The 55205-nt window shown below is 63.9% G+C and carries 55 protein-coding genes and 1 tRNA gene (1 of these 56 running past the window's edge); 31 read left to right on the forward strand and 25 right to left on the reverse strand.

The window, feature by feature from the left end; translation table 11 throughout:
* The 6 genes from PCJ49_RS02625 to rplM all read right to left on the reverse strand — a co-directional run.
* On the reverse strand, nucleotides 1–97 hold the 5' portion of the coding sequence (locus tag PCJ49_RS02625) for a DotU family type IV/VI secretion system protein (protein WP_269909580.1). Its footprint begins 770 nt before the window's first position; the window shows 97 of its 867 coding nt (coding positions 1–97); it begins with the start codon at nucleotides 95–97; its stop codon lies off the left edge, out of view.
* A complete protein-coding gene (gene tssK / locus PCJ49_RS02630) occupies nucleotides 94–1434 on the reverse strand; it encodes a type VI secretion system baseplate subunit TssK (RefSeq protein ID WP_269909581.1) in 1341 nt (446 codons plus the stop codon). Before tssK ends, PCJ49_RS02625 begins: the two co-directional genes overlap by 4 nt.
* A gap of 4 nt (nucleotides 1435–1438) precedes the next feature.
* Entirely contained in the window at nucleotides 1439–1762 is a 324-nt protein-coding gene (locus PCJ49_RS02635) for a hypothetical protein (protein ID WP_269909582.1), read from the reverse strand.
* Nucleotides 1763–2066: 304 nt separating this feature from the next.
* Nucleotides 2067–2573 carry a helix-turn-helix domain-containing protein gene (locus PCJ49_RS02640; RefSeq protein WP_269909583.1) on the reverse strand — a complete coding sequence of 169 codons (507 nt, stop codon included), beginning with the start codon at nucleotides 2571–2573 and terminating at the stop codon, nucleotides 2067–2069.
* Between the two features lie 197 nt (nucleotides 2574–2770).
* Nucleotides 2771–3256, reverse strand: a complete 486-nt coding sequence (gene rpsI, locus PCJ49_RS02645; protein ID WP_089287005.1) for a 30S ribosomal protein S9 — start codon at nucleotides 3254–3256, stop codon at nucleotides 2771–2773.
* Between the two features lie 4 nt (nucleotides 3257–3260).
* Nucleotides 3261–3725: a 50S ribosomal protein L13 gene (rplM, locus tag PCJ49_RS02650; protein ID WP_089287004.1), complete on the reverse strand. Its 465-nt coding sequence runs from the start codon at nucleotides 3723–3725 to the stop codon at nucleotides 3261–3263.
* 321 nt (nucleotides 3726–4046) lie between these two features.
* On the opposite strand from rplM, the gene PCJ49_RS02655 reads away from it, so the two are divergent.
* On the forward strand, nucleotides 4047–4265 hold the full coding sequence (locus PCJ49_RS02655) for a glycine zipper family protein (RefSeq protein WP_269909584.1): 219 nt from the start codon (nucleotides 4047–4049) through the stop codon (nucleotides 4263–4265).
* Nucleotides 4266–4299: 34 nt separating this feature from the next.
* Here PCJ49_RS02655 and PCJ49_RS02660 read toward each other — a convergent pair whose 3' ends face one another.
* Together PCJ49_RS02660 and PCJ49_RS02665 are read right to left on the reverse strand one after the other, a co-directional pair.
* Entirely contained in the window at nucleotides 4300–4704 is a 405-nt protein-coding gene (locus PCJ49_RS02660) for a hypothetical protein (RefSeq protein WP_269909585.1), read from the reverse strand.
* A gap of 174 nt (nucleotides 4705–4878) precedes the next feature.
* A tRNA-Pro gene (locus PCJ49_RS02665) sits at nucleotides 4879–4955 on the reverse strand.
* Between the two features lie 253 nt (nucleotides 4956–5208).
* Here PCJ49_RS02665 and cutA point away from each other — a divergent pair.
* Together cutA and PCJ49_RS02675 are read left to right on the forward strand one after the other, a co-directional pair.
* Entirely contained in the window at nucleotides 5209–5526 is a 318-nt protein-coding gene (cutA, locus tag PCJ49_RS02670; RefSeq protein WP_269909586.1) for a divalent-cation tolerance protein CutA, read from the forward strand.
* Nucleotides 5527–5816: 290 nt separating this feature from the next.
* Nucleotides 5817–6377: a manganese efflux pump MntP family protein gene (locus tag PCJ49_RS02675; protein WP_269909587.1), complete on the forward strand. Its 561-nt coding sequence runs from the start codon at nucleotides 5817–5819 to the stop codon at nucleotides 6375–6377.
* 42 nt (nucleotides 6378–6419) lie between these two features.
* Here PCJ49_RS02675 and PCJ49_RS02680 read toward each other — a convergent pair whose 3' ends face one another.
* Nucleotides 6420–7718 (reverse strand): O-acetylhomoserine aminocarboxypropyltransferase, encoded by a 1299-nt coding sequence (locus PCJ49_RS02680; RefSeq protein ID WP_269909588.1) that lies wholly within the window; start codon nucleotides 7716–7718, stop codon nucleotides 6420–6422.
* Nucleotides 7719–7899: 181 nt separating this feature from the next.
* Here PCJ49_RS02680 and PCJ49_RS02685 point away from each other — a divergent pair, with 181 nt between their 5' ends.
* The 6 genes from PCJ49_RS02685 to PCJ49_RS02710 all read left to right on the forward strand — a co-directional run bounded on the left by PCJ49_RS02685 (nucleotide 7900) and on the right by PCJ49_RS02710 (nucleotide 12709).
* Entirely contained in the window at nucleotides 7900–8325 is a 426-nt protein-coding gene (locus tag PCJ49_RS02685) for a PaaI family thioesterase (RefSeq protein ID WP_269909589.1), read from the forward strand.
* Nucleotides 8326–8411: 86 nt separating this feature from the next.
* Entirely contained in the window at nucleotides 8412–9404 is a 993-nt protein-coding gene (locus PCJ49_RS02690) for an aldo/keto reductase (RefSeq protein ID WP_269909590.1), read from the forward strand.
* Between the two features lie 65 nt (nucleotides 9405–9469).
* Complete coding sequence (locus PCJ49_RS02695; RefSeq protein ID WP_269909591.1) at nucleotides 9470–10234, forward strand: SDR family oxidoreductase; 765 nt, start codon at nucleotides 9470–9472, stop codon at nucleotides 10232–10234.
* Nucleotides 10231–10797, forward strand: coding sequence for a GNAT family protein (locus PCJ49_RS02700; RefSeq protein WP_269909592.1), 567 nt, complete (start codon nucleotides 10231–10233; stop codon nucleotides 10795–10797). Before PCJ49_RS02695 ends, PCJ49_RS02700 begins: the two co-directional genes overlap by 4 nt.
* 64 nt (nucleotides 10798–10861) lie before the next feature.
* Nucleotides 10862–11107: a hypothetical protein gene (locus tag PCJ49_RS02705; RefSeq protein WP_269909593.1), complete on the forward strand. Its 246-nt coding sequence runs from the start codon at nucleotides 10862–10864 to the stop codon at nucleotides 11105–11107.
* 351 nt (nucleotides 11108–11458) lie between these two features.
* On the forward strand, nucleotides 11459–12709 hold the full coding sequence (locus tag PCJ49_RS02710; RefSeq protein ID WP_269909594.1) for an MFS transporter: 1251 nt from the start codon (nucleotides 11459–11461) through the stop codon (nucleotides 12707–12709).
* Here PCJ49_RS02710 and PCJ49_RS02715 read toward each other — a convergent pair.
* From PCJ49_RS02715 to PCJ49_RS02730, 4 genes are read right to left on the reverse strand one after another with little or no spacing between them, the layout of a single operon-like run.
* Nucleotides 12706–13599 (reverse strand): DUF3445 domain-containing protein, encoded by an 894-nt coding sequence (locus PCJ49_RS02715; protein ID WP_269909595.1) that lies wholly within the window; start codon nucleotides 13597–13599, stop codon nucleotides 12706–12708. The two genes, PCJ49_RS02710 and PCJ49_RS02715, sit on opposite strands and share 4 nt — an antisense overlap.
* Complete coding sequence (locus PCJ49_RS02720) at nucleotides 13596–14678, reverse strand: ketoacyl-ACP synthase III (protein WP_269909596.1); 1083 nt, start codon at nucleotides 14676–14678, stop codon at nucleotides 13596–13598. Before PCJ49_RS02720 ends, PCJ49_RS02715 begins: the two co-directional genes overlap by 4 nt.
* The gene (locus PCJ49_RS02725) at nucleotides 14675–15865 is read right to left on the reverse strand and encodes an FkbM family methyltransferase (protein WP_269909597.1); all 1191 of its coding nucleotides are present in this window, start codon (nucleotides 15863–15865) and stop codon (nucleotides 14675–14677) included. Before PCJ49_RS02725 ends, PCJ49_RS02720 begins: the two co-directional genes overlap by 4 nt.
* Complete coding sequence (locus tag PCJ49_RS02730; RefSeq protein ID WP_269909598.1) at nucleotides 15862–16839, reverse strand: hypothetical protein; 978 nt, start codon at nucleotides 16837–16839, stop codon at nucleotides 15862–15864. The genes PCJ49_RS02725 and PCJ49_RS02730 overlap by 4 nt, the downstream gene beginning before the upstream one ends.
* Nucleotides 16840–16854: 15 nt before the next feature.
* On the opposite strand from PCJ49_RS02730, the gene pseG reads away from it, so the two are divergent.
* Complete coding sequence (gene pseG, locus PCJ49_RS02735; protein ID WP_269909599.1) at nucleotides 16855–17943, forward strand: UDP-2,4-diacetamido-2,4,6-trideoxy-beta-L-altropyranose hydrolase; 1089 nt, start codon at nucleotides 16855–16857, stop codon at nucleotides 17941–17943.
* Here the strand turns inward: pseG and PCJ49_RS02740 are convergent.
* Both PCJ49_RS02740 and PCJ49_RS02745 read right to left on the reverse strand, forming a co-directional pair.
* Entirely contained in the window at nucleotides 17904–18437 is a 534-nt protein-coding gene (locus PCJ49_RS02740) for a GNAT family N-acetyltransferase (protein WP_269909600.1), read from the reverse strand. The two genes, pseG and PCJ49_RS02740, sit on opposite strands and share 40 nt — an antisense overlap.
* 33 nt (nucleotides 18438–18470) lie before the next feature.
* Nucleotides 18471–19907 (reverse strand): tetratricopeptide repeat protein, encoded by a 1437-nt coding sequence (locus tag PCJ49_RS02745; RefSeq protein ID WP_269909601.1) that lies wholly within the window; start codon nucleotides 19905–19907, stop codon nucleotides 18471–18473.
* A 127-nt stretch (nucleotides 19908–20034) separates the two neighbouring features.
* Between PCJ49_RS02745 and PCJ49_RS02750 the strand changes: the two genes are divergently transcribed.
* The 3 genes from PCJ49_RS02750 (at nucleotide 20035) to PCJ49_RS02760 (ending at nucleotide 22602) form a co-directional block, all read left to right on the forward strand.
* A complete protein-coding gene (locus tag PCJ49_RS02750; protein ID WP_269909602.1) occupies nucleotides 20035–21186 on the forward strand; it encodes an aromatic ring-hydroxylating dioxygenase subunit alpha in 1152 nt (383 codons plus the stop codon).
* On the forward strand, nucleotides 21183–21557 hold the full coding sequence (locus PCJ49_RS02755; RefSeq protein WP_269909603.1) for a hypothetical protein: 375 nt from the start codon (nucleotides 21183–21185) through the stop codon (nucleotides 21555–21557). Before PCJ49_RS02750 ends, PCJ49_RS02755 begins: the two co-directional genes overlap by 4 nt.
* Nucleotides 21558–21777: 220 nt before the next feature.
* Entirely contained in the window at nucleotides 21778–22602 is an 825-nt protein-coding gene (locus PCJ49_RS02760) for a transporter substrate-binding domain-containing protein (RefSeq protein ID WP_269909604.1), read from the forward strand.
* Here the strand turns inward: PCJ49_RS02760 and PCJ49_RS02765 are convergent.
* On the reverse strand, nucleotides 22574–22870 hold the full coding sequence (locus PCJ49_RS02765) for a hypothetical protein (protein WP_269909605.1): 297 nt from the start codon (nucleotides 22868–22870) through the stop codon (nucleotides 22574–22576). The genes PCJ49_RS02760 and PCJ49_RS02765 overlap by 29 nt on opposite strands.
* 154 nt (nucleotides 22871–23024) lie before the next feature.
* Here PCJ49_RS02765 and PCJ49_RS02770 point away from each other — a divergent pair, with 154 nt between their 5' ends.
* The 4 genes from PCJ49_RS02770 to PCJ49_RS02785 are packed head-to-tail and all read left to right on the forward strand — an operon-like array spanning nucleotide 23025 to nucleotide 27706.
* Nucleotides 23025–25274 carry an ATP-binding protein gene (locus PCJ49_RS02770; RefSeq protein WP_269909606.1) on the forward strand — a complete coding sequence of 750 codons (2250 nt, stop codon included), beginning with the start codon at nucleotides 23025–23027 and terminating at the stop codon, nucleotides 25272–25274.
* Nucleotide 25275: 1 nt separating this feature from the next.
* Nucleotides 25276–25728, forward strand: coding sequence for a response regulator (locus PCJ49_RS02775; protein WP_153205633.1), 453 nt, complete (start codon nucleotides 25276–25278; stop codon nucleotides 25726–25728).
* Entirely contained in the window at nucleotides 25725–27155 is a 1431-nt protein-coding gene (locus PCJ49_RS02780; protein WP_269909607.1) for an HWE histidine kinase domain-containing protein, read from the forward strand. Before PCJ49_RS02775 ends, PCJ49_RS02780 begins: the two co-directional genes overlap by 4 nt.
* Entirely contained in the window at nucleotides 27152–27706 is a 555-nt protein-coding gene (locus PCJ49_RS02785; protein WP_269909608.1) for a biliverdin-producing heme oxygenase, read from the forward strand. The genes PCJ49_RS02780 and PCJ49_RS02785 overlap by 4 nt, the downstream gene beginning before the upstream one ends.
* Nucleotides 27707–27779: 73 nt before the next feature.
* Here PCJ49_RS02785 and PCJ49_RS02790 read toward each other — a convergent pair whose 3' ends face one another.
* The 4 genes from PCJ49_RS02790 to purT form a co-directional block, all read right to left on the reverse strand.
* A complete protein-coding gene (locus PCJ49_RS02790; RefSeq protein ID WP_089286975.1) occupies nucleotides 27780–30869 on the reverse strand; it encodes an efflux RND transporter permease subunit in 3090 nt (1029 codons plus the stop codon).
* 46 nt (nucleotides 30870–30915) lie between these two features.
* Nucleotides 30916–32169: an efflux RND transporter periplasmic adaptor subunit gene (locus tag PCJ49_RS02795; protein WP_269909609.1), complete on the reverse strand. Its 1254-nt coding sequence runs from the start codon at nucleotides 32167–32169 to the stop codon at nucleotides 30916–30918.
* Between the two features lie 343 nt (nucleotides 32170–32512).
* Complete coding sequence (locus tag PCJ49_RS02800) at nucleotides 32513–33727, reverse strand: MFS transporter (protein ID WP_269909610.1); 1215 nt, start codon at nucleotides 33725–33727, stop codon at nucleotides 32513–32515.
* 14 nt (nucleotides 33728–33741) lie between these two features.
* A complete protein-coding gene (gene purT / locus PCJ49_RS02805; RefSeq protein ID WP_269909611.1) occupies nucleotides 33742–34950 on the reverse strand; it encodes a formate-dependent phosphoribosylglycinamide formyltransferase in 1209 nt (402 codons plus the stop codon).
* Between the two features lie 204 nt (nucleotides 34951–35154).
* Here purT and PCJ49_RS02810 point away from each other — a divergent pair, with 204 nt between their 5' ends.
* Nucleotides 35155–36297, forward strand: a complete 1143-nt coding sequence (locus PCJ49_RS02810; RefSeq protein WP_269909612.1) for a hypothetical protein — start codon at nucleotides 35155–35157, stop codon at nucleotides 36295–36297.
* A gap of 51 nt (nucleotides 36298–36348) precedes the next feature.
* Nucleotides 36349–36990, forward strand: coding sequence for a TIGR02466 family protein (locus tag PCJ49_RS02815; protein WP_269909613.1), 642 nt, complete (start codon nucleotides 36349–36351; stop codon nucleotides 36988–36990).
* A gap of 91 nt (nucleotides 36991–37081) precedes the next feature.
* Here the strand turns inward: PCJ49_RS02815 and PCJ49_RS02820 are convergent, their stop codons facing one another.
* From PCJ49_RS02820 to PCJ49_RS02830, 3 genes are all read right to left on the reverse strand, one after another.
* Complete coding sequence (locus PCJ49_RS02820; protein WP_269909614.1) at nucleotides 37082–37546, reverse strand: VOC family protein; 465 nt, start codon at nucleotides 37544–37546, stop codon at nucleotides 37082–37084.
* Nucleotides 37536–38570 (reverse strand): YCF48-related protein, encoded by a 1035-nt coding sequence (locus PCJ49_RS02825; protein WP_269909615.1) that lies wholly within the window; start codon nucleotides 38568–38570, stop codon nucleotides 37536–37538. Before PCJ49_RS02825 ends, PCJ49_RS02820 begins: the two co-directional genes overlap by 11 nt.
* A gap of 74 nt (nucleotides 38571–38644) precedes the next feature.
* On the reverse strand, nucleotides 38645–40150 hold the full coding sequence (locus PCJ49_RS02830; RefSeq protein WP_269909616.1) for an aldehyde dehydrogenase family protein: 1506 nt from the start codon (nucleotides 40148–40150) through the stop codon (nucleotides 38645–38647).
* A 141-nt stretch (nucleotides 40151–40291) separates the two neighbouring features.
* On the opposite strand from PCJ49_RS02830, the gene PCJ49_RS02835 reads away from it, so the two are divergent.
* The 9 genes from PCJ49_RS02835 (at nucleotide 40292) to PCJ49_RS02875 (ending at nucleotide 49178) form a co-directional block, all read left to right on the forward strand.
* Nucleotides 40292–41092: a hypothetical protein gene (locus PCJ49_RS02835; protein ID WP_269909617.1), complete on the forward strand. Its 801-nt coding sequence runs from the start codon at nucleotides 40292–40294 to the stop codon at nucleotides 41090–41092.
* Nucleotides 41092–41895 carry an SDR family oxidoreductase gene (locus tag PCJ49_RS02840; RefSeq protein ID WP_089288882.1) on the forward strand — a complete coding sequence of 268 codons (804 nt, stop codon included), beginning with the start codon at nucleotides 41092–41094 and terminating at the stop codon, nucleotides 41893–41895. The genes PCJ49_RS02835 and PCJ49_RS02840 overlap by 1 nt, the downstream gene beginning before the upstream one ends.
* A gap of 226 nt (nucleotides 41896–42121) precedes the next feature.
* Nucleotides 42122–42730 (forward strand): amino acid synthesis family protein, encoded by a 609-nt coding sequence (locus PCJ49_RS02845; protein WP_089288883.1) that lies wholly within the window; start codon nucleotides 42122–42124, stop codon nucleotides 42728–42730.
* 3 nt (nucleotides 42731–42733) lie between these two features.
* Nucleotides 42734–43663 carry an alpha/beta hydrolase gene (locus tag PCJ49_RS02850; protein ID WP_269909618.1) on the forward strand — a complete coding sequence of 310 codons (930 nt, stop codon included), beginning with the start codon at nucleotides 42734–42736 and terminating at the stop codon, nucleotides 43661–43663.
* Entirely contained in the window at nucleotides 43653–45023 is a 1371-nt protein-coding gene (locus PCJ49_RS02855) for an aminotransferase (RefSeq protein ID WP_269909619.1), read from the forward strand. Before PCJ49_RS02850 ends, PCJ49_RS02855 begins: the two co-directional genes overlap by 11 nt.
* Nucleotides 45020–46579 (forward strand): acetolactate synthase large subunit, encoded by a 1560-nt coding sequence (locus tag PCJ49_RS02860; RefSeq protein WP_269909620.1) that lies wholly within the window; start codon nucleotides 45020–45022, stop codon nucleotides 46577–46579. The genes PCJ49_RS02855 and PCJ49_RS02860 overlap by 4 nt, the downstream gene beginning before the upstream one ends.
* 39 nt (nucleotides 46580–46618) lie before the next feature.
* Entirely contained in the window at nucleotides 46619–47791 is a 1173-nt protein-coding gene (locus tag PCJ49_RS02865) for a hypothetical protein (protein WP_269909621.1), read from the forward strand.
* Entirely contained in the window at nucleotides 47788–48564 is a 777-nt protein-coding gene (locus PCJ49_RS02870; RefSeq protein WP_269909622.1) for an SDR family oxidoreductase, read from the forward strand. The genes PCJ49_RS02865 and PCJ49_RS02870 overlap by 4 nt, the downstream gene beginning before the upstream one ends.
* Nucleotides 48565–48620: 56 nt before the next feature.
* Entirely contained in the window at nucleotides 48621–49178 is a 558-nt protein-coding gene (locus tag PCJ49_RS02875; protein WP_269909623.1) for a cytochrome b, read from the forward strand.
* 47 nt (nucleotides 49179–49225) lie between these two features.
* Here the strand turns inward: PCJ49_RS02875 and PCJ49_RS02880 are convergent, their stop codons facing one another.
* Nucleotides 49226–50155, reverse strand: coding sequence for a LysR family transcriptional regulator (locus PCJ49_RS02880; protein WP_089288890.1), 930 nt, complete (start codon nucleotides 50153–50155; stop codon nucleotides 49226–49228).
* 255 nt (nucleotides 50156–50410) lie between these two features.
* Here PCJ49_RS02880 and PCJ49_RS02885 point away from each other — a divergent pair, with 255 nt between their 5' ends.
* The 3 genes from PCJ49_RS02885 (at nucleotide 50411) to PCJ49_RS02895 (ending at nucleotide 54540) form a co-directional block, all read left to right on the forward strand.
* The gene (locus tag PCJ49_RS02885; protein WP_269909624.1) at nucleotides 50411–52714 is read left to right on the forward strand and encodes a TonB-dependent receptor; all 2304 of its coding nucleotides are present in this window, start codon (nucleotides 50411–50413) and stop codon (nucleotides 52712–52714) included.
* Nucleotides 52715–52791: 77 nt separating this feature from the next.
* Nucleotides 52792–53991 (forward strand): acyl-CoA dehydrogenase family protein, encoded by a 1200-nt coding sequence (locus PCJ49_RS02890; protein ID WP_200819968.1) that lies wholly within the window; start codon nucleotides 52792–52794, stop codon nucleotides 53989–53991.
* Nucleotides 53992–54012: 21 nt separating this feature from the next.
* Nucleotides 54013–54540, forward strand: coding sequence for a flavin reductase family protein (locus tag PCJ49_RS02895; RefSeq protein ID WP_269909625.1), 528 nt, complete (start codon nucleotides 54013–54015; stop codon nucleotides 54538–54540).
* A 226-nt stretch (nucleotides 54541–54766) separates the two neighbouring features.
* Here the strand turns inward: PCJ49_RS02895 and PCJ49_RS02900 are convergent, their stop codons facing one another.
* Complete coding sequence (locus tag PCJ49_RS02900; protein ID WP_269909626.1) at nucleotides 54767–55195, reverse strand: hypothetical protein; 429 nt, start codon at nucleotides 55193–55195, stop codon at nucleotides 54767–54769.
* Between the last annotated feature and the right edge of the window lie 10 nt (nucleotides 55196–55205).

Here is a 55205-nt window from a genome sequence, read left to right on the forward strand (position 1 = left end):
CAGCATGAAAAACGCGGAACTGGTCCAACAGGGTGGGGCCACCCGCCGGGGGCGGCCGCCTCTCCTCGGTCCGGTTCAGCATCATGCGGTTCATCATGTGCCCGGCCCGTTGGGGATGAACAGCAGAATATCGGCCGGGCGCCGCAGCCCGGCGCGATCCAGCGGATTGACGATGAAGAGGGGTTCGCCAGCGGCAACAAAATCATCGCAGGCGACGGCATAGAGCATAACATCGCGGCTGGCGGCGAAGGCGCTCGCCTCCTCCGCCGACAAGGCCCGGCGGCTGGCCCCGCGCAGGCGATAGACGCCCAGCTCGTCCAGCCGTTTTTCCGTGGCGATCAAGGCCGCCTCCATCCAGTCGGCGGCGTCGTCTGCCTTCTGGCCCGGCTTCAGCCGCAGACCGACAATCAGTTCGCCGGTCAGCCAGCTTTCCTCAATCCGGTGGCGGAAACCATGCTGCACCGGCTCGAACGTCATGGCGGCAAAGGCCTGGGCGACATGATCCAGCACCAGATCGACCGCTGCCAGCAGCCGGCCGATGCAGCCGCGCGGGTCCAGATGGTCATAGGGTTCGGTCAGCGGCGGCACCAGACTGGAGCGCAGGATGGAGACATGGCCCATGACATTCAGCAGGGCCTTGTACAGTTCCAACGGGTGCAGGGCCGGCAGCCCCAGCAACCCCTCCAGCAGGGGCAGGCCCGCCACCAGACAAAGCACGGTCTGGCGGGCCTCTGCCCGATCCAGCTCCCCACCCTGGGCTTCCGCCACATAGCTGGCCTTTTCCCGCAGCTTGGCAACCAGCGCCCGCCCCTCCCGGAACAGGGCGCTGGTCGGCGACAGCACGGCGCTGGGTGCCTCATAATCGGTCAGCTGGAAGGTCTGATTCTTGAACTCGATCTCCAGCAGGGGCAGTGACACCATGCCGGGGGGCAGGTCATCCTCCAGCCGCAGGCGCAGGGCCGGGCGCAGCCGGGGAATTGGTTCGGCGTGGCTGCCGGTATTCTCATCCACCGCGCTCTCCCCAGGGCGGGAGCGCCAGCGGGCCAGATCATCATCGGGCCGGGCCGAACCGGGCTGGTATTTCGGCAGCACCAGATGCACCCGCTGCGGGCTGGACAGCCGGTCCTTCAAGGGCGGCAGGTCCATTTCCAGCCGATCATCAGCGCCATCATGCCGGATCAGCAGCCCATCGGGCAGCACTGCCTCCACCGCCAGCAGGCGCAGACGCCCGGCCGACAAAGCCCCGCGATCCAGCTCCATCCGCACCACCCCATGGGCGAAAGGGGCGATTCGGGACAGATGGAACTGGAGCAAGGCATCCTGGCGCAGCCAGGATTGCTGGAAATGGTGGGGCTGCAGCAGCATCCCCTCATGCCACTGCACCGGATCGGGAACAGGCGGGGCCGCGATGATCTTGCCGTTCTCGCCAGCCATCTTGCTATTGTCCCGACTCTATGGTGAAGGCATTGCGCCCCAGGCGTACATTGACGCTTTTCAAACGGTCCACCCGGGCGCGATGGGTGCCGGGTGTGGGGTAATGGGCGAAGACCAGGGCCGCCACCCCCTCATCCGCCGAGGCCAGCGGGTAGGCCAGCGACCGGCGCGGCACCAGCTCAAAAGAGCGGACCCGCAACCCGGTGGGATAGGCCAGCAGCAACTGGCCCTTATCCTTGAACCATTGGGCGGCGGAAAGGCTGGCAACGCCTTGCAGCGCGTCCGCGTCCATGACAAAAACCAGATCAACCGCGACCGGTGAATCCATATTGGCTTCCGGTGCGGCGCTGACTTCAATCCGGCGCGTCTCTATATGTGGTAGATCAGAGCCACAGCCCGACAATAAACATGGAATCGCCAAAAAAATCGGGCGCAAATATCCATATTTTTTGTCAGTAAACAGGTTCACACGCCCCCCCGCCACGACATTATCATTTATGCGTTAACCGCTTTTCCACCATATAGACTACTACGTCTATATCCCTTTGCGCTACAAATTATGACTATGACCAAAAGTATGGGTTCACTGCGCAAAGGGAAAAAAGCCAATAAGACAAAGATGTTACAAATAATCAGGCGCGGCCGTCCGGCTTACGGACACCTTTGATGGCGTCGGCAATCCGCTTCCCCAACGATTTTGCCTCCGCCTTCACAACATCAATCAATCGACGTTCAAGCCCGGCAATCGCGGCGGCCTGTGCGCGTTGTTCAGCGGCAATACTGTCCAACCGCTCCAGCAGTTCCACCGTTACGGACGGGGGTGGGGCGGAAGGGGCGGCAAGCGGCGCAATATCGGAATGGGGCTGGTTGGCAGCGGCCAGCCTGACTGTCACGCTGGTATGGGTCATGCTGACCGGAACAGGGGGGGACGCCCCCTCTGCCTCCAGCCAATCCAGCACCTGCTGATAGCTGATGCCCAGGGCATCGGAAATCCGGCGATAGCTCCAACCCTGTTTGCGCAGGCGGAAGGCCAGCATCTGCTTGCCGGACAGGCTCATCCGTTGCGTATCGGGCACCGGGCCCGTGGCTTCGGGCAGACCGGCGACAATCGTGATGTTGCCGTTCCGATGCTCCGCCATGGCAAGCGTCTCCCCTGATCGAGGCAGAGACAATAGCAGACAATCACAGGTCGTTAGAACCGCATTTGCCAAATTCTGTGCGAAAGAGGCAGGGCGCACGGACGGCGCTTTCCGGATAAAGATAAAGAAAAAGGGCGCCCCCAGTCTGGGGAGCGCCCTTTCTCCGTACAAACCCGGCGAACCGGGACCAAACGCGATTAGCGCTTGGAGAACTGGAAGCTACGACGGGCCTTGGCCTTACCGTACTTCTTACGCTCAACAACACGAGAATCGCGGGTCAGCAGACCAGCGGCCTTCAGCGGCGGACGCAGGCCCGGCTCGAAATAGGTCAGGGCCTTGGAGATGCCATGACGCAGCGCACCGGCCTGACCCGACAGACCACCACCGGACACGGTGGCGACGATGTCGAACTGCTCGACGCGGCTGGTGATCTGGAACGGCTGGTTGATCATCATGCGCAGCACGGGGCGGGCGAAATAAACCGCCAGCTCACGGCCATTCACGGTGATCTTGCCGGTACCGGGCTTCACCCACACACGGGCAACGGCGTTCTTGCGCTTGCCGGTGGCATAGGCGCGACCGAACGCGTCCAGCTTCGGCTCGGCCGGAGCGGCCGGGGCAGCGACGACGGAGGCGGCGGAAGCGCCGGCCTTCAGATCAGCGAGGCTGTTGATGGTGGCCATAATATTAGGCGCTCCGCTTGTTCTTGGCGTTCAGGCCGGCGATGTCCAGGACGACCGGCGACTGGGCCTCGTGCGGGTGAGCCGCACCGGCATAGACGCGCAGGTTGGTCATCTGGCGGCGACCCAGCGGGCCGCGCGGGATCATGCGCTCAACGGCCTTCAGGATGACGCGCTCGGGGAAGCGGCCGTCCAGAATCTGACCAGCGGAACGGCCCTTGATGCCGCCCGGGAAGCCAGTGTGCCAGTAGAACATGGCATCGTTACGCTTGTTGCCGGTCAGGACGACCTTCTCGGCATTGATCACGATGACATTGTCACCGCAATCCAGGAACGGGGTATAGGTGGGCTTGGTCTTGCCGCGCAGGATCATGGCGATCTGGCTGGCGAGACGACCCAGGACTACGCCTTCCGCATCGATCAGAATCCACTTCTTCTCGATCTCGGACGGCTTCAGGTTAAAGGTCTTCATCGGAGCACTCGGGCTTATACGGATGAAGGCGCCACCCACCGGGGTGGCACCGAAGCGGAGGGTTGTTTACGGGCAATGGCCCCCAGACGCAAGCAAAAAATGCTGTTCTGACAAGGTGCTGCGAAAAGGTATTATAATACCTTATTCACAAACCCTTTGATTCAATGGATATTTTTCTCCGTCTTTCCGGGCCGCCGGTTTGCTGCACCCATGTTGCCAATGCATGAATGCCCCGTGACATCGCCTGCACCTGCGGGAACCCGATGGCCCTGGCGCCGTTATGCAGGCGGGGCGCGGTATTGAACAGAACAGGAGATCACCATGCGTAACCAGATGGCGCTTGGCGCCGCGGCGGTCATCACCGCTTCGCTGCTGCTTTCCGCCTGCGGCAATAATATGGAACAGCGGGCCGCCAGCGGGGCGCTGATTGGCGCTGGTGCGGGCGCCGTGCTGGGCGGCAGCGTCGGCAGCGCTGTCGCCGGCGGCGTGGTCGGCGCCGGCGCCGGCGCCGTGGTGAATGAAATGAAGAAGAAGCCCTGATCGCGGGCGGCCGCCGCGTCTGGTGATCCGCCGATCAGCGACCGCTGGGAATATGGAACTCCCAATTCCCGGTAGTAAAGTCGAGCACCAGACGCATATGCCGCAGCAGGTCGAGCCCGAGGGAGACCTCATAGGGGGAGGCCAGTGCGGGATCGCTGAGCAGCGGAATCCGCACCTGCATTCCATTGTGGAAGGTCAAGATCCCGACCGGCTCGCCCTGAAACGCCCCGTGGCCGACAATACGGCGCAGCAGAGCAGGAGCCAGCCGCGTGACGGGCGAGGCGGTATCGAAAACCACCAAGACTTCAACATCCGGTGAATTACCTGCCCGTAAACGAAGCTTCAACAGGGGCCCTAGCTTGCTGAGGGCGCTCGGATCTTCTTGAACCTGATGACGAACCCAGCCTGCCATTGGCAGCAGGCAATCCCTGTTATCCATCTGCGCCCATCCCCTTAAATTAACCGGGCGGCATGGTGTGCAAGCAGCGTCCAGGGGTCAAGCCCAAGTTGCAGTCATCCCCTGAGCAAAGGTAAAAACACGAAAGGCGCCTTCCGGTTGGAAGGCGCCTTTTCGCATATCGTCACGTTTTCTAGTTTCCGTGACCCGAGAGAATGGTCGGAGCGACAGGATTCGAACCTGCGACCCCTAGACCCCCAGTCTAGTGCGCTACCAGGCTGCGCCACGCTCCGACCTCTCGATCGAACACCGTCGGTTGAACCAGCCGGCGTTCGGGCGCGGACTATATCCATCGAGTTTCCAGGATGCAACGTTTCTATCACTGAAAATCGTAATTTTTTTTAAGTCATTGATATTAAATCACTTTATTTCATTTTTTGCGCCTCCCAGCCCCCTTTGCCCCGATTTTTCTAGGCTGCGACGGCGAAATTTTCCGCATCCAGGGTAAAAATGGTGGCCCGCGCCATCCCCTGACGGAGCCAGCCCATGACCGATGCATTTCTGCTTTATGTCACCACCCCGGACCAGGAGACGGCGCGCCGGATCGGCCGTGCGCTGGTGGAGGAAGGTCTGGTGGCCTGCGTCAATATCCTCCGGGGTATGGAGAGCCTTTATCGCTGGCAAGGAACTGTGGAGCAGGCGGAGGAATGCGTGCTGCTGATCAAGGCTTCTGCCGGGCGCGTCACCCAGGTCAGTGACCGCGTCCGCACCCTGCACCCCTATGACCTGCCCTGTATCCTGGAACTGCCCATCAGCGGCGGCAACCCCCCTTATATAGAGTGGCTGGTGCGGGCCGGTTGCTGACCATCAGCCGGTCGCCAAGCTCGCAGGCGCGGGATCAGGGCTTGACCTTGACGGCAAGCTGCCCCTATACCGGGCTCGCAATTGGGGAGTAGTCCGCCGCCCTGGCCCCCGCCGGGCGGTGTCCGCGTCAACAGACTCAGGTTCGGCACAATCTTCAGCCCGGACCTGTGGCGCGGACGATGGTTCCTTGGCCGGAACCGTTCGACGAGACCGATGGCGCATCCGCCCCTGACGTGGCCTGGGGGTGGCATTGCGCCTCGGCTTCACCCCAGGCCCCCGGATATTTTATTGTGATCGCTTCCACCACGGTTGCGCTGGCCTTTAGCCTCGCCATGGATGCCTTTGCCGCTGCCCTTGGCAAAGGTGCCGCCCTGCGTCGCCCCAGTTGGGGGGCCGCCCTGACCGTGGGCGCCGTCTTCGGCGGCTTTCAGATGGTGATGCCGCTGATCGGCTTTGCCCTGGGGCTGGCCTTCGCCGACATCATCGATGCCGTTGACCATTGGATCGCCTTCGGCCTGCTGCTGCTGATCGGCGGCCGGATGGTCTGGGAGGCGCTGAAAGCCGACGAGGGCCAGGAGACCGGCATGAAGCTGACCTTCTCCGCCCTGTTCGTCGCCGGATTCGCCACCTCGGTCGATGCGCTGGCCGTGGGCGTGCCGCTGGCCTTGTTCGACAGCCCGGTCTTTGTCAGCGCCCTGGTGATTGGTGCCGTCACCTTCGGTCTGTCAACGGCCGGCGTGTTCCTGGGCCGTGCCGTCGGCCCGCTGTTTGGCCGCTGGGCGGTGGGAATCGGTGGCATCGGGCTGGTCGCCCTGGGCGCCAAGATCCTGATCGAACATACAATGGGGTAAGGGGATGGGCGGGGCGCCGGACACGCCCCGTCCTATTTTATTTTACCCCACCTGAGCCAAAGCCTGTTCCAGGTCGGCGATAATGTCCTTCACGCTTTCCAGACCGATGGACAGGCGGATGACATCCGGCCCGGCCCCGGCAGCCACCTGCCCTTCCGGCGTCAATTGCCGGTGGGTGGTGCTGGACGGGTGGATGATCAGCGATTTGGCATCGCCGATATTGGCCAGATGGCTGAACAGCTTGACCGATTCCACCAGCTTCACACCGGCTTCATAGCCGCCCTTCAGCCCGAAGGTGAAGATCGCCCCGGCCCCGTTGGGCAGGTAACGGTCCGCCAGTGCCTTATAGGGGCTGTCGGGCAGGCCGGCATAATTCACCCAGGCCACCGCCGGATGGGCCACCAGATATTCCGCCACCTTCAACGCGTTGGCGCAGTGCCGTTCCATGCGCAGGGCCAGCGTTTCGGTGCCCAGAATGCCCAGGAAGGCGTTCAAGGGCGCCATGGACGGCCCCAGATCACGCAGGCCGATGGCATGGCCGTAAACGGTAAAGGCCGCCGGGCCGAAGGTTTCGGCAAAACGCAGGCCGTGATAGCCGGGCTCCGGCTCCGTCAGGGCCGGGAAGCGGCCCCCTTGCGACCAGTCGAACTTGCCGCTGTCGATCACCACACCACCGACCGAGGTGCCATTGCCGGTCAGGAATTTGGTGGTGGAATGCACCACCAGCGTGGCGCCATGTTCAATGGGGCGGCAGAGATAGGGGGTCGCCAGCGTATTATCGACGATCAGCGGAATGCCCGCTTCCTCCGCCACCTTGGCGATGGCGGCAATGTCGCTGACGATGCCGCCGGGATTGGCTAGGCTTTCAATGAAGATGGCCTTGGTGCGGGGGGTGATGGCACGGCGGTAATCATCCGCGCTGTCACCGCTGACAAAGCTGCATTTCCAGCCAAATGCGCGCGGGAAGCTGTTGGCGAACTGGTTCAGCGTGCCGCCATAGAGCTTGCGCGAGGCGACAAAATCATCGCCCGGCGTCAACAGCGGGAACAAGGCCAGCATCTGCGCCGAATGGCCCGACGCCGTGCAGGTGGCCCCCGCCCCGCCTTCCAGATCGGCCAGCCGGCCTTCAAGCACGGAAACCGTCGGGTTGGTCAGGCGGGAATAGATGAAGCCGGCCTTTTGCAGATTGAACAGGGCGGCTGCGTCTTCCACATCGTCGAAGACGAAGGAGCTGGTCTGATAGATCGGGGTGGCGCGGGCGCCGGTCGCCTCATCCGGGGCGGCCCCGGCATGGATGGCCCGCGTCTCGAAGCCCAGGGCGGGCGAAGATTGATCGCTCATGAAATGTTTCCTGTTGGTATTCCCCGTGGATGGGTCCGGTTTTACCGGCTTCCCGCTTTATCGTTGGGAAAGATAGCTGCGCTGAGGCACGGCGCACAGATGGAATCGATCAGGCCAAAGGTCGCGGCTGATCTGTTTCTCTCCCCGGCCTATCATTCTGGAAAAACAGGGAGGAATCGGAATGCACAAGCCACAGCCCGCCATCAGCCGGGAGGAATTCATCGCCCTGCTGGATGAACATATGCCACAGGTGCGGCAAGGCGGATTCGCCGTGCGCAGCCTTGGTTACGGCTGCTGTACCATGGATGTGGCCGCCGGGCCGGAGACCAGCCGCGCCGGCGGTACCATTTCCGGTCCCACCATGTTCGCGCTGGCCGATGTGGCGCTGTATGGCGCGGTGTTAAGCCGGATCGGTGCCGTGCCGCTGGCTGTCACCAGCAATATGACGATCAATTTCCTGCGCAAGCCACCGCTGCGCCCCCTGCTGGGGGAGGCGCGTTTGCTGAAACTGGGGCGTAAGCTGGCCTATGGCGAAGTGCTGATCCATTCCGAGGGTGATGGCGAGCCGGTGGCGCACGCCACCGGCACCTATGCCATTCCAGGATAAAGGACGGGCGAGGCTGGAAATTCCGCCGACCAACGGTTACACATCATAACAAACCCCTATCGCTGGATTTCCAAGGATAAAGCCCCATGCAGAAGCGCAGCATCGGCCCGTTCCAGATTGGCGAGATCGCCCTGGGCTGCATGAACCTGAACCATGCCTATGGCCCGCCCGTCAGCGATGCGGAGGCGGAACGGGTGCTGGTGGGCGCGCTCGATTTGGGTGTGGATCATTTCGACACAGCCGCGCTTTATGGCGGCGGGCTGAATGAGGAACTGGTGGGCCGCGTCCTCAGCCCCCATCGCCAGCGTTTCATGCTGGCCAGCAAATGCGGCATGACGGCGATCAACGGCAAGCGTGTGATTGATGGCCGGCCGGCCACCCTGCGCCAGACCTGTGAACAGGCGCTGCGCAGCCTGCGCACCGATGTGATCGACCTTTATTATCTGCACCGCTGGGACCGTGCGGTCCCGGTGGAGGAAAGCGTCGGCGCCCTGGCCGACCTGATCCGCGAAGGCAAGATCCGGGGTATCGGCCTGTCGGAGGTCTCCGCCGCCACCCTGCGCCGCGCCCATGCCGAGCATCCGATCATCGCGGTCCAGACAGAATACTCGCTGTGGACCCGCAATGCGGAGGTAGCGGTGCTGGATGCCTGCCGCGAACTGGGCACGGCCTTTGTCGCCTTCTCCCCCCTGGGCCGTGGCTTCCTGGCTGGCGGCGTGCCCGACCCCACGGCGCTGCGCCCGCAGGATATCCGCCGCACCATGCCCCGCTTTGTCGAGCCGAACTTCAGCGCCAATCAGGCATTGCTGGCCGATTTCGCCACCCTGGCGCGCGAGGCCGGGGCCAGCATGGCGCAATTGGCGCTGGCCTGGCTGCTGCACAAGGCCCCGCATATCATCGCCCTGCCCGGCACCACCAGCCTGGAGCATCTGACCGATGATGTGGGGGCATCGGGCCTGAACGTGTCGGCGGATGTGCTGGCCCGTGCCGGTGCCCTGTTCGCACCGGCCAATATCCACGGCCCCCGCTATAATGATGCGGCGCAGGCGGATGTGGATACGGAGGAACTGCCGGCCTGAATGGACAGGCGGGGGGCTGCGGGGCTAAGTTATTGAGAGTGCATGGATAGAAGGAAAGCCCCCCAATGCCCGCCATCATCAACCCCATGGATATGAGTGGCCGTCACCTGCTGGTGACGGGGGCGTCGGCGGGGATCGGGCGGGCGACGGCCATCATGCTGTCGCGCCTGGGCGCGCGGCTGACCGTAAACGGGCGGGATGAAGCCCGGCTTGGCGATACGCTGGCGGCCCTGGCCGGCGACGGGCACCGGGCCGCCGCCTTCGACCTGTCGGATATTGATGCCATTCCGGCCTGGATGAAGGATCAGGCAAAGCAGGCGGGGCCGTTTGACGGCATCGCCCATTGCGCCGGTATCCAGACGCTGCGCCCCATCCGCATCTTCCAGGCGGATTTCTTTGAACAGGTGATGCGCACCAACCTGGGCGCTGCCCTGGCGCTGGCCAAGGGGTTGCGGCAGAAGGGGGTGAAGGCGGACAAGGCCAGCCTTGTCTATATCTCCTCCACCGCCGCCACGGCGGCCTCGCCGGCCAATGTCGTCTATGCCGCTGCCAAGGGGGGCATCATTGCTGCCACCAAGGGACTGTCGGCGGAATTGCTGCCCGATGCCATCCGGGTGAATTGCGTCGTGCCCAGCATCGTGATGACGGAACTGATCGAACGCGGCTTTGAAAAGCTGAATGCAGAGCAGATTCAACATCTGGAAAAGCTGCAGCCGCTGGGCTTCGGCCACCCCGACGATGTGGCCCATGCGATCAGTTTCCTGCTGTCCGATGCCGCCCGCTGGATCACCGGCACATCCATGGTAGTCGACGGGGGCCGCACGGCATGAATGCGATACCCGCCGCCCTTTCCTTCCGCCAACCGGTGCAGGACGATGCGGTGATGCTGCTGGCCTGGCGGCGGTTGCCGGAGGTGACATCCAACAGCTTCACCGACATTGATGATGATCTGGACAAGCAGCGCGCTTGGATCGAGCGCTGCAACGCCCGCAATGATTATCACCACCGCATCATCCAGGTGGATGGGGTGGATGTCGGCTATACCAGCATCACCATCACCCAACCGCTTTGGGGGGTGGGCAGCATCGGCACCTATATGGGCGACCGGCGCGGGCGTACGGGCATCGGCGCGCTGAACTTCGCGCCAGTGCTGAACCATTGTTTCTACACGCTGGGCCTGCGCAAGCTGGTGAACCAGATTTTCGCCGATAACGAGCGCGTGCATAAGGGCCAGACGCTGCTAGGCTATCGCCATGTCGGCGTGCTGCGCGCGCACGCGGTAAAAAATGGCGTGCCGCGTGATGTGCATCTGTTTGAGATGCTGGCGGATGACTGGTTCGCCATCCGGCACCGTTTCGGCCTGATGGCGGATATGGATGGGCGGGTCTGGTAACGGGGCTGACGGGGTGCCATTATCAATGACAGCCTATTCTTCATGCTCCTGGTGAGGCGTGCCAATGTCCACGATGACCCTGCATCTGTCAGAAAGTACCCGTGCCAAACTGGATGCCTTGGCCCACCGGCTTGATGTGCGTCCCGAAGCCTTGGCCGAAAAGGCACTGCAATTTTATCTGGATGAAGAAGCCCTGATTATCGCCAGCATCGAAGCCGGCATTGCCGATGCGGATGCTGGACGTTTTGTCAGCGATGCGGTGGTTGAGGGCTTCTTTGCCCGGTTCAACGACGGAACGCTGGCGAAATAATGCGCCTGAGATGGACTGAAAACGCGCTGAAAGCGTTGATCGGCATAGAATCATATATTGCTCAGGAAAACCCTGCTGCGGCCAGAAAGATTTTCAATCTCTTACATGAACAGGCCCATGCTCTGAAACGTTTACCGAATATAGGCAGAAAGGGGCGGCGAGCAGGAACAAGGGAACTGATAATAAGCGAAATACCTTATATTATAGTTTACAGAATCAATGGTGACTTCATTGACATCATCACGATAATTCATACTGCCCGGCGTTGGCCACTCAAATTCTAGCCCTTCGCCTGTGCGGAATCGTCGCCTCATGTGTTCATCCTGTCAGGATGCACAATGGAGAAGGGCGATGCGATCCGGTCTGATGGGAACGCTGGCCACGCTGGCGGCACTGTTGCTGGGCTTCGGCCTGCTGCAATTGGGCAATAACCTGCAGGGCACCTTGCTGGCGGTGCGCGGGGGGCTGGAGGCATTCAGCCCCACCCAGGTGGGGCTGATCGGGTCCGGCTTTTCCATCGGGCTGGTACTGGGATCGCTGACGGCAGGCACACTGATCCAGTCAGTCGGCCATATCCGTACCTTCGCCGCCTTGGCTGCCCTGGCCTCAGCGTCGGCGCTGCTGCATGTGATGCTGGTGCACCCGGTCGCCTGGATCGGTTTCCGCATGGTGACGGGCCTGTGTTTTGCGGGCCTGTTGATGTCGGTGGAAAGCTGGCTGAATGCGTCGGCCACACCTGCCGTGCGCGGGCAGATATTGGGCATCTATTCCATGACCGGGTTGATCGCCGCCGTCGGTGGCCAGATGCTGCTGCCGCTGGCCGATCCGGGCGGTTTCATGCTGTTCGCCTGTGTCTCTTTGATCATCTCTATCGCCCTGGTGCCGGTGGCGCTGTCCAAATCGCAGGCCCCGGCAGAGGTGGGGGCGCGGACGCGGGCCAATCTGCGGCACCTCTACCGCCAATCGCCCTTCGGGCTGGTGGCGGCTTTCCTCTGCGGCATCAGCACCGGGGCCTTTTATGCGCTGGGGCCGCTTTACGCCCAGCAGGCGGGGTTTGATGATCAGGGCATTGCCCTGTTCATGGCCTGTGCCATCCTGGGGGCCTTTGCCACCACCTGGCCGCTGGGCTTTCTTTCCGACCGGATGGACCGGCGGCGGCTGGTTATCATCGTGGCGCTGGCCTCCGCCCTGCTGCTGGCCGCCATGATGCTGTTTCTGCCGCAGGGCATGGCGCCGGGCTGGGTGTTCTTTCTGGTCTTCGCCTTTGGCGGGGTGGTGCTGCCCACCTATGGCATGGTCGTGGCCCATGTGAATGACAGCGTGCATCCCACGGAATTCATTGCCGCTTCCGGGGGCTTGCTGATCGTGCAGGGTTCCGGCATGGCGCTGGGGCCGCTGCTGGGTGGGGCCATGATGGAGGCAATGGGGCGCAACGGCCTGCCCTGGCTGGTAGTGCTGGCCCAGGGGCTGGTGGCCGTCTGGGGGGCCTATCGTATCAGCCGCCGCGCCGCACCGGTGGAAAAGGAACAGTTCGTCAATATGACGGTATCCCCGGTAGGCACCACGCTGATCGAGGCGACGCAGGAGGCGAAGCCGTCCTAACCCAAAGCGCCCAGCGCCAGCGGCCCGTTCCGATCCAGGCCCTTATAGCGCGCCACATCATCCGGCACCGACCGCAGGATGGTGGCAAAATGGGCCTGTTGTTCAAGAGTCAGCGCCGCCAGCGCCCGCTGATGGGTGCGGATGGTGAACAACACGGCACCGCTGCCGGGCAGTTTCCGCAACGTCTGTTTTTCCACCCGCAGGAACAGGCGCTGACCGGCATTCTCCACCGTCACCGGCCCATCTGCCAGGGGTGGGCGGGGGCCGCCAGGCTGGAACAGGTCCGCATCATCGGACAGGCCCCAATTGGCCCGCCAGACAAGGCGGCCAGGAGTCAGGCTGTCAAAGAACCGGTCCACCGGCATGGCCAGCGTGGCATCATAGCCCGGCACCGGGCGGTGAATGCCGGGCAGCGGCTTGCCCAGCTTGTGCGGCAACAGCCAGTGCGATGGAAAGCACACCACCCCACCGGTCAGCCGCCAGCCCCCGGCGGATGGCGTCAGCAGACAGAGATCATCGGGCAGCAGATGGCCCAGCAGATGCAGCGGATGGTCAAAATCCGCCGGCTGCATCACGGCCCCGCCGATGGCGGAAAACAGCCCTGCCCCCTGGCGCTGGAACCATGATGAATGCTGGCTCGCCAGTTGCTGGAACAGCAGTTCCAGCAACTCCTCTGCGGCTGCCTTCGCCTCTGGCATCAGGGCCAGCACATCCCATTTGCGTTGTCGCAACAGGTCGGCCCGGCGGGCCAGTTGCCCTGGCCAGGCGGCATCCGGCGACAGCCAGTCCGCCGGCGCCAGCGTGCGCAAGCCCATCGCCATGCGATAGGCAGGGCCGTCGAACGGCCAGGGGAAGGGTTCGGCGGGCAGTTGCACGGGGGCAGCCCTCACCCCACCTCCATCACCGGATAATCGGCGGGCAGTTCGGCCAGGGTGGGGGCCGGGATGGGGCCGATATCGGCCAGCACCGTGCCCCAGGACCAGCCCACCCCAAACCCCGCCATCAGCAGTTTCTTCCGCCCCGCCGCCAGTTCCCCGCCCAGCCGGGAACAGATGGCCAAGGGGATGGAGGCGCTACTGGTATTGCCGAATTTCTCCATATCGATGATGTATTTGTCTGCCGCACAGCCAACCTTCTTGCGGATATGCTCCAGCATCATCTTGTTGGCCTGATGCGGCACCAGGAAATCCAGGTCATCGGTGGTGATGCCACCATCGGCCAGGGCCTCTTTCAGCAAGCCGGGCACAGCGCGCAGGGTGAAGGTGAAAACCTCCGCCCCGTTCAATTGCAGGCGGGCATCGCGGTAAAGCCGCTGCATCTCCGCCTCTGACTTGGGCGGGTCACTGGGGATCAGGCAATCGCGCTTGCCACCCGCTTTCACGAAAATATGCTTGGCCCCCGCCCCATCGGTGCCCAGCGCCACCCGGATCGGGCTTGCCCCTTCATCCAGTTCCAGCGCCGTGGCGGAGCCGGCATCGCCGAACAGCGGCAGGGTGGCCTTGTCTTCGGGGTGCAGATAACGGGTGGAATTGTCGCCGCACAGCACCAGCGCCCGCTTCACCTGCCCGCCCAGCAGCCGCCCCGCCATCCAGAGGCCATAGACAAAGCCGGAACAGCCCAGTGTCACATCAAAACAGGCGGCACCCGACGACAGGCCCAGATGGTGCTGCAGCACCGCCGCCGTGACCGGCAGCACATAATCCGCATCCTGGCTGACAAAGATCAGCACATCCACGCTGGCGGGATCCCAGCCCAGTTGGGCCAGCAGCCCCTCTGCCGCCGCACGGCACATGTCCGACGCGCACCAGGGCCGGGGCAGCACGCGCCTTTCATAGACGCCGATGCTGGCGTGCAGCTTGCGCGCCTCCTCCGCCGTGAAGATGCCGGGCTCCTCAACATAGGAATGGCGTTCACGCGGTACCACGGTGCGGATGCCGGCGATGCGCACCCCATTGATGACCGATTTCATCGCCCGTCCCCCTTCCCGCTGCCACCTTCCCAGGTGGCATAGATCACACTGTCGAACCAGGCCGCGCCATGGTGGCGCAGGCGGAAATGATAGCCCGGCAGGATATCGTCCACCAACGCCGGCAGATCGGCCAGATCGCCGGCGCGGTGATAGGCGGACAGGGCCAGTTTCGGGCGATGGCGGCGGATCGTCGTCGCCGCCCCCTGCAAGGCCGCCGCTTCCGCCCCTTCCACATCCAGCTTGATCAGGCTGACCGGGCCGATATCCAGATCATCCAGCGCCCGCACCGGCACCAGCATGTCACCATCGTCGGCCAGCGCGCTGCCGGACTGGCCGGCCCCGTTAAAGCGCAGTTCCCCGCTCTGCCGCCATAGGCCGACCCGATGCAATATCACATCGGCCCGCCCGCCCCAGGCCGCCGCCAGCTTGTCGGCATTGGCGGGGTCGGGTTCAAACGCATGGACGGAACGCCAGCGCCCACCGGTATGGCGGGCCAGATCGGCGATACTGTCGCCCGTATGGGCACCCCCATCCACCATCACCTCATCCGGCCCCACATCCAGGGCATCGCTGCCAAAATATATCCCGCCCGGATCGCGCAAGCCCGCCAGCCAGCGATCATCCCAGGACAGGCGATAGAGCGCCAGCCCAGCCAGGGTGGCCCGGCTGGCCGCATCCTGGAACCAGCCTGCTGCGGCGATGCGGTCCAGGGCCGTCACCAGCCGATCCGGATCGGCATGGTCGATCAGGGCCGCATCGCCAGCAATATGGTGCAGGTCCAGCCGCCGCATCGCCTGGAACAGGCCCAGCACCGGCAGCCCCAGCCTGTGGGCCAGCCGGGTGAAATGCGCCATGCCCCCTTCCCCGGCGGCACAGGTGACGGCGATCAACCCCGGTGTCGCCGCAGCCACCGCCGCCAGGGCGGCATCACCGGCCATGACATGGCCGTCCCTGATCTGGCCGATGCGGACATTATCCACCAGCAGCCGCACATCCAGCCGCGCCAGTGCCGCCGCCACAAACGGTTGGGCCAGCACCGATCCAGCCCCCAACAGGGCGACCGGGCGACCCGTCAGGTCCAGGGCAGCGGCCGCCGGCTCCTCCAGCACCCGCCAATCGCGGCCGGCACGATAGGCGGCCAGCCGGCGGGACAGTTCCGCTTCCAGGACGGCGATATCGGCATTCATCGCATCACCGCCCGGTTGATATAGGGGTCCAACCCCGGCTGGCGGGGCAATATCGGCTGTGGCGGGGTGAAGGGGGTGCGCCAGATGCCATATTGCGCCGTCACCATCAGCCGGGATTGCGCGCGCGGCAACAAGCCGCGATGCACGCCGAACGTATCGGCCAGAAAAACCATCCCCGCCGCCCCGGTGAAACGGCGCAAGGGCAGGTCCGCCATGGTTTGGGCGACCTTTTCATCGTCCATCCGGTTGATCTCCACCAGCCGTTCATCGCGGTGGGAGGCCTCAACAAACTCAAACGGCCCATCATCCGGCCCGGTATCGGTCAGATAGATGAACAGCTTGATGGCGCGGATATTGTCCCAGTCGCGGTGGAACCATTGCGTGCCCTTGGCGGCATCCCGCCCGGCAAAGGACCACCAGCCGCCGATATTATCGATGGTGGGCTTGCAGCCCAGATAAAGCTCTGCCACCCGCAATACCAGCGGATGATTGAAAATTCCCAACAGGCGCGGCACGGCCAGCAACTGGTCGACCCGGTAATAACCCATATTGGTTTCCGGGCTGGGCACCGCGTCGGGCGGGAAATCCCCCAGATGCGGGCGATAGGGATCGTGGCAGGGTTGAGCCTGCAGGGCCTGGCGCATCAACGCCGCCTGTTCGGGGCTGACCAGCCCCAGCGGCTCCGTCCAGCCGCGATCTTCCAACTGTTCCAGCAGGGCCAGGGCGCGCGGATCGTCGGGCGCTTGAGGGCTGCGCGGGCAGGCCAGGGCCGCCAGCCGGGCCAGCCAGTAGCGCCGCGCCGGACCGCCGGACAAGGGCAGCAGGTCATAGGGCAGGTTGCGCCAATCCGCCAGTGCGCGGCGGGCGATCTGTTCCAGGGTGCGGTTGCGGATCGTGAAGGCCATGACCGGCACAGGATGCACCCGCGCCCACTCCCGATGCAAAGCCTTTCCAAGGGCTTGGGCGCTGGCCATACTGGACCCATGTCCATGACCGCCACCCCGACGCCCCCACCCCTGGTGCTGATCCGCGCCGATGCCGCGCCCGACATCGGCACCGGCCATGTCATGCGCTGTCTGGCGCTGGTCGAAGCGTTGCGGGAGCTGAGGGCCGATGCGGCCTTTTGCGGCAGCCGCATCACCCCATCCCTGCGCGACCGGCTGGCCGCAGACGGTATCGCCCACCACCTGATCGACCCCGCCCAGGACGCCGACGACATGCTGGCGCTGTACCGCCGCATCGGGGCCAAGGCCCTGGTGGTGGATAGCTACTGGCTGGATGCGGATTGGCGGGCGGCGATGCGGCAGGCGGGTGGGCCGGTGCTGGCGTTGGATGATCTGGCCGACCGGCCCCTGTTCGCCGATCTGGTCTGGAATCCATCGCCACAGGCGCACACCCTGCCCTATGACAGGCTGGCACCGGGGGCGAAGCTGCTGCTGGGGGATGCGCATGTATTGATCCGGCGGGAAATCCGCGACCGGATCAGCGCACCCCGGACGGCCCTGGCGGAACGCACCCGAATCCTGGTCACCTTTGGCGGGTCTGATCCGGTAGGGCTGACCGTACCGGTGATCAAGCGGCTGGCCCCGCTGCTGCCCGATGATGTGGGGCTGGATGTGGTGGTGGGGGGCAGCAATCCGGCGCTGGCCTGTTGCCGTGCCGCCGCCGCGCGCTTTCCCGCCGTGGCGCTGCATGTGGATACGCGGGAAATGGGACGGCTGATCGCCGGCTGCGGGCTGGCGATCACCGCCGGGGGCGGCACGGTGGCGGAAATGGCTGCCCTGGCCACGCCCTGCCTGCTGGTCGCCGTGGTGGATAATCAGGCCGCCGCCGCCGCCGATGCCCGCACACGCGGCTGGGCCGCCGTGCTGGATGCGCGGGGGATGGACAAGGCGGATGCTGCCGACGCGGTGACGGAAAACAGCCTGCACCTTTGGGCTGATCTGCCCGCACGGTCGGACCTGTCGCGCCGCATCGCCGGTATTGACGGCCAGGGCGCCCCCCGCGTGGCGCGCGCCCTGCTGGACCGGATCGCCGTCTACAAGGCCCGCAACATATACGCCGCACCAGGACCGTAGGAGGCCAGCTTGGCCCGCAGCGCCGGCACATCCGTTTCCACGAAACCGAAACGCGCCCAATAGGGGGCCAGCCCATCCAGCGCCGTCAGCGCCAGTTGGCCAATCCCCTCCGCCTGCGCCACGGCAATCAGCCGCTCCAGCAGCTTCTTCCCCAACCCAAGGCCGCGCGCGGCGGGGTCGGTGGCGACATCGTGGATATAGAGCACATCGCGCGCCAGGGGGCCGGTCAGCACCATATCCAGCGGCACACTGGCATTCAGCGCCAGCGGATGGGAAACAGCATAGCCCAGCAAGCGCCCATCCTCCCGCTCCGCCAGCCAGAGCCCCTGGGGGAACAGGGCGAAACGGCTGTGAAACACATCCGGATGTTCCTGATGGTCCTGATGGATCTGGTTGCCAAGCTGCACCACCCGGTCGACATCAGCCGGATGGGCGGCGGGCCGCAGGGTGATGGTCTGCTGCTGCGGGGTGGTGAAGGTTACGGGCGTCATCATGGGCAAAGCGCTATCGTCTCAGGGTGGTAACGGCTATCGGCTGGCCTGTGCCCGCAGCCGGGCAGCCAGCAGGGAAATGGGATAGGACCAGTCCCCCGGCACACGCTGGCGGAACTGGCGCAGGCCGGGATACCAGCCGCAATCCGGCCTGTCCTTCAGCCAGCGCCAGCAGCCATCAAAACGGTTCAGCAACCAGACCGGCCGGCCCAGCCCGCCGGCCAGATGGGCCACGGCCGTATCAACACTGATCACCAGATCCAGATTGGCCACCAGCGCCGCCGTGGCGGCGAAATCCGGCAGGTCGGCCTGAACCATTCCGCCCGGCCAATCCGCCGCCTGGGCCGCCGCCGGCCCCTGTTGCAGGCAGACAAAACGCACGCCCGGCACCGCCGCCAACGGGTGCAGCGCCGCCAAGGGCAGCGACCGGCGCGCATCCACCGGGTTGGCGGGCTGGCCCGCCCAGCACAGGCCGACCCGCAGGCCCGGCCCTTCCAGCCGGTCGGCCCAGGCGGCCTGTTCGGCCGGGTCGGGCGACAGCCAGATGGCGGGGCCCGGCACCTTGTCCGCCTCCACCCCCAGCGGGCCGCACAGGCTCATCATCGCGCATTGCAGATCATAGGCGGGCACGGGCGTGCCGCGCGGCACCACCTGGGCCACGCCGGGCACACGCGCCATCAGGTGGGCCAGCTCCGGCTGGCATTCCACCACCAGCCGCGCGCCCCAAGCCGCCACCGCCGGCAGCAACCGGGCCAGTTGCAGCACATCGCCGCGCCCCTGTTCGGCATGGACCAGCAGGGTGCGCCCTGCCAGCGGCTGGCCGGTCCAGGCGGGGCCGGCATGGCTGGCCAGGGCGTAATCCGGGTGGTGGCGGCGCGCCTCCACCAACGGCCACGCCTCCCGCCAGCGGCCGGCGGTCAACAGGGCGACGGCCAGATTCCACCGCGCCGTGGCATCGCCGGGCGCCAATTGCACCGCCCGCTGCAGGTCGTTGATCGCCGTGGACAGGTCTCCCAGATCCTTGGCCACCGTGCCCAGGCTGACCAGCAGGGCCGGATCGTCGGGCCGCATGGCCCGCGATTGTTCCAGAAAGGCACGGGCCTGGGCAAAACGCCCCTGGCCATGCAGGGCCGCCCCCAATGTTGCCGCCGCGCCCGGATGAGCGGGATGTTTTTCCAGCACTTGCCGCAACAACTGTTCGGCGTCGGCCAGCCGACCCAGCTTCACCAGGGCACCGGCCAGATTGGCGCTATGGTTGGGCTGATCCGGGGCCAGCCGCAGGGCCTGGGCGAAGCGGTCGGCCGCCAGCCGATACCGGCCCAACCCCGCCGCCACCACCCCGCCCAGCCCCCAGAGGGGGGCCGGCGTCCCCTCCCCCAGCAGGCCGGCCAGTGCCGCTTCGGCCTGATCGGGCCGGCCGGCATCAAGATGGTCCAGAACGGATTGGATATTGGCGGGGGGTGCGGCGTTCATGGGCGGCAGAGTGCGCAAACGCGGCCCCCCGATGCAAGGGTTGCTTGCGCCCCACATCCGGGCAGGATATCCCGGCAGGACAGGCCCGGCAGCCGCCGCCGGGCCGCCTTTCGGGGGCTGCCCGCGCATGATCGCCAAACCCGCCCTGCTCCACCCCGCCGATTACCTGGACCCGGGCCTTCATGCGGCCGAGCAGGCCGGCATCTTTACCCATCAGTGGCAGTTTGTCGGCTTTGCCGAGGAACTGGCGGAACCGGGCCGTTTCCTGACCCGGCAGATTGCCGGGGAGCCGGTGCTGGTGATCAATATGGATGGCGATTTACGCGCCTTCCGCAATGTTTGCACCCATCGATTCGCCCGGCTGAAGGCAGCAGAGGCCGGACAGGATAGCGGACTGCGCTGCCCCTATCACGGCTGGGCCTATGATCGGGAAGGCGTGCCGCTGGGCATTCCCGGCAACCAGGATTGTTTTGGCCTGGACCGCGCGGCCAAGCAGGGGCTGGCCTTGAAACGTTTCGCGCTGGACCGCATCGGCCGTTTCATCTTCGTCCGCATCGCCGCCGAGGGGCCATCGCTGGCCGATGCGGTGGCCCCGCACGGGGAATTGCTGCAACGGCTGTCCGACGGGTTCGGCCCCGCCTTCAGCCAGGTGGCCCAGCCCTGGGCAGCCGACTGGAAGATCGGTATCGAAAATGTGCTGGAGGTCTATCACGTCGATGCCGTTCACCCGGAAAGCTTCCGCAGTGTGGTGGATGGCAGCTGGCGGGTGGCATATCAGTGCCCGCATTCCATCGGCCATGCCGGGATGCGGGCCGAGGCGCTGCGCTGGTGGGAGGGCGTGGGCAAGCGGCTGGGGCTGCTGGCCGTGCCAGGGCTGGACCATTATGTCCATCTGCACCTGTTCCCCAATCTGGCCATCGGCATCACTGCCGGCCGCCTGATCTCCGTCCAGACCTATGAGCCGACCGGCCCCGGCCGCTTTATCCTGCGCTACCGGCTTTGTCTGGCCCTGGGAGGCAAGGAAGGGGCCGCCCGCGCGGCGGTGGAAAGCCACCTGACCGCGCTGAACGAAACCCTGCTGGGGGAAGATCGCGCCATCGCGGCGGAGGTGCAGATCGGCACCGCCAGTGCCGACCGCCCGGCCCTGCTGGGCGCCAATGAGGATCGGTTGATGCAGTTCCACCAGACCCTGCTGGCGCTGAAAAATACGCACAGACTTGCATCCGGCACGCCGCCATCGCACCCTGCGGATGAAGAGCGGCAGGAGAACCGGATATGAAGGAAATGCGCACCCTGGGTTTTACCGAGCGGGAATCCATTCAGGCCATCATCGACCTGATGCGCAAACAGCGGCTGCCCATTCCGGTCGGCCAAGTGGTGGCGCTGGAACTGGTTGAGGAGCCGGTCTCCGCCACCCTGATCATTGAGGATAATGACGGCAAGCGCACCCCCATCCAACGCTCTGCCGCCGAACTGGCGGCATCGCTGGTGAATTTCTGCATCGAACGCAAGGTGCGGCTGCCCAGCACGGGCGACAAGTTTGTGGAGGTGATTGCCGGCAGCCTTAATCTGGTGATCTTCATGGCGGAGGTGCCGGGCGGGCGGGGCAAGATGGTCCGTCGTAAAAGCAACCCCACCGTCTCGCTGTAATACCACCAAGGCTGTTTTTCACCAATCCCGCAGAAAAATAGTCATAATTAACAATTAACAAAGATCAATCTTTGCCATACTCACTCCGGTCGGAAATTGCATATCCACATCTCCATATTTACGCACGGTTGTTTAAAATTTATTATAAATTCTGTATTTGACCCCGCATTCTTCCATCCGCTAGGCTGGATTCTCTTTAAGGAAATGGGGTTACCAAGGAATGCGAGGGTGGATCGGCGCCATGTTGCTGGGCATGGCGGTGGTATGCGGATCGCCCGCCTGTGCCCGCCAGGGCAATCTGATCATGGCCTACGGCGATTTCAATGAACCGCCCTATGCCTGGGTAAATGACGGCGGTCTCGCCGGCGGTTTCCTGCATGAACTGGGGCTGGCGCTGGCAGAGATACTGGACCGCGATCCCCAGTTCCGACACCTGCCCCGCAACCGGCTGGGCCCGGAACTGGTAAGCGGTAATATCGATCTCTATTGCCTGGCCAGCGCCGGCCAGGAGCCCGGCTTTACCGAGAGTGCGTTCAGCACCCCGCTTTTTATTGAACAGGACATCATTGTCCTCTCCCGTCACTTCAACAGCCCCCCGACATTGGCCGGGCTGGCGGGAAAGCGGGTCGGCTCCGTCTTGGGCGCTGTCTATCCGCCGATGCTGGAAGGCCTGTTCAACAACAGCAGCCTGATCCGGGAAGATGCCCGCAGCGACACGGCCAATCTCCGCAAACTGGCCGGCGGCCGGCTTGATGCCGTGGTTCTGTCGGCCACGGCCTGGCGGCAGGCAACGCAGGCAAACCCCGCCCTGGCCGAAACGGCACAAACGGAGACGCTGGGCCTTCCGCCCGTGTCCCGCGCCTGTCTCGTTTCCCCTGCCGGTACTGTCACGGTGGCAGCGGTGAACAGCGCCCTTCAGACCTTGCGGGACAATGGTACCCTGGCCGCCATGGTGCAGCGGCTGGGCCCGGATGCCACAGCCGCACAAGCTGATCAGGCCGCTGAGGGGCCGGGGATCAATCCAGCAAACCGCCAATATCGGTGATCAGCCGGCGGCGGCGGCCCGCCACTTCCGGCACGACAGCAGGCGTTGCCGGCAGGGCGGCGGGTGCGGGTTCCGGCGGTGGCGGGGCGGCGGTGGCCGGCGGCTGTACCAGAATCGATGCTGGCGCCGCCGGCCCTTCGGCCAACAGCTCCCCCACCAGCATACGCACCTGATCCCGCTTGTCCGCCGGTACCCAGAATTCCAGACGCACAAGCCCGGCCGCCTTGCGGCGTGCCCTTGCCCTGACCTGCCTGATCGCGTCAGTCATCTGTCCCTATGCTCCCTCTGAAACCGCCCTCTCCAGATGAATACGACTTTATGGGTAAAGCGGAAACCCCAAGCGATAGGCAGGGCGTCTGGTCGCGGGATTGATTCCAACTCTGTATAGGATTTCAGAATGACCCGAGCATAGAAGGCAAGGCATGACCGAAAGCGCCGCTCCCCCGGATTTTTCCATCTGTGACCGGGAGCCGATCCATATACCGGGCGCGATCCAGCCTTTCGGTTTTCTACTGGCCCTGGATCCGGAGACGCTTGTCATCCGCTATGCCAGCGCCAATGCTGGCACCTATCTGGGGTTGGATTGCGAATCACCCCTAGGTTTGCGGCTGGATAAGGCCATGCCAGACCTGCCCGATCCGGCGCTGGCCGCCATCCGCATGGCGGAACCGGGGCCGCCGCATCATCTCTGCACCCTGGCACCACGCCAGGGCGGCAGCAGCCCTTTGCATGTGCTGGCCCATCGCAGCGACGATCTGGTGATCCTGGAGATGGAGGAGGAGGCCGGCAGCGGCGCTTCTTCCTTCCAGGATGTTTATCCGCTGGTCCGCGCCTTTGTGGAGACCGTGCACGAGGCGGAAACCGAACAGGCCCTGTGTGCGCTGGCAGCAAGGGAAATGCGCCGCATCACCGGTGTCGACCGGGTGCTGATCTACCGTTTTGATGCGCAATGGCACGGCCAGGTAATTGCCGAGGATGGCAATGGTACCCTGCCCTCCTATCTTGGCCTGCGGTTTCCCGCCTCCGATATTCCGGCCCAGGCCCGCGCGCTTTACCAGCGCAACCGGCTGCGCATCATCCCCGATGCCCATTATCAGCCGGTGGCGCTGCTGGGGCTGGCACCAGATGACGGCAACGCAAGCCCGGCTCACCTGGACCTTTCCATGTCAGCCCTGCGCAGTGTCTCGCCCGTGCATCTGGAATATATGCGCAATATGGGCACACTGGCATCGATGTCGGTCTCCATTCTCTGCGATGGGCGGCTGTGGGGGCTGATTTCCTGCCACCATGCCCAACCGTTCCGCATCCCCTTCCATGCCCGCACCGCCTGTGACCATCTGGGCCAGATCCTCTCCCTTCAGGTGGCGGCGCGGGGTCGGGTGGCACAGTCGGAACGCCGGAATGAACTGCGCGCCCTGCAGGTGGTACTGCTGGCGCGCATGGCGGAATCCGAAAACTTCCTGGATGCGCTGACCCGCAGCGAGAACGATCTGCGCCGGCTGGTGGATGCGACCGGGGTGGCCATCCTGTTTGGCGACCATATCATCCGCCTGGGGGACACCCCCGCCGCCGAACAGGTGGAAGCACTGGCCGCCTGGCTGGTGGAACGGGGGGAGCGGGAGGTTTTCGCCACCGATCACCTGCCCGGCCTCTGGCCCCCAGCCGCCGCCCTCAAGCATCAGGCCGCCGGGATGCTGGCCATCGGCATCTCACAAATCCATCCGGCCTATGTGATCTGGTTCCGGCCAGAGGTGATCCAGACCGTGGAATGGGGTGGCAATCCCGGCGAAAAGCATGTGTCTGTCGAGGATGGCCGCCTGCACCCGCGCCGGTCATTCGACATCTGGCGTGAGACGGTAAGCGATACGTCCGCCGCCTGGGACGAGGCGGCCCTGACGGCAGCAGCGGAGCTGCGCTCCGCCATTGTCGGGGTGGTGCTGCGCAAGGCGGAGGAACTGGCCGCCCTGACGGCGGAGCTGAAGCGCTCCAACAAGGAGCTGGAAGCTTTCTCCTATTCCGTTTCCCATGATCTGCGGGCACCCTTCCGCCATATTGTCGGTTTTGCCGAGTTGCTGCGGGAACGGGAGGGCGACCGGTTCAGCCCGCGCGGCCGTCACTATATTGACAGCATCATCGAAGCCGCCTTTGCCGCCGGCACGCTGGTGGATAACCTGCTCTCCTTCTCCCAGATGGGCCGTGCCACGCTCAACCTGCGGCGCACCGACATGAATGAGGTGCTGCGCGAAGCCCGCCACCGGCTGATCACCGATCAGCAGGGCCGCGATATCCGCTGGCAGGTGGATGATCTGGGCGTGGTGCGGGCCGATCCGATGATGGTGCGGCTGGTCATGCAGAACCTGCTGGACAATGCGCTGAAATTCACCAGGGAGCGAAATCCCGCCGAAATCGTTATCACTGCGCGACCCGGCCCGGATGAAGTGACGTTCGCGGTCCGTGACAATGGTGTCGGCTTTGACATGGCCTATGTCGACAAGCTGTTCGGTGTCTTCCAGCGCCTGCACCATGTGGAGGAGTTCGAAGGCACCGGCATCGGGCTGGCCAATGTGCGCCGCATTGTCGAACGGCATGGCGGACGCAGCTGGGCGGAGGGCAAGGAGGGTGAAGGGGCTGCCTTCTTCTTTACCTTGCCCGTCTGGAAAGGAGCGGATTGAGATGGCGGAATTGAAACCGATCCTGCTGGTGGAAGACAGTCCCAAGGATATCGAACTGACCTTGGCGGCGCTGGAACGCTGTGGCCTGGCCAATGATGTGGTGGTCATGCGCGACGGGGCAGAGGCTTTGGACTATCTGCTGCGCCGGGGCCGTTATGCCGCCCGCAACAGCACCGACCCTGCGGTGGTACTGTTGGACCTGAAATTGCCCAAGGTGGATGGGCTGCAGGTGCTGGAGGTGCTGAAAGGTACGGCCGAACTGCGCACCATGCCGGTGGTGATGCTGACCTCCTCGCGGGAGGAACGCGACCTGCTGGCCTCCTACCGGCTGGGCGTCAATGCCTTCGTCGTCAAGCCCGTGGATTTCCAGGCTTTCTTCATGGCCATCCGCGATCTTGGCATGTTCTGGGCCGTGCTGAACGAGCCGCCCCCGCGTGAGGCCGCCCGCCTATGAGCCTGTCCCATCCGGCCCTGCGGCCTGGCGCCGCTGAAACCGTGCACATCCTGCATGTGGAGGATAGCCCCGCCGATGCGGAACTGGTGCGCGAACGCATCACCGAAACCGGCCTGACGGTAGAGATCAAGCGGGTGATGACCCGTGCCGCCTTCATCCAGGCCCTGGATGAAGGCGGTGTTGATCTCATCCTGTCCGATTATGCCCTGCCCAGCTTTGATGGGAACGCCGCCCTGGCCCTGGCGCGGCAGTCGGTGCCCGACGTGCCCTTCATCTTCGTTTCCGGCGTGCTGGGGGAAGAGGTGGCAGTGGAATCGCTGCAAAGCGGTGCGGTGGATTTCGTCGGCAAACAGCGGCTGCAGCGTCTGCCCGCCGCCATTTTGCGCGCGCTGACGGAAGCGCGCCGCCGCCAGCAGCACCGGGAGACCGAGGAGGCGCTGAAGGCCAGTGAAGCGCGACTGCGCTTCGTGCTGACGGCCAGCAATCTGGGCAGTTGGGAACTGGATGTCGAAAGCAGCCGGGTGGTGATTTCCGATGTCTGCGCCCGGCATCTGGGTTTGGGCAACGGGGGACAGGCGCCGGAGACAGTCAGCAGGGCCGCCGTGCGCGCCACCATCCATCCTGATGACCTGCCGCATGTGGTGCAGAGTGTGGCCACCGCGCTGGAAAATGGCACCGAACTGGCCGTGGAATGCCGCATACCGCGCCCGGATGGCAGCCTCTGCTGGCTGCAACTGCGCGGGCGCGGCACCTATGATGCGCTGGGCCGGCCCCTGCGGATGGCCGGCATCACCCTGGACACCACCGAACGACGCGCGGCGGAGGAACGCCAGGCCCTGCTGATGCAGGAGGTGGATCACCGCGCCAAGAACATGCTGGCGGTGGTGCTGGCCATGGTGCGGCTGACGCCCATGACATCGCGCGACAGTTTCGTGCAAACCATCGAAGGCCGCATTGCCGCCCTGGCCCGCGCCCATACGCTGCTGGCCCGGTCACGTTGGGAAGGGGCGGAGCTGGGGCAGTTGGTGCGGGAGGAAATGGCCCCCTATGCCAGCCATGTCAGCATCCAGGGCCCCCAATTGCTGCTGGTCCCGGAGGCAGCCCAGGCCTTCGCCATGGTGCTGCATGAACTGGCCACCAATGCCGCCAAGCATGGGGCACTGTCACTGCCCGAGGGGCGGCTCTCCATCGACTGGGGCTTTACCGATCAGGGGCGACAATTGACCCTGGAGTGGCGGGAAAGCGATGGGCCGCCGGTGACGCCCCCGGAACGCCGGGGCTTCGGCACATTGGTGATCCGCCAGAACATGGAACATCAACTGGCCGGCAAGGCGGAAATCGACTGGCAACCCGACGGGTTGCAGGTGCGGATGCGCGTGCCAACCGCCGCCGTGGTACGGCGGCGGGGGCCGGGTGATGGGGCATGAGCCGACTGCTGGAACGGCTGCGGGTGGAGACAAGGCCGCAGCATGAAGCGCTGGAAAGGACACTGAACCTGCTCTCCCCCACCCTGGAGATGGCGCGCTATCACGCCATTCTGCGGCAGTTTCACCGTTTCTGGTGCGGCTGGCAGCCGCTGGCCCACGGGCTGTTGTCGGACGAGCACGACCTGCTGACCGGACGTGACCGGACACCCTTGTTGAGCGACGATCTGGCCCATTTTGACCTGGCCCCCTTGCCAGCGGACGGCCCCCTGCCGCCGCTGGCGGATGCCGACGCGGCCATGGGATCGCTTTATGTGCTGGAAGGGTCCACCCTGGGTGGGCAGGTGATCGCCCGGCATCTGGAAACGCGGCTGGGCCTGCGCGATGGCGCCGGCTATGCCTATTTCCAGGGTTATGGGCGACAGAACGGGCCGATGTGGGCGGCGATGCGGGAACGGCTGGCCCGACATCCAGCGGAAGGGCCGGCGGCCGACCGGTTGGTAACGGGCGCCAAACAAACCTTCGCCATTCTTGAACAAAGGCTTGTGATCTGATCCTCACAAGTATCATCAGTAAAAAAAGGGCGGCCCCACGGGACCGCCCTTTTCATTTCCAAGATCGCCCGGATCACTCCCCATCCACCACATGCGGACGCAGCGGCAGTTCCGGTTCCTTCGGCGTGATCAGCCGGCTGAACAGCGGGCTCATCTTGCGCTGAAGATCATCCATCAGCGTGAAGAAGGTCGGCACGAACACCAGCGACAGCAGGGTGGAGGTCACCAGACCACCGATCACCGCCACCGCCATCGGCTGGCGGAATTCCGTATCCGCGCCCCAACCCGCCGCAATCGGCACCATGCCGGCGATCATGGCAATCGTGGTCATGATGATGGGGCGGGCACGCTTGGCACCGGCATCCGTCAAGGCTTCCAGCCGGCTCATCCCATGGTCACGCATGGCGACGATGGCATATTCCACCAGCAGGATGGAGTTCTTGGTGACGATCCCCATCAGCATCAGGATACCGATCAACGCCGGCATGGAGATGGACATGCCGAAGATCAGCAGGAAGATCACCGCCCCGCCCAGCGACAAGGGCAGCGCCATCATGATGGTGACCGGCTGGAAGAAGTTATGGAACAGCAGCACCAGCACCGCGATGATCAGCAAGAAGGCAGTGCCCAGCGCCACGATGAAGCCCATGAACAGGATCTGCATCTGCTCCGACCCGCCATAGGCCGGCTTCGACACGCCGGCCGGCATGTGCGACATGGAGGGCAGCGCATTGATCGCCTTCATCGCATCGCCCAGCTCTGCCCCGTTCAGGTCAGCCTGGATGGAGACGCGGCGGGCACGGTCGAAACGGTCGATCTGCACTGCGCCGGAACCCATGCTGATTTCCGCCACCGCACTGACCGGCACCGTGGCACCGGTATTGGTACGGACCCGCAGATTGGCCAGCACATCCAGATCGCCGCGCATATCCTGGTCCAACTGCACCCGGATCGGCACCAGCCGGTCGCCCAGGTTGAACTTGGCGGAATTGGTGTCGATCTCGCCCAGCGTCGCCACCTTGGCCACCTGACCGATGGCGAAGACAGAGACCCCCTGTTCAGCCGCACGGTCAAACATCGGCTTGATCTGGATTTCCGGCCGCTGCAACGGCGCGGTGGTGGAGACATTCTTCAAGATCGGCAGTTGGCGCATTTCCGCCAGCACCTTGGCGGCATGTTCATCCAGCAGCGGGCCATTCTCGCTGGTCAGCATGATGGAGACATCACGGTTGCCGAAGCCGCCGGTGGAATTGAAGCTGAAGCGGATGCCCGGCAGCTTCTGCAATTCCGGCATCACGCGGGTTTCGAAATCCTTCTGATGCACGCGCTCCGACCGGTCCTTCAACAGCACGATGATGGAGCCTTTGCGCACCTGCCCGCCACGGCCAGCCCGCGCCCAGGTGGCATCCACCTCCGGCTGGGCCCTGAGGATCAGGGCGGCGCGCTGCACCATCTCATCCATCTGCTGCAAATTCGTCCCCGGCGGCATTTCCATCTGCAGGTTGGAGAAGCCGATATCCTGGCTGGGCAGAAAGCCGGTGGGCAGGGCCGTCATCAACCCGATGGAGGCAACGAAGAACAGGAAGCCGCCCGCAATGGTCGATTTGCGATGATGCAGGCACCAGTTCAGCGCACCCAGGTAACGGCGTGTCCAGCGGCCGGCTTCCGGTTCCGGATGGGCCACCGGTTTCAGCAGATAGGCTGCCATCAGCGGTGTCAGCAAACGTGCCACCAGCAGGGAGAACAGCACCGCCACCGCCACCGTGATCCCGAAGGAGCGGAAATACTGGCCGGCCACACCGGGCATGAAGGAGACGGGCACGAACACGACCACGATGGTCATGGTGGTGGCCACCACCGCCAACCCGATCTCGTCCGCCGCCTCCAGGGCCGCCTTGTATGGCCGTTTGCCCTGGTTCATGTGGCGAACGATATTCTCGATCTCCACGATGGCATCATCCACCAGAATGCCCACCACCAGGGCCAAGGCCAGCATGGTGATGCCATTCAGCGTGAAGCCCAGCATATCCATCGCCAGGAAGGTGGGGATGGTGGACAAAGGCATGGCCAGGGCGGAAATCAACGTCGCACGGCTGTCCCGCAGGAACCACCAGACGACACCCACCGCCAGCACGGCACCGACCAGCAGCGCCTCGATGGAGGCGTGATAGCTGTCCACCGTGAATTTGACGTTGGAGATGATCAGCTTGAAGGTCAGGTCGGGATATTGCTTCTTCAGTTCCTCCAGCGACTTGACCACCCCATTATAGATGGTGACCTCGCTGGAATTGGGGGAACGGTTGATGGCAAAACCCACGGCCGGCACGCCGTTCAGGCGGGACACGTTGCGCAGTTCCGACGTGCCGTCCACCACATCCGCGATGTCGGACACCCGCACCTTGCGCCCGCCGGGAAGGGCGATTTCCAGGTTGCGCAGATCATCCACCGACTGGGCACGGCCCAGCGTGCGGATGGATTGTTCCGTCGCCCCCACGGTACCCCGGCCACCCGGCATATCCACATTCAATTGCTGTAACTGCTGGTTCACCTCACCGGCGGTCACGCCCAGCGCCATCATCCGCGTCGGGTCCAGATTGACGCGGATTTCGCGCTGCAGACCGCCGATCCGCTCCACCTCGCCCACGCCATCGACACGCTTCAGGGCCCGCCCGATCTCGCTGTCGATCAGCCAGGAAAGCTGTTCGACCGACCGGTGGGGGGAAGATACCGTGTAATAAAGGATGCTGTCGCCAGTGACATCCAGCCGCTGAACCTGCGGTTCATAGATATCCTGCGGCAGATCGGACCGGATACGGCTGACCGCATCGCGCACGTCATTGACGGCGCGGTCGGTGTCATAGCCGATCTTGAATTCGATCGTGGTGTTGGAATTGCCGTCCGTCACCGTCGACTGCACATGGTCGATACCGGTGATGTTGGAAACCGCATCCTCGACCTTCTTTGTCACCTCCTGTTCCAGTTCCGACGGGGCGGCACCGGGGCGGCTGACATTGACATTGACGACCGGGAAATCGATATCCGGGTTACCGGTAATATCCATCCGCCAGAAGGAGATCAGGCCCGCCAGCGTCAGGATGATGAACAGAACGATGGTGGGCACCGGGTTGCGGATGGCGACCGCTGAGATATTGCCACGGCTCATGACCGGGTTCCTTCGCTTAGGAATAGCGTGCGTGCGGACGGCGTGGTTATTTTTGTACCGGCAGCGGCTTGATATCGCCGCCGCCGGGGGTGGGGGTGACGTTCACCTCCTCCCCATCCTTGAGATAGGCAGCACCGGTCAGCACGACCTCTTCCCCGGCTTTCAGGCCCTTGGTAATGGCGGCGCGCCCGTCGGCGCGGCTGGCCACCTCCAGCTCGCGCGCTTCCACCGTGCGGTGCCCGTTGGCGGCGGTCTCTGCCGAAGCGACGACGGCATAGGTGCGGGCATCGCGGTAAACCAGCGCTGCCTCCGGCACCACCGGAGCCAGCTGGCTGCCGGTGGTGACGCGGGCGGAAACGAACATGCCGGGGCGCAACTGCGGATCATGCGGCACGGCGATCTTCACCGTGCCGATGCGCGTCTTCACATCCACCACGGGGGAGATCAGGCGCACCGTACCGACAAAGGGCTTGCCCTGCGCATCGGTCATGGACAGTTCGGCCGGCTGGCCCACCTGCATGGAGCGCAGATCAATTTCCGGCACATCGGCCACCAGTTCCACCCGATCATCGCGGATGATGCGGAACAGTTCCGTGCCCCCGGCCGACATCACCGCGCCCAGACGGGCATTGCGGCGGGCAACCGTGCCATCGGTGGGGCTGCGCACCTCCGTCTGTTTCAGGCGCACGGCCGCCTGATCGCGTGCCGCCTGTGCTACGCGCACGCGGGCCTTGGTAGTCAGCGCGGTGGAGCGGCGGGCATCCAGATCGCGGGTGGAGATGGCGCCGGTACGGGCCAGATCCTCTGCACGGCGGATATTGGCATCAGCTTCCGTCGCCAGCGCCTCAGCCTCACGCAGCGATGCCTCGCGTGAGGCGAGATCGGCGCGCAGCACGCTGTCGTCAAAACGTGCCAGCAACTGGCCAGCCTTCACGCTGTCGCCTTCATCCACCAGCACCTCGACAATGGCCAGACCGGATGTCTGGGTGCCGATGGGCAGTTCATCCCAGGCGGCCAGCGAGCCGGTCACCAGCATGGAGCGGGCAACCGTCTGTTCGGTCACCTTGGTGGTGGTAACGGTCAGCACGCTGCCGCCCTTATGCTCCCCAGCCGCCGTTGCGGCCCCTGTCTTACCCTGCTGTTTCAGCGCCAGCCAGGTGCCAGCCCCGATCAGGGCCACCAGCACCAGCCCCCCGATGATCCATTTCAACTTGCCACGGGCAGGCCGGGCCGGCGGCTGACGCAGGGCGAAAGGGGGTTGGCTCTGCTCGGCGCGGGAGGGCAACGGCTGAATGCTCATGGGGATCACCATTTTATCGGCCCCGGCTACGGGCGGGGTTTCCGGATAAGGGGAACCCTTCGCCGGCAACAGCTTTCACAGCGCCCCGTCGTCCCCCAACCAATCGGGACAATACAACCGGCATATGCCCAGGGAAAGCAGCGGATGGTTTCCGGCGTGTAACGTTATTTTACAGACCAACCGTCTGGTCAAAGATCATGCTGTTGCTATGCATCAACAGCATTGCCTGGGGGCGGCAGGTGGATGCACCAGCACCCGGCAATCCCATGGAATAGCGCCACCACAGGCGATAAAGGCCATGTCAAAGGCGATTGTAACGCCTTGAAACAATGCCCCTCTCTGCTTAAGCATGACGGCGCATGGACAGGGCCAGCAGCAGCGCCAGGGCCAGCAGGCCCCCCACCAGCGCCACCACCCCACCCCAGCCCGCCCGTTCCCAGGCGAGGCCGGCACCACTGCCAACAAAGCTGGAGCCCATGTAATAAAAGAACAGATAAAGCGAGGATGCCTGCGCCTTGCCGGTCGTCGCCCGCGCGCTGACCCAGCTGCTGGCCACCGAATGGGCGGCGAAGAAGCTGAAGGTCATCAGTGCGATACCGGCAATGATGGCGGGCAGTGGCGTCAGCGCCGTCAAACCCATGCCGGTCGCCATCAGCGTGATGCCCACCGGCAGCACCCGGTGCCGCCCCACACGTCCGGCCAGCGCCCCGATCCAGGCCGACCCGCCCATGCCCAGCAGATAGGCGCTGAAGATCAGGCCGATAGCGCTTTGCGACAGGTTGTAAGGCGGCTGTAACAGATGGAAACCGATGAAATTATAGATAGCGACAAAGCTGCCCATCAGCAGAAAGGCCAGGGCGAACAGGATGCACAGGCCCGGATCGCGGAACTGGGCCAGCAGGCTGCCGATCAGAACCCGGGGATCAGGCGACTGGCGCCGGAACTGGCGCGAGGGCGGCAGCAGGCGCCAGAGCGTCGCGCCGGAGATCAGCCCCAGCATCCCGATCCCGGCGACGATCCAGTGCCAGTCCAGATGATCGGCGGCGATGCCCGTCACCAGCCGGCCCACCATGCCCCCCAGGGCAGAGGCGGCGATATAGAGCCCCATGGCCAGCCCCAGGGCCTTGGGCTGCATCTCCTCACCCAGATAAGCCATGGCGATGGCCGGCAGCCCGGCCAGCGCCACACCGGTCAACATGCGCGCCAGCAGCAGCGCGTGCCAGGAGGGGGTAAGCGCGACCGCGATGGTGAGCAGGGAGGAGAGCAACAGGGAGCCGACCATCACCGGCTTGCGCCCCACCACCTCCGACAGGCTGCCGGCCAGCAACAGGCAGATGGACAGGGCCCCGGTGGAGAGCGACAGGGACAAGGCGCTTTCCGCCGCCCCCACCTTGAACGTGTCAGCCAGCAGGGGCAGCAGCGGCTGCACATGGTACAGCAGGGCAAAGGTGGTCAGGCCCGCCCCGGCCATGGCCAGACTGGTACGCCGGAAAGCGGGGGTGCCGGCGGCGATCCGCCCATCGGCAGCTTCCCCCTGCCCCGGTTCGCCGGGCGTCAAGGCCCGCCTCCCCCTTAACGATACTCGATCTTCACCTTGCCGGCAGCCTCGGCCGCAGTGGCGCGCGCCTCGTCCGTGTCGGTGCCCAGCGCCAGGGCCACACCCATGCGGCGATAGGGGCGGGTGACGGGCTTGCCGAACAGGCGCAAATCGACATTCTGGTCCGGCCGGCCGGTGGCCAATGCTTCCACCACACCGGTGAAACCGAAATCATCGGCATTACGGTCGGCCAGAATCACCGCGCTGGCCCCCGCGCCGCGCAGCGAAACGCCCGGGATCGGCAGGCCCAGAATGGCGCGGGCGTGCAGGTCAAATTCCGACAGGTTCTGTGTGGCCAGCGTCACCATGCCCGTATCATGCGGACGGGGGCTGAGTTCGGAGAAGATCACCTCATCCTGAGTGACGAAGAACTCCACCCCGAAAATACCGTGACCGCCCAAATCGTTGACCACCTTGGCCGCCATTTCCTGCGCCTTTGCCAGCAGGTCGGCGCGCATGGCCATCGGCTGCCAGCTTTCCTGATAGTCACCGCGTTCCTGGCGGTGGCCGATGGGCGGGCAGAAGACGATGCCATCCTTGGTGCGCACGGTCAGCAGGGTGATTTCATACTCAAACGGAATGAACTCTTCGACGATCACCTTGGCGCGGTCGCCGCGCATATTGGCGACCGCGTAATTCCAGGCGGCTTCCAGTGCCGCCTCTTCCTTCACCGTGCTCTGCCCCTTGCCGGAAGAGGACATGACCGGCTTGATGACACAGGGCAGGCCGGTATGGGCGATGGCGGCCTGCACCTCATCAAAGCTCTCGGCATAGCGGTAACGGCTGGTGCGCAAGCCCAAATCAACAGCGGCCAGTTCGCGGATACGGTCGCGGTTCATGGTCATCTGCGTGGCGCGCGCGGTGGGCACCACCTGGAACCCCTCCGCCTCCAGCTCCGCCAGCATTTCGGTGCGGATGGCCTCCACCTCCGGCACGATGAAATCCGGGCGATGCTTTTCCACGGCGGCGCGCAGCTTCTCCCCATCCAGCATGGGGAAAACTTCCCGCCCATCGGCCACCTGCATGGCCGGCGCATTGTCATAGGCGTCGCAGGCGATCACCTGCGCCCCCAGGCGCTTGGCGGAGATGACAAATTCGCGGCCCAGCTCGCCGGAGCCCAGAAGCAGGATTTTCGCCGTGAAGGACATGGCAGGTTGTTCCGTCCGATGGAAATTGGCTGGCACCGGAATACAGCCAACCGCGACCCGCAACAGCCAGAGAAATCACACACGGCCCCAGCCCAGGGGGCATGGCTGCATAAGCCAACCCCATATTCTCCGAATAGGCAAAATTTTGGATACACTTAGACACAATTGAATGGTAGCTTCCATTTTTGGGTAGAAAAACTACCATGAATAGATATTAATCAACCAAAAAGGCGTGAAAATATGACAAACCGTAACCCTTTCTGGACGACAGACGATGCCCGTCTAGTAACCTCGTTGGATGCATGGCGATTTCCCGATGGGGCCATGGTGCCATTTCTGCAAACGGACGGCAGTGTTTCAGATTCAATTGGCGGAACTCTGAACACTTATGAGAGATTTGACTTTGTCGACGTCTACCTTACCGCAGGCGAAACTTATGAATTTCTTGCCCTATCCAGCAATTATATAATCAGTATGAGCATCTACGATAATCAGGGTTACCTGATGGGGTACAAAGATGGTGGGGATTATGGACGTTACGAGCCAACCAGAGGCGACACCATCATCGACTTCATGCCCACCAAAACCAGCATCTACAAGCTGAATATCGGTTTCGAAAATGTGCCGGGTGCTTTTGGCACCTACGGCGCCGTCGTAACACAGGTAACAATGAAAACGGCGCAAACCGTTAATGGTACAGACAAGGCCGATATCCTGTGGGGGGCTGCCGGCGATGACGTCATCAATGGGGTGGGTGGTAACGACATCCTATATGGCGGGCGCGGCAATGACCGCTTTGATGGCGGCAGCGGCATAGATGCCGTGGTGATCTCCACCGGCGGCACCCCCACCATTGTCACTGACAAGGGCATTACCACTGTAACTTCAGCACGGGAAGGCACCGATACGCTGACGAGTGTGGAGCTCTTGGTTGTTAACGGCCAGGTTAAGGTGCTGGACGCCCCGCATGTGAAGCATGTAGAAGGCGGTCTGTTCGACGAGAATTTCTACCGTCAACAAAATCCCGATGTTGATGCCGCCGTCAAAGCCGGCTTCCTGGCCAGCGGCGAAGAGCATTTCGTCAAATATGGCCGGTTTGAAGGCCGTGACCCGCATGTGCTGTTCGACAAGGACTATTATCTGTCCACCAACAAGGATGTGGCTGCCGCTGTTGCCAAGGGCCAGATCACGGCTTGGCAGCATTTCCAGGATTATGGCTGGCGTGAAGGCCGCGACCCGTCCGCTTTCTTCGACACGTCCGACTATCTCAGCCGTTATGGTGATGTGAAGGCGGCCGGGGTGAACCCGCTGGACCATTACCTGATCTTTGGTGAGGCGGAAGGACGCATCATTACCGTTTCTTCCCTGTCTGACCTGATCTGATCACCCGATCCGGTTGACGAGGCCGGGGTGGCGGACGTACATGCTGGTCCCATGACCGACGATACGACCCAAGCCGCCGCCCCGGCGCTCGAAACCCTGTTCGCCACCCGCATCTATCGCGCCCTGCTGGCCGAGATGCTGCCGCTGAATGACGAGCTGGCCGCCTGTTGCCGCAGTGCGGCGGAGGATGATGCCGCCGGTCAGAAATGGTCGGCCAAGAACGGCTACCCAGGCTACACGTCTTATTCCTCCCTGGATGATCTGCCCTGGCGCTTCCCGGCGGTAAAGACACTGAAAAGCCAGCTGGACCGGCATGTGAAGGCCTATGCCAAGTTGCAGGAATGGAACCTGGGCGACCGCAAGCTGGAACTGGACAGCCTGTGGATCAATGTGCTGGACCCCGGCGGGTTCCACGGCTCGCACATCCATCCCAACAGCGTGATCAGCGGCACCTATTATGTGGAAATCCCGGAAGGGGCCAGCGCGCTGCGCTTTGAAGATCCCCGTCTGGCGCTGATGATGGCCGCCCCGCCGCGCAAGCCCAAGGCCCCGCGCGACATGCAGCCCTTCGTCCCCATGCAGCCCACCCCCGGCACGCTGCTGCTGTGGGAAAGCTGGCTGCGGCACGAGGTGGTGCTGAACCAGGCGGAAAGCGAACGCATTTCCATCAGCTTCAATTACGCCTGGCGATAAGGCGGCGAGAGCGTAGCTGAGCCGGCAGTCGCCAGCTTCCAATCCGCCAAGGGTCAAACCCTCGGCGGATTGGTATTGTCAGGGCGTTTTGTTACAGCCCCGTCGGCAGGGCCTGCCCGCCATTGCGCTCCAGCTCGGCCATGGCAGCCCCGTTTTCGGGGCCGACCACCTGGGCGAAGACTTCCAGCATGTGACCATCGGGATCATAGAAATAGATGCCGGTCGATACGCCATGGTCCAGCACCTCGGCGATCTTCACATCATTTTCCAGGAAGAAGGCATGGATGCGGCGCAGCGTCTCCAGATCGCCACCGCAATCCAGTTCCAGGCCGATATGCTCGAACTCCTGCCCCTTGGTGGTGCCGGGCTGGGCCGGAAACAGGGCGATATCATGGTCATGGGTGCCGAAGCTGAGGAAATAGCCCCCGGCATAGGGGCCATCCTTCACCTGCGCCACGATCTTCATCCCCAGGATGCGCCTGTACCATTGGGCCGATGCCGCAGGGTCCTGGACATACAGGACGACATGGCCGATCCGTTTGATCTTAGTGTCCATGATTGCTGCTCCCTCCATCCGCCGGCACAGCGGGAATCCAGGTAGTATCAGTGATTTCGCTGAATTCGCGCCACTCTTTCGCCCAGCTCTGCCCGGCATCATCGCTGCGATACAGCTCACCATATTTGGTGCCGGCCAGGATCAGGGAAGAATCAGCCGGATTGGCACCAAAGGCCCAGATGCAGGAATTCGGCACCACCGGCAGCGGCATGGTTTCCCAGGTGGCACCAGCATCGACGGAGCGCAGGCAGCGCGAGGTGGTGCCCGGCGTGCCATCGGCAATACCCAGCAGGATTTCCCGGTCGCTGCCCGGCCGCAGCAGGGCGACGCGGGAATAGGGGATGCCCCAGGCTTCCTTGGTCACCGTCTGCTGCCAGGTTTCCCCGCCATCGGTGGAACGATAGATACCGCCCACGACAACGACAACGACGATCTTCGGGCTGCCAGGGCAGACGACGATGGAATGCACATCGGAATTGCCGCGCAGTTCCGGCCAGACCGGATCGATGCGGGTCCAGTTGCTGCCGCCATCGCGGGAGTGGAACAGGCCGCCCTCTTCCACCCCGACCCAGACATCGGCCGGATCATCGGGATCGATGCACATGGCCAGCATACGCGGCCGGCTGACGCCCTCGCATTTGGGTGGCATTTCCAGCGAGGTCTTTTCCCAGGTCCGGCCGCCATCGGTGGAACGGAAAAAGGCGGAGCGGGTGGGCGAGCCGGTGCCCGCATACATGATATCCGGATTCTTGGCGGCCACCGCCATTTTCCAGATCGAATAGCCGTTCAGCGCGCAATCAATCCGGTTCCAGGTGGTGCCGCAATCGGTGCTGTGGAACAGACCGGATTCAGCACCGGCGAAGACGGCATTGGGCTGACGCGGATCGGCCAGCAGGCAGCGCACGCAATCGTCGAATTCCAGATCCTGATCCGGGGTGATGCGGCGCCAAGTCTTGCCATCATCATGGGTGCGCAGAACCGCCTGACCGTCCGTGGCCACAAGGAATGTCTTGCCCGTTGTCATCGAAACAACTCCCGTCGTTATAAAGTGGGTGAAATCATGGGGGCCGCCCGCGCGGGGGCCATGCCGCCGCCGCTTCAGCTCAGATTGACCCAGACGCTTTTGACTTCGCTGTACAGCTCCATCGCCTGCCGGCCATGCTCCCGGCCCCAGCCGGATTGCTTGAAGCCGCCGAACGGGGTGGAGGGGTCGATCATGTTGAAGCAGTTGATCCAGACGGTGCCGGCCTTGATGGCCGCCGCCGTGCGGTGGGCGCGGCGGATATCGTTGGTCCAGATGCCGGCGGACAGGCCGAATTCGGAATCATTGGCCTGACGGACCAGATCTTCTTCCTCGCTCCAGGGCAGCACGCTGAGCACGGGGCCGAAAATCTCCTCCCGCACAATGCGCATGGAGCCGTCTGCATCGGCAAAGATGGTGGGCTCAAAGAAATAGCCCTTGTCATGACCGGCCGGCCGGCCACCACCGGTGACCAGACGCGCCCCCTCCTCCCGGCCGATGCCGATATAGGAATTGACGCGCTGCCATTGTTCATCGCTGACCAGCGGGCCGAAATCGGTGGCCGGGTCCAGCCCGTCGCCGATGCGCAGCCGCTTGGCATGGTCGCTGACCAGCCCCAGCAGCTCATCATAGCGGCTGCGATGCACATAGACGCGGGAACCGGCCGTGCAGGTCTGGCCCTGGTTGAAGAAGATGCCCTGGGCGATGGACTGGGCAGCCGGCCCCAGATCGGCATCGGGGAAGACGATCTGCGGCGACTTGCCGCCCAGTTCCAGCGACACCTTCTTCAGATTGCCGGCAGCCGACGCGACGATGCGCTTGCCCACCTCGGTGGAGCCGGTGAAGGCCACCTTGTCGACACCGGGATGGGCCACCAGGGCCGCCCCGGCGTCACCAAAACCGGTGATGATGTTGAACACACCATCGGGGAAGCCGGCTTCCTGCGCCAAAGCGGCCAGCCGCAGGGCGGTCAGCGGCGTCTGTTCCGCCGGCTTCAGCACCACGGTACAGCCGGCCGCCAGGGCCGGCGCCACCTTCCAAGCCGCCATCGACAGCGGATAGTTCCACGGGATGATCAGCCCGCAGACACCCACCGGTTCGCGCGTCGTATAGTTCAGGATACGCGCGCCGCTGCGCGGCGATACCGGCAGCGTCTCCCCGCCAAACTTCGTCGGCCAGCCGGCGAAATAGCGGAAGGTCTTGATGGAGCCATCCACTTCCACCGCGCGGGTCAGCTTGGCCGGCTTGCCATTATCCAGGCATTCCAGCACGGCCAGTTCATCGGCATCGCGTTCAATCAGGTCGGCAAGACGCAGCAGCAGATTGCCCCGGTCCTGCGCCGACATCAGGCGCCAAGCCGGCTGTTCCAGCGCCTGACGCGCCGCCTTCACCGCCAGATCAACATCTGCGGCCTCACCATGCGCGACATGGCCAAGCACCGCACCGGTCGCCGGATTGATGGTTTCAAACGTGCGGCCGGACTGTGCCGCCACCCATTTGCCACCGATCAGAAGCTTGCCCGGCGTGGCGGCCAGTGCCGCCGTCAGGCGGGCGGCGCGTTCCTGCGTGCTGATTTCCTGCATATCCGTCCCCTTGCCGGGCAGCGTTCCCGGCCTTCTCAGTTACCTGATTTTCGGATTATCACAGTTCCATAAAAAAGACAATCTTGCTAAAACAACATTGTTTGTTGTAAGAACGAGACAATCAAAACAGGGAGCAGGGCTGTGGATCAGGGGGCAGCAAGCGCGATTGCGCACCGGCTGATAGAGGCGCGGCGGCAGGGCAACGCCGCAGCCGCGGTGGCGCTGGAATGCGCACCAGCGACGGTGGACGATGCGTATCAGGTGCAGGAAATCACCGCCCAACGGCTGGGCGGGCTGGTGGCCGGTTACAAGATCGGCCTGACCGCACCGGGGCCGCGTCAGGCGATGGGGGCCAGCGCCCCTATTGCCGGCTTTCTGCCCCCCGCCGCCCTTCTACCCTCCCCCGCCTCGGCGCGCGTGCCGGCCCGGCATATGCGGGTGGCGGAGGCAGAGCTGGTGGTTGAACTGGCGCGCGACCTGCTGCCCGGTGATGGGCCGGTGACGGTGGCGGATGTGGCGCGCGCCGTGGCCGCACTTTATGCCGGGATCGAGATTTGCGATTGCCGTTTCATCAGCGATGATGTCCCCCTGCCGGCCCTGATCGCCGATAATGGCTTTGCCGACCGGCTGGTCATCGGGGACAGGCTGGACCTGCCAGTTGATCAATTGGACACGATCCCCGTCCGGCTGGACCGCAGCCAGGGCAGCAGCGTGGAAGGTTCCACCGCCCGGATCGATGGCGGGCCGCTGGCTGCCATCGCCTGGCTGGCCAATCATCTGGCCGCACGCGGCCAATTTTTGCGGGCGGGGCAGAAGGTGGCGACCGGCAGTTGCACCGGAATTACCACCCTGGAGGCCGATGAAACTGTCATCGTGGTCTTCCCCGGTCCCGCTACCGCATCATTCACCTTTCAACAGGTTTCCGCAGAGGAGGAGCGTTAATGTCATTTGATCTGCAAGTGGCCGGTCGCGTGGCCATCATCACCGGCGGCAGCGTCGGCATCGGCAAGGCCACGGCGCTGCGTCTGGCCCAGGAAGGGGCCACCGTCGTGATCGCCGCCCGCAGCGCGGACGCGCTGGAAGCTGCCGCGGCGGAAATCCGCAGCAAGACCGGCGGCACCGTGGTCGGCATCACCGCCGACACCTCCCGCAAGGATTCCGTCAACGCCCTGGTGGCGGAAACGGTGCAGCGCTTTGGTGCGGTGCATATCCTGGTCAATTGCGCCGCCGCCCCGGGCGGTCTGGTGCGCAACAATATCGAAGAGGCGGAAGAGGAAGCGCTCGCCGCCGACCTGAACACCAAGCTGATCGGCTATTTCCGCACCTGCAAGGCCTGCGTGCCGCATATGCGGGCCGCCGGCTGGGGCCGCATCATCAATGTCGGCGGGCTGACCGCGCGGTCGACCGAGGCGTTGAGCGGCCTGCGCAACACCGCCCTGGTGCATCTGACCAAGACGCTGTCCGACCAGTTGGGCCCGTTCGGCATCACGGTGAATATCGTGCATCCCGGCGTCACCTGGACCGAACATGTGGAATCCTGGTTCCAGGAATTGGCCGACCGCGAAGGCATCAGCCTGGAAGCCTTCACCAAACGTGAAGCCTCTGATCCCGCCGCCATCCGCCGCCCGCTGCGCACGGAAGAGGTGGCCGACCCCATCGTCTTCCTGGCCTCCGGTCTGGCCAGCGGCATCACGGGCGAGTCCATCGCGGTGGATGGCGGCCTGTCGCGCGCCGTGTTCCTGTAAGGGGATCGGGGCGAGGGGCTGCGGCACGGTGAAGGTTGTTGCCTGCCTCGCAAACTTGTTGAGGCTGCACCGGCGCCCCCTCACTCCCCATCCACAACAGCAAGCCCTCTTGCGGCCTAATTGTTGTTATTTCGGAACTGTAACTCTTTAAATCAGTGAATTGTTGTGTTATCGATCCAATGGTGATCGTCACAACAGTGACGCACAGCGGTGAGGAGGAAAGACCATGGTATCCCGCCCAGCCAATTTTAACGGGCTTCATATCCGCAAATGGTACAGCTTCGAGGAAGAGACGCTGGCCCTGGAATCCGGCCGTCTGGCCGATGGCGATCCGGTGGTGAAGATCGTCGTCGCCGCTGCGATCCATAACCCCCATGCCGGCACCTGGACGGACTCGTTTGAGACCGTCATCAAGGAATCCGCTGCCCTGGGTGTGGAATTCGGCCGCCGGCTGGTCACCGCCCTGAATGGCCGCAAGGCCGAAAGCTATGGCAAGTCCTGCATTGTCGGCGTCAATGGCGAGTACGAGCACGGAAACGCCTTCCTGACCACGGATTTTGCCAACCCGATCCGCGATGCCCTGGGCGGCGCGCTGGCCTGGGTGCCGTCGACCGGCAAGCGTGGCGGGCCGGGGACGGAGATTGACATTCCGCTGGCGCACAAGGATGCGCTCTATGTCCGCTCCCACTATGACACCATGTCGGTGATCTTCCCGGATGCGCCGGGGCCGGACGAGGTGCTGATCGCCATGGTGGTGGCGACCCGTGGCCGCCTGCACGCCCGCCTGGGCGGCATCAAGGTGGCAGAGATCGAGGGCAAGGACGGGTTGCGCTGAGCCATGACACAGGATCGTGCAGAAGCACCGCCGCCCCTGCCCGCGCGGCTGCCCGGAGAGCGGGAGAGCTTCGCCCAAATCAATGGCCTGCGTCTGCGGGTGCGTGAATGGGGTGATGTGGGTCTGCCGGCGGTCGTGCTGCTGCACGGTCTGCGCGGCTTTTCTGGAACCTGGCGGTATCTGGCGCGGCGGCTTGCCGGCCAGTACCGGCTGATCGCCCTGGACCAGCGGGGCCGGGGCGACAGCGACTGGGACCCCGGCCACAATTATTATACCGACGCCTATCTGGCCGATCTGGAAGCGCTGGTGGACCAGTTGGCGCTGGACCGCTTCACCCTGCTCGGCCATTCGATGGGCGGTACGACATCTTATGTTTATGCCAGCCACCATCCGGAACGGCTGCGCGCGCTCATCATTGAGGATATCGCGCCGGGATCATCGATCCAGGGGGCCGGGGCAGAACGCATCGTCAATGAAATGGCGAAGCTGCCCGCCAGCTTCACCTCCTGGACCGAAGCGCGCGCCTATTGGCGCGCCGCCCGCCCCTCGCTCAACGATGCCGCCATTGATGAACGCGTGGCGGAAAGCCTCAAGGCAACGCCAACCGGCCCCATCACCTGGCGCTATGATGCTGAAGGCATCCGCCAGACCCGCATGAACCCCGACCCGGCCCGGATCGTCGATCTGTGGCCGGTGGTGGACAGCCTGCGCATTCCCACCCTGATTGTGCGCGGGGGGCGGTCAGATTTCTGCCCCCTGGCGACGGTGGAGGCCATGCTGTCCCGCAACCCCAATATCCGTCAGGTGACGGTGCCGGACGCCGGCCACTATGTCCATGACGATGCCCCCGACACATTCGGTGCCCTGATCAACGGGTTCCTTGACGAGACTTTGCAGACAGCCACTCAGGCAGGAGGTTCTCATGGCGATTGATATCCAGCGGGCCGGCGAGATCGACAAGTCGTCGCTGTTCCACGCCTTCACCTGGGTCTCTGACCTGAAGCGCGAAGGCCCGACCATCATGTCGGAAGCCCAGGGGGTGCGCATCCGCGACATCCATGGCAATGAATATATCGACGGCATGGCCGGTCTCTGGTGCGTCAATCTGGGCTATGGCCGGCAGGACATCGTGCAGGCCATTGCCGAACAGAGCGCGCGCCTGTCCTTCTTCCACACCTTCAACGGCATGTCGACCGATGTGGCCGCCGAATGTGCGCAGGCCCTGCTGGCCCGCGCCCCGGTGCCGATGGCGCGTGTGTTTTTCGGTACGTCGGGCAGCGATGCCAATGAAACCCAGATCAAGCTGATCTGGTATTATAACAACCTGCTGGGCCGCCCGAAGAAGAAGAAGATCATCGCCCGCTGGAACAGCTATCATGGTTCCGGTGTCGTCACCGGCGGCCTGACCGGCCTGCCCAACATGCATGGTCTGTTCGACCTGCCGCTGGGGCCGATCCTGCATGTCTCCAGCCCCAACTATTACCGCTATGCGCCTGAGGGGATGAGCGAACGCGACTTCTCCCGCCAGTTGGCTGCTGAGTTGGAAGCGACGATCCTGAAGGAGGGGCCGGAGACGGTGGCCGCCTTCTTCGCCGAACCGGTGATCGGTGCCGGCGGCCTGATCCCGCCGCCCGAAGGCTATTTCGAAGAGATCGTACCGATCCTGGAAAAGTACGATGTGCTGTTGGTGCTGGACGAGGTCGTCTCCGGCTTCGGCCGCCTGGGCAGCTATTGGGGCAGCCAGATCTACAATCTGAAGCCGGACCTGATCACGGCGGCCAAGGGTGTCACCAGCGGTTACTTCCCCATGTCCGCCTCCTTCGTGTCGGAACGGATCTGGAGCGTGATTGAAAGCGAGGCCGACCGCGCCGGCCTGTTCGCCCATGGCTACACCTATTCCGCCCATCCGGTCGGGGCCGCCGCTGCCCTGGCGACGCTGCGCGCCATCGACGAGGAGCATATCGTCGAGAATGCGGCGGCACGCGGGGCGGAACTGCAGGCCAAGATGCGGGCAGCACTGGGCGATCATCGGCTGGTCGGCAATATCCGTGGCGTCGGCATGATGATCGGTGTGGAGCTGGTGCAGGATCGCGCCACCAAGGCCCCCCTGCCCCCGGCCAACCGCACCGGCCGTCAGGTGCTGCAGGCGGCGGCGTCGAAGGGCCTGATTACCCGCGCCCTGGGCGACACGCTGGTCCTGTCCCCGCCGCTGGTGGCGACCGCCGCCGATATCGATGAAATCGTCGGTCGCTTCGCCAGCGCCGTAGAGCAGGTGGCGGAGGGCATTCGATGACAACAGAGACGGATGGCGCCGCCTTCCTGGTGCGCTATGCCCATGCGGCCGGGATTGATATCTGCTTTGCCAATCCCGGCACCACGGAACTGGATCTGGTCGGCGCGCTTCGGGTGGAACCCGGCATACGCGCCGTGCTGGGCCTGTTCGAAGGGGTGTGCACGGGGGCGGCCGATGGCTATGCCCGCGTCAGTGGCCGCCCGGCCCTGACCCTGCTGCATCTGGGCCCCGGCCTCGCCAATGGGTTGGCCAATCTGCACAATGCGCGTCGGGCCGGCTCGCCCATGGTCAATATCATTGGCGATCATGCCACTTGGCACCTGCGTTTCGATGCGCCGCTGACCTCGGACATCGACACGCTGGCCCGGCCCATGTCGGGGGCGGTGGTGCGGCTGGACAGCAAAGCGACCTATGCGGTGGATGTGGAACGCGCCTTCAAGGCCGCCGCCGACCGCAAGATCGTCACCCTGGTGGCCCCCACCGACCTGATGGTGGCCCCGTTCCCGGCACCTGACCTGCAACAGGCAGCGGCCCTGGCGTCGCCGTCGCGTTCCCCGGTTGATGCGGCACGGGTGGCCGCCAGCCGGGCGCGGCTGGACCAGGGCGGGGATATCGTTCTGCTGCTGGGCGGCAACGCCCTGACCGAACGCGGCGTGCGGGCCGCCGGCCGGGTGGCAGCGGCCACGGGTGCCCGGCTGCTGATGGAAACCTATCCGGCCATCGCCAGCCTGGGCGGCGACCTGCCCCGGCTGGAACGGCTGGCCTATTTCCCCGAAGATATCGTGCGCCAGATCGCCGGCGCCGAGGTTGTTCTGGCCGGCGCCCGCCCGCCCGTCAGCTATTTCGGCTATGAAGGCCGGCCGAGCGAGCCGGTGCCGGCGGAAAGCCAGACCCTGCTGGCCACGCCCGACGAGGATGCGGTGGACGCGCTGGAACGGCTGGCCGAGGCGGTGCAGGGCCTGCCCCATTCCCGCCCTGCGGCCAGCCCACCGCCCGTGCCCGCCGCCAGCGCCACCCTGTCGCCCGACGGGATTGTGGAAGAGGTGCTGGCCCGGATGCCGGAAGATGCCATCGTTTCCATCGAAGGCTCGACCCTGGGCGGCCCCTATCTGCGCCAAGCCCACCGGGCGCCGCGCCATCGGGTGATGACCAATACCGGTGGCGCCATAGGCCAGGGCCTGCCCTGCGCGTTGGGTGCCGCCCTGGCCGCACCGGATACGCGGGTGATCGCCCTGCAATCGGACGGCAGCGCCCAATATACGCTGCAGGCCCTATGGACCATGGCGCGGGAAAAGGTGCCCGTCACCATCGTCATCGCTGCCAATCATCGCTACGCCATCCTGCAAACGGAATTGAAGCGGTCGGGTATCCCGCTTGATGCCGAGGTGGTGGCGGGGCTGACCCGGCTGGACCAGCCGGCCGTCGATTGGGTGGCCCTGGCGACCGGTTACGGTGTGCCGGCGGTCAAGGCGGTGACACCGGAAGAATTCGCCGCCGGCCTGAAAAAAGGCTTGGCGACCGATGGTCCCTTTCTGATCCAGGCTGAACTGGACTGACAGCGACCCCCTTCAAAAAGAACGCTTCGGGAGGCGGCTATGGGAGCAGGGTCAAAAAGTCAGGCACGGGTTATTGTTGCAGCCACCGCCATCGGCATCCAGGGAGCGTTGATCAATTGGATGGTCCCCGGCTTCATGGCGCTGTTCGGCCAGCAGGGGGCACTGGACAACCAGGAGGTCGGCTATGTCGCCGCCTGGGAAATCAATGCCATGGCACTGACCATCGGCCTCAGCACCTTTCTGATCCCGCGCATCAACTGGCGGGTGCTGGTGGGGCTGGGTCTGGGGCTGATGGCGGTGGGGAATATCGGTACCGGGTTCAGCCACACGTTCGACAGTATCCTGATTGCGCGTGTGGTGACCGGGGCCGGTGAAGGGATTGCCATCGGCCTTTCCTTCGCCACGCTGGGGCGGACGGCGCTGCCCGACCGCGCCTTTGCCATCTATCTGTTCATCGGCGCGCTGATCAGCGCGTTTTTACTGCTGGTGCTGCCCTGGTTGCAGCAATCGGCAGGATCGTCGCCGCTGTTCATCGCCAATGGCCTGATCAGCGCCCTGGTCGGGGCCTTCCTGGTCTGGCTGCCCGATGGGCATCAGGGTGGATCGGATCATCCGCAAAGGGCCAGCGCACCCATTCATTGGCGGCTGGCACTGGGCGGGCTGGCCGGTTCTTTCCTCTATTTCCTGGCCCAGGGTGCCACCTTCAGCTATCTGGAGAAGATCGGCGATGCCAGCACCATTACGGCCGAACAGATCGGTCTGGCGCTGGCCATGGCCAATCTCAGCGGTGCCGGCGGTGCCGGTGTCGCCGGGCTGCTGCCGCCGCGCTGGGGACGGGGCTGGCCGCTGATCATCAGCGGCGTGCTCTCCGTTATCAGCTTCCTGGCCCTGCGCGGTCAGGTTTCGCTGGGGCTTTTCATTGCGGCGGCCGTGGGCATGACCTTTGCCTGGAACCTGTCGCAGCCCCTGCTCTCCGGCCTGTGCAGTGATGCCGATGCCGATGGACGCATTGTCTGCGCCATGGGATCGATCCAGACGGTGGGCTTTGGCTTCGGACCTGCCGTGGCCGCCCTGCTGCTGACCGGGCATGATTTCTCGCCGGTGCTGTGGACCAGCACCATCACCTTGATCGCCAGTGTGGCTGTGATGCTGGCCGGCATGACGCCGGCAGGCCGCAGCCGCTATCCCGCCACCGGAGAGTTGAAGCCATGAGCAACCCCGCCGTCATCATCACCGGCGGCACGGCCGGCATCGGGCTGGGTGTTGCCCAGGTGCTGTCGCGGGAGGGCTGGCGCGTGGCGCTGGCCAGCCGGCAGCTGGAGGGACATGACGCCGCGCGCGACTGGATCGCCGCCGATCCCACCAACCGCGCCTATGTCGCCACCGATACCCGCGATCAGGCCCGCGTCGACCACATGGTCGCCGAGGTGCTGGAACGGTTCGGGCGGATTGACGGGCTGGTCAATGGTGCTGCCAACCCCAGCCCCATTGCCGGCCGGATTGAGGAGTTGGACCTGTCGCCGCTGCTGGGTGACCTGGATACCAAGGTTGTCGGCTATCTGCGCTGCGCCAAGGCCGTGGTACCGGTGATGAAGCGGCAGGGGGCGGGCAGCATCGTCAATATTGGCGGCCTGACCGGCCGTTCCTCCAACACGCTCAGCGGGTTGCGCAACGCCGCCGTCAGCCATTTCACCAAAACGCTGGCGGACGAGCTGGGGCCGTTCGGCATCCGGGTCAATGCCGTGCATCCCGGTATTGTCGAGACACCGCATCTGCGGGAACTGTTCCAGTCCGAAGCCGACGCCAGGCACTGCACCCCGGCGCAGGTGGAAGCGGACTTCGTGGCGCAAATCCCCTTGCGCCGCGTTATCCATCCCGAAGAACTGGGCCGCGTCATCGGCTTTCTGCTTTCCCCCACGCCGGTGCCCATCACGGGGGAATCCATCGCGGTCGATGCCGGTTACTCCCGCGGGATTTACTTGTGAACGGCTTTCCTGTACGGCGCCGTGCAGGAAAAGAATATGGAAGGCAGGACAGCACCATGCAAAGCACAATAACGGGCGAACGGCCGCGATATCATCTCAGCCTGCGCATCATCCATTGGTGCCGGGCGGCAACCATCCTTGGGATGATCTTTCTCGGCTGGTGGATGGTGTCGCTGGATGATGCGGATGCGGTGAAATTCGACTGGGGTTATCCCTATCACAAGTCGTTCGGCATCCTGGCTTTCCTGCTGGCGCTGATCCAGCTGACCCTGCGCGGCCGGTTCGGCACGCCGGCCCCCTCCCCCCGCATGGGTCGGCTGGAAACCAAGGCGGCCCATGTGGCCCATGTGGCGCTTTATGTGTTGATGATCGCCGTGCCGCTGCTGGGCTATGCCCGGTCCAGCACCTTTCCGGAAAGCGACGGCATCTATTTCTTCGGCCTCTATCTGCCGGAACTGCTGGGCAAAAATAACGCCCTGTCGGATATTTTCAGCCAGATCCACGCCGTGGCGGCCTATAGCCTGCTGGGCCTGATCGCCCTGCATGTGGCCGGCGCCATCAAGCACCGGCTGTTCGATAAAGACCCGCAGGATTCCCTGTCACGGATGCTGTAAGGGTATCATTTTAACCGTGCCGGGGGTTTCAGCACCCCCGGCCCCGGTCAGAATTCGTCACAAAATTCTGAGACCGCCTCGCCTTCATTGAGTGATTGCGACATGAAGTCGACAAAGGCCTTCACCTTGGCCAATACATAATTGCCCTTGGCATAGACCAGATAGAGCGGCAATTTCGTCGTGACATGGCCGTTCAAGACGGCCTCCAGCCGGCCTGCCGCCAAATCCTGCTCAATCAGGAAACGCGGCAGAAAGGCAATGCCCATGCCGGCCAGCAAGGCTTCGCGCGTCACGCGCACGCTGTTGGACACCAGCCGCACACCCTGCAACTGGATCACATGTTCCTGCGACAAGGCCCATTCCCCCGGACGGGACAGGTGGGTTTCCATGATGCAGGCATGGTCCTTGATTTCCGCCGGGGTGCGGGGCACGCCAGCCTTGGCGAAATATTCCCGCGCACCGGCCACCACCATGTCATATTCCCACAGCTTCACCGAATCGAGTGACGAATCGTAAGTATCACCGGTCCAGAAGGCGAGATCGAAATCGCCCTTGATCAGGTCGATCTTGCTGTCCGTCAAATCCAGGTGAAACTTGATCTGCGGGTACATTTCCAGAAATTTCGGGATCATTTCGGTGATCCGGAACAGGGACGCGACAACCGGTGCGCGCACCCGCAAATCACCACGCGGCGTCGCCTGGATGCCGGCCAGCAGGTCGTTGGCCTCTTTCACCTCATCCAGAATGCGAGAACAGCGGCTATAAATTTCCCGCCCAGCGGGCGTCAGCGCAATGCTGCGCGTCGTGCGTTCCAGCAGGCGCAGGCCGATGCGCGCTTCCAGCTGGGAGATCTGGCGGCTGACCGCCGCCTTGGAATAGCCCAGCGCATCGGCCGCCGCCGAGAAGCTGCCCGTGCTGACCACCGCGGCGAACGACATCATGGAGACGGCGTTGGCGATTTCCAGGCGTTCGTCCATCGGCGCTGTTCTCCCCCATTTGTTGGTAAATCGGCCTAATTGCGCACGTATTGTTGCATTTACGCATCTATGCCGGATGCAACAGGGCGCTGTCAACCAATCCGGTGACGCAGCACGCGTCCGAATCACTGTTGCATAAATCTTCCAATCATTCTTCTTCGATATGGATTGTAGCATAAACGAGATTATGATAGCTCTGTGTAAATAAAAAATCAGGGAGAGTTCACTTCAAGTTCTGGGAGAAGGACGGGAGACATGCGTAAGATTTCATTCAAGCCGCCGCAATTGCGCGTGCGGTTGCTGGCAAGTGCTGCCTTGTTGAGCACATTGTCAATTTCGCAGGCATATGCCCAACAGCAGAGCCAAAGCAACGATCTGGAAGAGATTGTGGTCACCGCAGAGAAGCGGAGCTCCACAATTCAACAAACCCCCATCAGCATTACCGCCGTCACCGGCGATCAGTTGCTGAAACAGGGGATCGCCGACGTGGCACGGCTGGCGACACAGACACCGGGCATTTCCATCGCCTCCTCGGGTCCAGGCCGGACCCAGTTCAATATAAGGGGCCTGTCCGGCAATGGCGGTTCCTCGCCAACGGTCGGCTTTTACCTGGATGATGTGCCGGTGACACCGCCCGCCTCGCAGATCGCGGCGGCCGGTAAGGTGCAGATCGATCCCACACTCTATGATCTGGCGCGTGTGGAGGTGCTGCGCGGGCCGCAGGGCACGCTTTATGGTGCCAGTTCGATGGGCGGCACCATCCGGCTGATCACCAATGGGCCGCAGATGAATAATTTCCACGCCAAGGCCCAGGGGGAACTGTCATCCACCAAGGGCGGCGGCACCAATTATTCCGGCAATGTCATGCTGAACATCCCGCTGGTGGATGACAAGCTGGCCGTCCGGCTGGTTGGCACGGACCGTCATAATGACGGGTTCATCGACCGCGTCATCCTGAATAATTTCCCCCTGCCCCAGGGCAATGACCGGGGCAATGTGCTGGCCGCCCCCGTGGCCCGGGTGATCGAGAATGACAATAGCGACCGGCTGCGCGCCTTCCGGGGTACGCTGCTGTTCACGCCCACGGAAAATCTCACCATCGAGCCGGCGATTTTCCACCAGAAGCTGACCACCAGCGGCCTGTCGGCCATCGACATGCCGCCGGGCCGCATGGCGCATTATCAGCCAACCGATGTGAATGAACTCTCATCGCAGCGCTTCGATGCCTATAGTTTGCGCCTGAAATACGATATTGGCGGGGTGTCGCTGCAATCCATCACCTCGGTGCTGCGCCTGGGTTCCTTCATCAAGGAAGACGACGCCGAAAGCCAGTTCTTCGCCTTCGGCCCCCTGGGCAAGACCGGGCTGGCGGCCGACAATTACACCACGGAACGCCATTCATCGCGGCAGATTAATGAGGAGTTCCGCGTTTCCTCCAACTATGATTCACCGCTGCAATGGCTGGCGGGGGCTTATTACAGCAAATATCGGGATGATCTTTATATCCGCAACACGGTGGATGATCTGATCCCGGTCTTCGGTACCAACAATGCCTTTACCGATGAAGAGCGTGATACGCTGAAGCAGAAGGCCCTGTTCGGGGAGGCCAATTACCAGTTCCTGCCGGAATGGAAGCTGACGCTGGGCCTGCGTTACTTCACCTATCGCTTCTCCTACACGCAGAATGCCACCGGTCTGGCGGCCCAGACGGGCCTGTTCTCCGGCACCGCCCGCGACAGCGGGCTGACGCCCAAGGCCACGCTGACCTATACGCCTGACCGGGACCTGCTGGTCTATGCGACGGCATCGGAGGGCTTCCGGCCAGGCGGCCCCAACCTGCCCATTCCCACCAGCGGGGCCATCGATTGTACCAATTCCTTCAAGGAACTGGGTCTGAAAGGGCAGCCCCCCACCTTCGGCCCCGACCGGGTGTGGAACTATGAGCTGGGGCAGAAGGCCAAGCTGTTCGATGGTAAGGTGACCTTCAACAGCGCGCTGTATTACATTGACTGGACCGACATCCAGCAACAGACGACCCTGTCCTGCGGCTATAATTTCACCGCCAATTCCGGCCGCGCCTATTCCAAGGGGGCGGAGGCCGAAATGTCCGCCCGGTTGGGCTGGGGTTTCACCCTGCAACAATCGGTGGGCTATACCCGCTCCGCCCTGACAAGGATCAGCCTGCCGGGCAATTCACCCCTGGACCAGCAATTGCCCGACGTGCCGCGCTGGACCGCCACCACCGCATTGGAATATGCCGATGATATCAGTGATGATTTGTCGCTGAGCGCCCGCGTCTCCAACCGTTACATCGGTGGCCAGTATAATTACAGCGCGGTGCCGGCCAGCCTGACCCGCAAACCGTCCTATGACATTCTGGACGCCCGCATTTCCGTGTCGGGGGACAGTTGGACGGCCTCGCTTTTTGTCGACAACATCACCAATCGGCGCGCCATTGTTGGGATCAACCGCTCCCAGGCGCAGAATAATCCCTATTTCGCCCGCGCCTTCATCAACCGGCCGCGAACCTTCGGCCTGTCGATCGAAACTGAGTTTTAAGGAAGCAACAAGCCCGGCCCTGCTTCGGGTGGCAGGGCCGGACCTGTGCGAACAGAAAAATATCTGGGAGATGCATCATGTCGGTTTCACAGATGGCCCGTCGGGATCACCCGACGGCGGAAGAGCTGGTGGCGCACGCCGCCGCCATGATCCCCGTCCTGCGCAGCCGGGAGGCGGCGACGCTGAAGGCCGGTCAGGTATCGGCGGAAACAATCCACGAATTGCAGGAAGCGGGCTTTTTCCGCGTGCTGCAGCCCAAACGCTATGGCGGCTATGAAATGTCGCCGCTCACCTATGGTCGCATCGCCCGCACCCTGGCGGAAGGCTGCATGAGCACGGCCTGGGTCTATGCCGTGGTGGCCGTGCATAATTGGGAACTGGCCCTGTTCGATGACCGTGCCGCACAGGAAGTCTGGGGCAGCGACGATAATGTGCGCATCTGTTCCTCCTATATGCCCGTCGGGCGGGTGACGCGGGTAGAAGGCGGCTATCGGCTCAGTGGTCGCTGGGGCTTTTCCAGCGGTTCGGGCCATTGCGACTGGGTGATCCTGGGCGCCAATATTCCGTCCGAAACACCGGGCGCCCCGCCCGAACCCCGCAATTTCCTGTTGCCGCGCGCCGATTATCAGGTGCTGGACAATTGGGATGTGATGGGGCTGCAGGGTACCGGCAGCAATGACATTCTGGTGGAGAACGCCTTCGTGCCGGAATATCGCACGGTGCGGGACCAGGATCTGTTTGACATGCGCTGCCCCGGCCATGCGGTCAATACGGCGCCGCTGTACAAAATCCCCTTCGCGCAGATTTTCAACCGCACCGTTTCCAGCACCTCCCTGGGTACGCTGAAACATGCGTTGGAAGCCTTTATCGAGGCCACCCGATCACGACGGACCACCTATACCGGTGAACGGCTGGCCCGCGACACCTCTGTACAGTTCACCATTTCCGAGGTGGAGCGCATCCTGGATGAACAGGTGCTGGTGATCGAACGCGATCTGACCGAGCTGCTGGACCGGGCGGTGGCCAATGACTGGCCGCTGGAACGCCGCGCCGCCCTGGCCGCTGCCACCACGGCGACGGTCAGCCGCTGCGTGCGCGGCATTGATCTGCTGATGGAATTCAGCGGGGCCAAGGCGCTGTTCCGGGGCAACCCGATCCGCCAGGCTTTCCTGGATATCCACAGCGCCCGTGCGCATGTCGCCAACAACCCCTACCCCTATGGGCGCAATCGCGGGGCGATGCTGCTGGGCATCGAAAATGACAATCAGGATATCTGAAAGCCAGGGGAGCATCGGCGCATGAGTGAAATCGCCACCCCATCCGCCAGCGCCGGCGCAATGCCGGCGCTGGCGGATGAATTCCGCCTGGCCATGCGGCGGCTGGCCGGCGGGGTCTGCATCATCACCGGGCTGGCCGACGGGGCAAGGCTGGGCATTACCGCCACGGCCGTCTGTTCCCTGTCGGCCGATCCGCCGTCCCTGCTGGTCTGCATCAACCAGCGTTCATCCTTATGCGCGGCCCTGGCGCCCGGTCGGACCTTCTGTATCAATGTGCTGAATGGGGATCAGGCGGACATCGCCAGCACCTTTGGCAGCAGCCGCGCCCAGGCGGAACGTTTTCTGGGCAATGACTGGCGCTGCTTTGATGATGGCATCCCCTATCTGCCGGATGCGCAATGCAGCATCCGCTGCTGCGTCGACGGCATGATCGATTACGGATCGCACCGGATTTTTATCGGCAAGGCCGGAGCGATCCGCATCAGCGATCCGTTTCACCCGCTGGTTTATGGCAATGGCGCCTATCACCATCTGCATCCGGTCACCTGATCAGGGGGAGGACGATGTTTTGCTGTTGAATGTCAGCGCTACGTCGTCCCGCCCTTTTCAAATCTCATAACTATCTCCCTTGATCGTGACCGATCCTGGGAGATTTTGTGTTCCCTCAGTCGCCGGGCGGGCGCATCCGCGCCCTTGGCTTGCGCGGGCATGGGCCCGCGGGCCGGCGGTCGCCGGCCTCCAATCCGCCAAGGGTCAAACCCTCGGCGGATTGGCATCACTTCGCCGCCTTTGGCAAGGTGGCCGGGATCGAATACCAGAAGCTGATATGGCAGGCCTCGCACGCCTCATCCAGGTGCCCACCGGCAACCACCAGAGCCTGCACATCCTGCTTGTCGATGGCGGCCAGCGCCTGCAGCGTCGTCTGCCGCACCCCTTCGGTGAAGCCGATGAAGGCCGGCCGGTTTTCCTTGATCATGGCTTCAATCTGCGCCGGCGGATGTTCACCGAAATGCGCTTCGGCCCCCGGCGCTGCCACCCGCCGACCTTCGATCAACAGCAGGTTCATCGCTTCCAGCAGCATCATGGCGTGGGCGCGCACCGCTTGCCATTCCTCTGGCGTGCGCGGCTGGCGCTTCTCAACCCCCGCCTCATTGCTGATGACGGCCACGGCATCCCACACCCCATCGGCGGCGGGATCAACCATATGTTCCATC

The organism is Niveispirillum sp. BGYR6 (assembly GCF_027568365.1).
GTDB lineage: Bacteria > Pseudomonadota > Alphaproteobacteria > Azospirillales > Azospirillaceae > Niveispirillum.

What these genes read in the sequence shown, in the direction of transcription:
- PCJ49_RS02860 (WP_269909620.1), top strand. Translation starts at nt 45,020, where the DNA reads ATGACAACAGAGACGGATGGCGCCGCCTTCCTGGTGCGCTATGCCCAT.
- PCJ49_RS02725 (WP_269909597.1), bottom strand. Translation starts at nt 15,865, where the DNA reads ATGAATGCCGATATCGCCGTCCTGGAAGCGGAACTGTCCCGCCGGCTG.
- cutA (WP_269909586.1), top strand. Translation starts at nt 5,209, where the DNA reads ATGACCGATGCATTTCTGCTTTATGTCACCACCCCGGACCAGGAGACG.
- PCJ49_RS02825 (WP_269909615.1), bottom strand. Translation starts at nt 38,570, where the DNA reads ATGACAACGGGCAAGACATTCCTTGTGGCCACGGACGGTCAGGCGGTT.
- PCJ49_RS02815 (WP_269909613.1), top strand. Translation starts at nt 36,349, where the DNA reads ATGACCGACGATACGACCCAAGCCGCCGCCCCGGCGCTCGAAACCCTG.
- PCJ49_RS02730 (WP_269909598.1), bottom strand. Translation starts at nt 16,839, where the DNA reads ATGGCCAGCGCCCAAGCCCTTGGAAAGGCTTTGCATCGGGAGTGGGCG.
- PCJ49_RS02875 (WP_269909623.1), top strand. Translation starts at nt 48,621, where the DNA reads ATGCAAAGCACAATAACGGGCGAACGGCCGCGATATCATCTCAGCCTG.
- PCJ49_RS02635 (WP_269909582.1), bottom strand. Translation starts at nt 1,762, where the DNA reads ATGGATTCACCGGTCGCGGTTGATCTGGTTTTTGTCATGGACGCGGAC.
- PCJ49_RS02885 (WP_269909624.1), top strand. Translation starts at nt 50,411, where the DNA reads ATGCGTAAGATTTCATTCAAGCCGCCGCAATTGCGCGTGCGGTTGCTG.
- PCJ49_RS02855 (WP_269909619.1), top strand. Translation starts at nt 43,653, where the DNA reads ATGGCGATTGATATCCAGCGGGCCGGCGAGATCGACAAGTCGTCGCTG.
- PCJ49_RS02865 (WP_269909621.1), top strand. Translation starts at nt 46,619, where the DNA reads ATGGGAGCAGGGTCAAAAAGTCAGGCACGGGTTATTGTTGCAGCCACC.
- PCJ49_RS02765 (WP_269909605.1), bottom strand. Translation starts at nt 22,870, where the DNA reads ATGACTGACGCGATCAGGCAGGTCAGGGCAAGGGCACGCCGCAAGGCG.
- PCJ49_RS02785 (WP_269909608.1), top strand. Translation starts at nt 27,152, where the DNA reads ATGAGCCGACTGCTGGAACGGCTGCGGGTGGAGACAAGGCCGCAGCAT.
- PCJ49_RS02720 (WP_269909596.1), bottom strand. Translation starts at nt 14,678, where the DNA reads ATGAAATCGGTCATCAATGGGGTGCGCATCGCCGGCATCCGCACCGTG.
- PCJ49_RS02880 (WP_089288890.1), bottom strand. Translation starts at nt 50,155, where the DNA reads ATGGACGAACGCCTGGAAATCGCCAACGCCGTCTCCATGATGTCGTTC.
- PCJ49_RS02695 (WP_269909591.1), top strand. Translation starts at nt 9,470, where the DNA reads ATGCCCGCCATCATCAACCCCATGGATATGAGTGGCCGTCACCTGCTG.
- PCJ49_RS02850 (WP_269909618.1), top strand. Translation starts at nt 42,734, where the DNA reads ATGACACAGGATCGTGCAGAAGCACCGCCGCCCCTGCCCGCGCGGCTG.
- PCJ49_RS02810 (WP_269909612.1), top strand. Translation starts at nt 35,155, where the DNA reads ATGACAAACCGTAACCCTTTCTGGACGACAGACGATGCCCGTCTAGTA.
- PCJ49_RS02655 (WP_269909584.1), top strand. Translation starts at nt 4,047, where the DNA reads ATGCGTAACCAGATGGCGCTTGGCGCCGCGGCGGTCATCACCGCTTCG.
- PCJ49_RS02710 (WP_269909594.1), top strand. Translation starts at nt 11,459, where the DNA reads ATGCGATCCGGTCTGATGGGAACGCTGGCCACGCTGGCGGCACTGTTG.
- pseG (WP_269909599.1), top strand. Translation starts at nt 16,855, where the DNA reads ATGACCGCCACCCCGACGCCCCCACCCCTGGTGCTGATCCGCGCCGAT.
- PCJ49_RS02705 (WP_269909593.1), top strand. Translation starts at nt 10,862, where the DNA reads ATGTCCACGATGACCCTGCATCTGTCAGAAAGTACCCGTGCCAAACTG.
- PCJ49_RS02890 (WP_200819968.1), top strand. Translation starts at nt 52,792, where the DNA reads ATGTCGGTTTCACAGATGGCCCGTCGGGATCACCCGACGGCGGAAGAG.
- PCJ49_RS02770 (WP_269909606.1), top strand. Translation starts at nt 23,025, where the DNA reads ATGACCGAAAGCGCCGCTCCCCCGGATTTTTCCATCTGTGACCGGGAG.
- PCJ49_RS02830 (WP_269909616.1), bottom strand. Translation starts at nt 40,150, where the DNA reads ATGCAGGAAATCAGCACGCAGGAACGCGCCGCCCGCCTGACGGCGGCA.
- PCJ49_RS02690 (WP_269909590.1), top strand. Translation starts at nt 8,412, where the DNA reads ATGCAGAAGCGCAGCATCGGCCCGTTCCAGATTGGCGAGATCGCCCTG.
- PCJ49_RS02795 (WP_269909609.1), bottom strand. Translation starts at nt 32,169, where the DNA reads ATGAGCATTCAGCCGTTGCCCTCCCGCGCCGAGCAGAGCCAACCCCCT.
- PCJ49_RS02895 (WP_269909625.1), top strand. Translation starts at nt 54,013, where the DNA reads ATGAGTGAAATCGCCACCCCATCCGCCAGCGCCGGCGCAATGCCGGCG.
- tssK (WP_269909581.1), bottom strand. Translation starts at nt 1,434, where the DNA reads ATGGCTGGCGAGAACGGCAAGATCATCGCGGCCCCGCCTGTTCCCGAT.
- PCJ49_RS02845 (WP_089288883.1), top strand. Translation starts at nt 42,122, where the DNA reads ATGGTATCCCGCCCAGCCAATTTTAACGGGCTTCATATCCGCAAATGG.
- PCJ49_RS02640 (WP_269909583.1), bottom strand. Translation starts at nt 2,573, where the DNA reads ATGGCGGAGCATCGGAACGGCAACATCACGATTGTCGCCGGTCTGCCC.
- PCJ49_RS02870 (WP_269909622.1), top strand. Translation starts at nt 47,788, where the DNA reads ATGAGCAACCCCGCCGTCATCATCACCGGCGGCACGGCCGGCATCGGG.
- PCJ49_RS02745 (WP_269909601.1), bottom strand. Translation starts at nt 19,907, where the DNA reads ATGAACGCCGCACCCCCCGCCAATATCCAATCCGTTCTGGACCATCTT.
- rplM (WP_089287004.1), bottom strand. Translation starts at nt 3,725, where the DNA reads ATGAAGACCTTTAACCTGAAGCCGTCCGAGATCGAGAAGAAGTGGATT.
- rpsI (WP_089287005.1), bottom strand. Translation starts at nt 3,256, where the DNA reads ATGGCCACCATCAACAGCCTCGCTGATCTGAAGGCCGGCGCTTCCGCC.
- PCJ49_RS02700 (WP_269909592.1), top strand. Translation starts at nt 10,231, where the DNA reads ATGAATGCGATACCCGCCGCCCTTTCCTTCCGCCAACCGGTGCAGGAC.
- PCJ49_RS02820 (WP_269909614.1), bottom strand. Translation starts at nt 37,546, where the DNA reads ATGGACACTAAGATCAAACGGATCGGCCATGTCGTCCTGTATGTCCAG.
- PCJ49_RS02740 (WP_269909600.1), bottom strand. Translation starts at nt 18,437, where the DNA reads ATGATGACGCCCGTAACCTTCACCACCCCGCAGCAGCAGACCATCACC.
- PCJ49_RS02685 (WP_269909589.1), top strand. Translation starts at nt 7,900, where the DNA reads ATGCACAAGCCACAGCCCGCCATCAGCCGGGAGGAATTCATCGCCCTG.
- PCJ49_RS02840 (WP_089288882.1), top strand. Translation starts at nt 41,092, where the DNA reads ATGTCATTTGATCTGCAAGTGGCCGGTCGCGTGGCCATCATCACCGGC.
- PCJ49_RS02680 (WP_269909588.1), bottom strand. Translation starts at nt 7,718, where the DNA reads ATGAGCGATCAATCTTCGCCCGCCCTGGGCTTCGAGACGCGGGCCATC.
- PCJ49_RS02660 (WP_269909585.1), bottom strand. Translation starts at nt 4,704, where the DNA reads ATGGATAACAGGGATTGCCTGCTGCCAATGGCAGGCTGGGTTCGTCAT.
- PCJ49_RS02750 (WP_269909602.1), top strand. Translation starts at nt 20,035, where the DNA reads ATGATCGCCAAACCCGCCCTGCTCCACCCCGCCGATTACCTGGACCCG.
- PCJ49_RS02780 (WP_269909607.1), top strand. Translation starts at nt 25,725, where the DNA reads ATGAGCCTGTCCCATCCGGCCCTGCGGCCTGGCGCCGCTGAAACCGTG.
- PCJ49_RS02760 (WP_269909604.1), top strand. Translation starts at nt 21,778, where the DNA reads ATGCGAGGGTGGATCGGCGCCATGTTGCTGGGCATGGCGGTGGTATGC.
- PCJ49_RS02755 (WP_269909603.1), top strand. Translation starts at nt 21,183, where the DNA reads ATGAAGGAAATGCGCACCCTGGGTTTTACCGAGCGGGAATCCATTCAG.
- PCJ49_RS02790 (WP_089286975.1), bottom strand. Translation starts at nt 30,869, where the DNA reads ATGAGCCGTGGCAATATCTCAGCGGTCGCCATCCGCAACCCGGTGCCC.
- PCJ49_RS02775 (WP_153205633.1), top strand. Translation starts at nt 25,276, where the DNA reads ATGGCGGAATTGAAACCGATCCTGCTGGTGGAAGACAGTCCCAAGGAT.
- PCJ49_RS02900 (WP_269909626.1), bottom strand. Translation starts at nt 55,195, where the DNA reads ATGGTTGATCCCGCCGCCGATGGGGTGTGGGATGCCGTGGCCGTCATC.